Genomic DNA, 44,126 nt, shown 5'->3' with positions numbered 1-44,126 from the left:
AGCCAGAACCAGAGCTTACTGATACCCACGTTTCCATTTTTCATGCGTTATTTGCCTATATCTCTGTAGATGTGCGTTATTTTTGTTTATTGTTTTGCTCAGACTGACAGCTTATGTAATTGCTGTCAGTAGATTTCTACTCAAATTTAGCTTCACGACATGACAGTTGCAAATGTAGGTTGGTTCTTTATCGCCGCTAAAATTCTATGTAAATGAATCAGCCTTTCATGTTGCGAAGCACATAGTGAATTTCTGCCAGGTTTCTCTCTACGCTTTGTGTGCCCGCCTCTATTGCTTCAGCTGCACGGAAAAACTCCAATAAACCTATCTGTGATAAACGTGGCTGCAATACGACATCTGGCGGATCTCCGGCCATGCGGCTGCGGGTAATTCTATCCTGAGTTATATTGACCGATGCAGCGATTGCCGCAAACATATCGGGCACATCTTCTTTAACTGTTTTATCTTCAGCAAAAAAATTCCCAGCGTAGTTAGTAATAAATTCACTGATACGATTGCCAAGCAAGCTGGAGCTTTGATCGTTTTTAGCTATGGGAGGATTCTGATGTAAGTGTTTGCCTAAAATATCGCCATTTAAATTGACCGCAATCACAATATCCGCACCTAATGCACGACAGACTGAAACTGGTACAGGATTGACCAGCCCGCCATCAATTAACCAGCGATTATGATGTTTTATCGCCGGAAACAGCCCTGGCAGAGAGATAGATGACCAGACAGCTTCCAGCAATTTTCCTTCAGTATTCCAAACCTCCTGACCTGAATGAAGATCTGTTGCCACACTGGCATAGCGCTGAGCTAACGATTCAATTAATAATGTTTCTTCTGCAACATACAGATTTAAAAACTCATGCAGTTTATCTTTGTTGACCACGCCATTGAATGGAAAGCCAATTTTAAAAAAACGAGCCGTTTCAAGTTTGGTCAGTTTAAGTAATCGCTGTTGCAATTCCGGTAATTTATGACTGACATAAGCTGCGCCGACTAAGGCCCCGATAGATGTCCCTACCACCACATCGGGCTTAATTCCAGCGTTTACCAGTGAATTTATCACGCCTATATGTGCCCAGCCACGCGCAGCACCACTACCCAAAGCCAAACCAATTTTTAGGGAATCTTTCATTTATTTTCTATATCCGTAAAGTTAATATCAACGTTAACTTAATGAAAGAATTAAAGTTATAAACAAATTAGCCGATATGTTTTGTGAGCTCGTGTAAAGCTAGGTCGACACAATGGATATATCACGAATTTATCATAACAATTTTTTGATCACATACAGCACTCAACCAGTCAATCCTGGACAACCGACTGCGGATAAAACCCAGCCGTCTATTCAGGAAGAACGGCGGCAACGTCGTGAACGTCGTAAACGTAAACAAAAAACGTTGATTGAAAGACGGGTTTCTTCAGAACGTCGTGGCCCCGCATTTGATGCGAAAGCCTGACTTCACAATTTTTTCAGCAGCTTTCGATCAAACAAACCCCACCTTCCGGTTTTAACTGCTCCACGGCGAATACCGTTTACCGGGGCAATATAAAATAAATCACCGTTCTGTCCCAGTAACTGCTGTCTGACACCACTCGCCTTGGCAATTTTGGCATTCGCTTTCATATGCATCAATTCACCATGAACCGGGATAGCGCATTGTGGTTGTACCCATTGATACATGGTTTTCAGCTCTTCACTGGCGGGATGTCCCGAGGCGTGTATCGGTAAAGCACTGTTATCAATATCAATCACGTCTACTTGCATGGCTTTAAGCCGTTCTATCAATGTGCTTATTGCTAATTCATTACCGGGAATGACTTTAGAACTGAAAATAACGGTATCACCAGGCGATAATTGCAAATCACGAAAACTGTTCTGGCTCAGGCGATTTAATGCCGTACGAGGCTCGCCCTGGCTGCCGGTTGCTACCAATAGAACAGTGTGTGCTGGCAGGTAACCCAAGTGTGCTGAATCTACAGATGTTTTCACACTGGTCCACAAACCTACATTTTTGGCAGCCGATACTGTATTGATTAACGAGCGGCCGAGTAAACCTAAGTGTCGGCCGGTTTCTTCAGCAATTCTTGCCAAAGTATGCAAACGAGCAATATTACTGCCAAAACAGGCGACCACTACTCTGCCCTTGGCATGTTCAACATGAAATTTCAGGCCTTTGTATAGATTGGCTTCTGATTCGGACCAGCCCTGAACATTGGCATTGGTGGAGTCACAAACCATCGCATCAACCTGATATTCAGCCAGCTTTTGAAACGCGCTGGCATCGTAGGTCTTACCAACCACTGGGGCTTTATCAAGCTTCCAGTCTGCGGTATGAAATACCTTAGCAACCGGCGTGCTGATTAATAATGCATAAGGTTCTGGAATAGAATGTGTCAGGCGTAGCCATTCAACATGAAATACGCCGATCTGTCGTTTGGCATCCGCTTCGACGATGATTACCGGTACTTTGTCAGCAATACCCTGCTCGACTAATTTACGGCGTAGCATTTCGGCGGTAAATGCGGTGGTATACACCGGACAGCGGAAATATTCCCAAAGATAGGGCACGGCGCCAATATGATCTTCGTGAGCGTGAGTAATGATAAGACCATCTAACTGTTGACGACGGTCAATCAGAAATTGCGGATCGGCCATCTGAATCGGTGGGTTTTGGCTATTAATCGGTTCACCAAACTCATCGACTTCCGCTTGAAAAGTAACCCCACAATCAACAATTAACCAGCGCCCGTTATGTCCATATACATTCAGGTTCATACCGATTTCACCGCAGCCTCCCAGCGGTAGGAACCAAAAATCATCTTTTCCAGGTGTCATCCAGACCTCTTAATTCAGGCTCCAGTTAGGAGTCAGTGTTCATTATTTTTCGGAGAAAAACGTGTTGTAATGTGACTGGTAATACTTTTCGCCAGTTCATCTTCACTGAAAAAAACTTTACCAATACCATCTTTAGTCAGCAATTGTGCTTCGGCTGCGTTGTAGGTTCGCAATACAATTTCGATACCCGGATTTAATTTGCGCGCGGTATCAGCCATTTGTCTTACATCAACCGGATCAGGTGTCGCAATAACCAGCATGGCAGCATTTGCAATATGTGCCTGAATTAATACTGCGGGTTCGGCTGCATTACCGGCAACAGCGGCTATACCTTGTTTACGTAATGCTTTGACCTGTTCGCGGTTTTGTTCTGCAACCACAAATGGAATATCCCGAGCCTTCAGTGCTTCTGCAACCCGACTGCCAACCCGACCAAATCCGACCAGTACCACTTGTCCTTTAAGAAATTTACTCTCCGTAGACATCGGCAATTCCGCAAATGGCTCCTGTCGACGTTCGAGCCTGCGGGCCAGAAATGAACGCATCAATATCCATTTACGCAGTGGATTCACCACCGAGAATAACAATGGATTCAATGCTATCGAAATAATAGCCCCGGCCAAAACCAGGTTCATTCCCTCTTGAGGTAATAACCCAAGAGTCAGTCCTAAACCGGCAAGAATAAAAGAGAACTCACCAATTTGTGCCAGACTGGCTGCCACCGTTAATGCTGTATTTAGCGGATAACGAAACGCCAAGGTTATCGCCATTGCTGCCATGGATTTACCGATGATGATAATACCGACCACAGCCAAAACATGCAGTGGTTCATCAATCAGAATCGTCGGGTCAAACAACATACCGACAGCCACGAAAAACAACACCGAGAATGCATCACGTAATGGTAATGACTCCTGCGCTGCCCGATGACTGAATTCCGACTCACGCATCATCATGCCAGCAAAAAAAGCGCCTAAGGCAAACGACACGCTGAATAGTAAAGCCGCACCGTAAGCGATGCTGATGGCGGCGGTGATAGTTGCCAAAGTAAATAATTCACGAGAGCCGGTTCCTGCTACCTGCCAAAGGATCCATGGAAAAAGTCGACGACCGACAATTAACATCACCGCGACAAATGCTGTGACCTGTAACAGTATTTGACTGATCGTTTGCCACAGTGGCGCATCTGAAACGCCTGTTTCGCTGGAGCCTAAAATCCCTGCCAATGCCGGAAGTAATACCAACATTAAAACTGTGGCTAAGTCTTCGACAATCAGCCAACCAACCGCAATACGCCCGTTTATTGTTTCCAGTAAGCCTTGGGACTCCAGAGCTTTTAACAACACCACCGTACTGGCACAGGATAATGACAGCCCCAGCACCAATCCCTCACCAAAGGTCCATCCCCAACTCATGGCAAGCATGGTGCCAAGTAAAGTGGCAATAGACATTTGCACAATGGCACCCGGAAGTGCAATACGCTTAACGGCCATCAAGTCCTTGAGCGAGAAATGCAAACCCACGCCGAACATCAACAACATCACACCAATTTCTGATAATTGAATGGCGATATCGACATCAGCATGAAAACCGGGGGTGCTGGGACCGATAATAATACCGGCCAGCAAATACCCCACCAAAGCCGGGATATTAATTTTTTCAGCAATAAAGCCCAACACCAGTGCCAGAGCAAAGCCGGCAGCAATTGTGCTGATAAGGGGGACGTGGTGCTCCATAAGTCTCAGCCTTTTTCCATAAATACACTGATTAAACTCTGTACACCCACTGCGGTTTACAGGCCATCCTTTTACAGTGTTTTACCGCTCAAATTCTTAAAACACAAGCTGTTTTCAATATGGCTTTTGCCCTGTTACTCTGGGTCAAATGAGGCCTTATGCGTAAAGGAAATATGTGAGTTAAATCAACAATGCTATACTACGCGGCTGTTTACAGTTGAATACGTTTCAAGCTTTTAACGACCCAAATCAATTAGAGGCAAACTGATGGAAGACACCACCCTTATGTCAGAAGGATTCACGCTCATGCTGACCGGCATGGGTTTTGTATTTGTATTTCTGACCGTGTTAGTTCTTGTGACCACACTGATGTCGTGGATAATTACCCGCTACGAAAAGAGTGTCGGCGTCCTCCCCGCTGATGGCATACCAGCTCCAACTGCCGTACTCGGTCAACCTACTACCAATAACAAAAACTCATCTCAACCCTCCCAAGATCACGCACTACTCACGGTTTTATCCAGCGCCGTACATAAATACCGAAATAAAAAAAACAAGTGACGCCAAGTCACCATACAACTAAGTTTAATCACAAGGCCAGAATATGACCGAAGCAAAAAAAACTCTTGGCATCACCGATGTTGTTCTCCGTGATGCTCATCAATCATTATTTGCGACACGACTGCGTTTAGATGACATGCTGCCGATTGCCGACAAACTAGATCAAGTCGGCTTCTGGTCAGTTGAAAGCTGGGGCGGCGCAACGTTTGACGCCTGTATTCGTTATCTTGGTGAAGATCCCTGGCACCGTATTCGCAGCTTGAAAGCGGCTATGCCGAATACACCCCAACAAATGCTGCTGCGTGGCCAGAATTTGCTCGGTTATCGTCATTATGCTGATGATGTGGTACGTAAGTTTGTGGAAAGAGCCTGTATTAATGGCGTTGATGTATTCCGCGTCTTTGATGCGATGAATGATCCACGCAATCTCGAAGTCGCCATTAAAGCCGTGTTAGAAAATGATAAACACGCACAAGGCACCATGGCCTATACCATCAGCCCGGTTCATGATTTACAGATGTGGCTAGACATGGCAAAACGCATCGAAGATATGGGCGCACATTCTTTATGTATCAAAGATATGGCTGGTTTGCTTAAGCCTTACAAAGCTTATGAACTTGTTAAAAGTCTTAAGCAAACCATTGATATCCCAATACATATGCAATCTCATGCTACGACTGGCTTGTCGACAGCAACCATTATGAAATGCGTTGAAGCCGGTATAGATAATGTAGATACCGCAATCTCTTCCATGTCGATGACCTATGGCCATTCTGCGACTGAATCGGTGGTTTCCATCTTTGAAGATACTGATCGCGACACCGGTTTAAATATCGAATTACTCGAAGAAATTGCCGCTTATTTTCGCGAAATTCGGAAAAAATATGCCAAGTTTGAGGGCAGCTTACGTGGAGTTGATTCACGAATCCTTGTGGCACAGGTTCCAGGCGGTATGCTGACCAATATGGAAAGCCAGTTGCGTGAACAAAATGCACTGGATCGTATGGATGAAGTGCTGCATGAAATTCCGCGGGTGCGTGAAGATCTCGGCTTTATTCCATTGGTGACCCCGACTTCGCAAATTGTTGGTACTCAGGCTGTCATCAACGTGTTGACCGGCGAGCGCTATAAATCCATCACAGAAGAAACGCAAGGTATCTTACGTGGAGAGTATGGTTCAGCACCTGCCCCATTTAATACTGAGCTGCAAAAACGCGTTTTGAATGGTGAAGAAGCCATCACTTGCAGACCAGCCGATCTGCTCGAAGATGAAATGGATAAACTGACCGCTGAGTTGGTTTCACTGGCAGATCAAGATGACTTCAAACTGGAAGAAGGTGAAAGACAGATTGATGATGTATTGACCTTTGCCCTGTTTAACCAGACAGCCATTAAATTCCTTAAAAATCGTGGCAACCCGGACGCTTTTGAGCCGTTGCCAACAGCTGAAGCAACTCACGCATCAACTGCTCCAGCTAAAGCAGCTGGCGCACCTGAAACGTACACCATCACCGTTAATGGCCAACAGTATGTAGTTGAAGTCAACGAAGGTGGTGATATCAGTCAGATCGACAGCTCACAAGCACCTCAAATGGTTCAAGCCGCTCCCCAACCTGCAGCCAATGAAGGTGCAGTGGTCAAAGCACCATTATCCGGCAATATATGGAAAATCATGGTAGCTCAAGGTCAAGCCGTGAATGAAGGTGATGTGATACTCATCCTTGAAGCGATGAAAATGGAAACACAGATCGTGGCAGAACATGCCGGTACTGTGACTGCTATCAATGTAAAACCTGGTGATACCGTCAAAGTTGGCGACGCACTGGTTTCAATCGCTTAAGGGTTAGTCGAATGGATAAGTTATTGCATCTATGGGAAGCCACTGGTTTTTATCAAATGCAGCTGGGTCAGGCTGTGATGATCCTGATCGGTATGTTGTTGCTCTATCTGGCTATCAAGAAAAATTTTGAACCGTTACTTTTGGTACCCATCGGCTTTGGTGGGGTATTGGCCAATATTCCAGGAGCTGGATTAGCAGAAGCTGGTGGTATTTTAGATTTGTTTTATACCGTTGGTATCGCCAGTGGTGCTTTCCCATTGATAATCTTCATGGGTGTAGGTGCAATGACAGACTTCGGTCCGTTATTGGCTAATCCAAAAACCCTGTTTCTGGGTGCAGCAGCACAGTTTGGTATTTTTGCGACACTGATGGGTGCGGTTTTACTCTCGACCTTCGGTATTTTTGATTTTAGCCTCGCTGATGCTGCAGCTATAGGTATCATTGGCGGGGCTGATGGTCCGACGTCAATATATGTTGCCAGTAAGCTTGCTCCGGAATTATTGGGTGCGATTGCTGTTGCATCGTATTCCTACATGGCCCTGGTGCCGTTAATCCAACCTCCTATCATGCGTGCGCTGACCAACGAAAAAGAACGCAAGATCCGTATGCATCAGCAAAGACATGTTTCACAACGTGAAAAAATTGTCTTCCCGTTGGTATTGCTGATTCTGGTTGCCCTGTTCCTGCCTGATGCGGCTCCGTTACTGGGAATGTTCTGTTTTGGTAATTTGATGAAAGAATGTGCGGTGGTGGATCGTCTGAGCAACACTACGCAGAACTCATTAATTAACACTGTTACGATTTTCCTTGGCTTAGCTGTTGGTTCACGATTAAGTGCCGATAGCTTTTTGAATCACATGACTCTGGGTATTTTGGTATTAGGTATGGTGGCCTTTTCGATTGGTACCGCATCAGGTGTCATTATGGCGAAAATCCTGAACAAATTGACCAAGGAGCCGATTAATCCATTGATTGGTTCCGCAGGTGTCTCCGCTGTGCCGATGGCAGCGCGGGTTTCAAATAAACTGGGATTGGAAGCGGATAAACATAACTTCCTGTTAATGCACGCTATGGGGCCGAATGTGGCCGGTGTTATTGGCTCGGCAGTTGCAGCAGGTATTCTGATTAATTACGTTGCCAGCTGATGTTTTTGCTCCCTGAAACTGTCGGTTTCAGGGAGCAATTTGTTTACCTTTCACCATTCTGACTCCCGCAATCTGATTACCAAAGCCTCTTATCTCACAGGCATAACCGCTAAAAGAAGCGTGAGACTCAACCAGTCCCAACCATTTTTCACCCGGAGCTTGAGCGCCACTCATTCTGCTAAAGCCGAGTCCGGCATCCTTCAGGTTTGATACGGTATCGTTATAGGACATACCGGGTTTGATTTGCTGGCAGGCAGATTTAATCTTATCGGTTTCCCACACATAATAGAGCGGGTATAACATTACCAGCACAATTGAAAATTGCAGCAGCTTTACAAGGGTCTGTTGATATTTCATGGCTAAGTTTCCTTCCATCAAGCCATTTTCGAGTGAGTTGATTGTAGAGCTATTCATATTGCTAAAACGTGACCCATAGATTGTTTTTCACTAAATAACAGGATCCCTAAATGTCCAAAGAAATCACTACCGTGCATATCACAAAAAGCCCGGTCGAATTGTTCAAAATTCTCAAATTTGAAGGCATCGCCAACAGTGGCGCCGAAGCGAAAAGTATCATTGCTGAGGGTCAGGTTAAGGTCAATGGCGTAGTAGAAACACGCAAGCGTAAACAAATGGTTGCCGGTGATATTTTTCAAATTGGTGAAGATAGCTGGCAATTAGTAGATTGACATAAAGCAGTTTTCATATATGATTTTTCATATATATGAATTTCCGAATATACTGGTTATGGATTTACTGAATTTTTATAAATGTCTGGCTGACGAAACACGTCTGCGTCTGGTATTGCTAATCGTTGACCAAAACGAACTATGTGTCTGTGAACTGATATCGGCTTTACAGATAAGTCAGCCAAAAATATCACGTCATCTGGCCTTACTCAGACAAAACGGTCTGTTGCTGGATCGACGCCAGGGCCAATGGGTTTATTACCGGCTCAATCCTGAACTGCCCGTATGGGCGACACAATCCATTGATGCAGCCCATCAAAGTAAGCCAAATTTTTTTAGAGATGACTTAGCGAAGTTACAGCGCTTGGGTAATTGCTGCTAAAAATTTTAAATCGAAATATATGGATAAACATATGTTATGACCACCACACCTCTCAAACTGTTATTTCTTTGCACTCATAACGCCTGTCGCAGTATTTTGGCTGAAGCCATTTGCCGACAGTTAGCCGGTGATAACTACATTGTTGCCAGTGCAGGTAGTCAGCCAGCCGGAAAAGTGTTTCCACAAACATTAATCAAGCTAACTGAACATGGTTACAACATTGATGATTTGTCCAGCAAATCCTGTGAAGCGTTGAGTGACTATCATCCTGATATTGTGATCACTGTCTGCGATCAGGCTGCTGGTGAGAGCTGCCCTGTTTGGTTCGGCAAAGCCGTCAAAGGACATTGGAGTTTGTCCGATGCTTCCAAAATTGCCGATCCAATCGAGCGAGATCAATGTTTTGATGGCTTAATTCAACTGCTTGAATCGCGCTGTGCTGCTTTGTTGGCATTACCGTTGGCAGAACTGGACATCGCTGAACTTAGTGCTGAATTAAAACGTATTGGAGCCATGAACTGATGGGCATATTTGAACGTTATTTATCTGTTTGGGTTGGACTGAGCATTCTGGTTGGCATGTTTTTCGGCAATCTGTTTCCGGACATATTCAATCTGATTGCCGATCTTGAATTTGCTCATGTGAATCTGCTGATTGCGATCTTTATCTGGTTAATGATTTATCCGATGATGGTGCAGGTGGATTTCACAGCCATTAAAGATGTCGGCAAACGTCCCCAAGGCATCTGGTTAACGCTGGTCATTAACTGGCTGATCAAACCATTCACTATGGCCGCATTAGGCTGGTTATTTTTTAAAGTATTTTTTGCCGGCTGGGTCGATCCACAATCGGCTGATGAATATATTGCCGGCATGATTTTACTCGGTGTGGCACCTTGTACGGCAATGGTGTTTGTCTGGAGCCAACTGGTCAAAGGCGATGCCAATTACACCTTGGTTCAAGTGTCACTCAATGACATCATCATGATTTTTGCTTTTGCGCCGATAGCAGCATTTTTACTTGGTATTACCGACTTAACGGTACCTTGGGAAACCTTGCTGATCTCAGTGGTGTTATATGTATTATTACCACTAATAGCAGGCTTTTTTACACGCCAACATATTATCAAATCCAAAGGTTTACCAGCCCTTAACAGTTTTTTAAGTCATATCAAACCCTGGTCAATTATGGGGTTACTGGCAACGGTCATTTTACTGTTTGGTTTTCAGGCTGAAACCATTCTGCAACAACCTTTTATTATCGTGCTGATTGCTATCCCTCTGTTAATTCAAACTTATGGGATTTTTGCTTTGGGATACCTTGCAGCTGTCAGAATGCGTCTGCAGCATGATGTTGCTGCACCAGCATGTTTAATCGGTACCTCAAACTTTTTTGAAATGGCCGTTGCGGTTGCCATTTCATTATTTGGACTGCATTCAGGTGCTGCGCTGGCGACGGTAGTTGGTGTATTGGTGGAAGTGCCAGTGATGCTGACATTAGTTTATTTCGCCAACCGTACGCGGCATTGGTTTCCTAATAAAGAGAATTTATCATGACAATCAAAGTAGGTATCAACGGTTTTGGCCGGATTGGACGTTTGTGTTTACGGGCTGCATGGGACTGGCCGGAAATTGAGTTTGTACAATTAAATGATCCCGCAGGTGATGCCGAAACCCACGCGCATCTATTAAATTTTGATTCGGTGCATGGCCGCTGGGCTCACCACGCTGAAGCCAATGGCAATACCATTACGGTTGGCGATAAAACTCTTGTGATAACAGCGAATAAAGTCATCGATGACACCGACTGGTCAGCTTGTGATGTGGTGATAGAAGCATCCGGCAAAATGCGTGATAGCGCAGTGTTGCAGGCCTACCTGGATCAAGGTGTAAAACGCGTGGTAGTGACGGCACCGGTCAAACAGGCTGGTATTTTAAACGTGGTGATGGGTGTGAACGATGACTTATATGATGCCGATACGCATCAAATTGTGACTGCCGCCTCCTGTACTACTAACTGCCTGGCTCCTGTGGTTAAAGTTATTCATCAAGCTCTGGGCATCAAACACGGCATGATTACCACGATTCATGATTTGACTAACACTCAGTCAATTATGGATACGCCACATAAGGATCTTCGCCGTGCTCGTATGTCAGGTACGAATTTGATACCGACAACAACTGGCAGTGCCACCGCCATTACCGAGATTTTTCCTGAACTCAAAGGCCGTTTAAATGGCCACGCAGTACGTGTGCCGTTAGCCAATGCTTCATTAACTGATTGTGTGTTTGAAGTTGAGCGGGCAACCTCGGTTGAGGAAGTTAATGCATTATTAAAAGCGGCAGCAGAAAATGAATTAACCGGTATTTTGGGCTTTGAAGAAAAGCCATTGGTTTCCAGTGATTATCGTGGCGATCCGCGTTCCAGCATTATTGATGCGCTGTCGACCATGGTGACTAATGAAACACAGGTGAAAATTTATGCCTGGTATGACAATGAATGGGGTTACAGCATGCGCACCATGGAACTGGTTCGTAAAGTTGGCTTAAGCTGAGTTATCTGGCCCGTCGAAAGGTCAGGTTATAACGATATGGCCCGGTCAAGGGATGTTGGCCGGGCTTTAACGTTAATACACCATGGTAATAACGTCGTGCCGCCCTGCCCCAGACAATTACATCACCGTGATGTAATGGAATTCGCTGAACAGGATCATTTCTTTTTGGACCGCCAAACTGAAACACGATAGGCAAACCCAGTGAAACCGACACTATTGGCTGAGAAAAATCTTTTTCATCCCTATCCTGATGCAAGCCCATTTTAGCTCCCACCTCATAACGATTGATCAAACAGACATCGGCATTTAAAGCTTCAAAGCCAGCCAGGGCTGCTGCATTTTTGGCAAGCTTTTCAAAACTTGCTGGCATTGCTGGCCAGGCGTTTTGAGTTTGCGGATCTATTTCACTGTAACGATAACCCTGCCTGTCACTATGCCATCCCACATCACCACAATTTGTGATCGCAGCCGACATAGAGAAACCGCCCGGTGTCAGCATCTTGCGAAAAGGCGACTGTGCTGAAATAACTTCAAGCGTTTTGAGTAATTGAGGTGCAGCTTCCAAAGCAAAGCTTCTTAACAGAAACACATCCGGCAGGATCTGTTCACATTGAGGTGGATTTGCATCAGCAAATAAATCCGCTGTGTTCATTTTGTCAGAGTCATGCTCTCACGACGCAGCAGGGCTTTTTTAATCTCAACACCCCAGCGATATCCGGAAAGCGAACCATCCTTGCGAATCACCCGATGGCACGGAATGATAACAGCGATATTATTCGCTCCACAGGCACTGGCAATGGCTCTCACTGCACCAGGATTTTGCAGTTTCTCAGCAATATCGCTATAGCAAACCGTTGTCCCAGTGGGGATATCACGCAAGGCTTGCCAGACTTGTTGTTGGAATGCCGTGCCGCGTTGATCCAGCTTAAAATCAATGTTTTTCTGCGGATTGTGAATCTTTTCAATTACCTTAGAAAGGGTATTCTTGACCCCATTTCCACCATCCATACATTTTGCATCCGAAAATTGATGCTGCAGACTTGCCATCATCTCTTTGGGAGATTTACCCAAATACACAGCACAAATTCCACTGGCAGACTCTGCAACAAGCACGTGTCCTGCATGGCTGATACCAATAGCAAAATAGATGCTTTCTGTTGTTGGAGCAACGACTCTCAATTCACTGGTCACCATTGACTGTCCTCTGTTCACGTTGCGTTCACCTTACAATTGCTAATTTACATTCTACATCGCATTTGCTTGTCAGTTTAACTGTAGGGAATTTGCCGATGCACACTGTTTAAAATTGGATTAAGCTGTGATTAACATGGGAATTATTCCTGGACACAACTATGAAACTAAAATTAATTTTGCTGCTTTTTTGTACACCGCTATTAGCAAATGCGGGGGCTATTTCCCAACTTGGTACTGGCGATCCGCTAAAGCTGGTTTATCAGGAAATGCTTTACCAATACCAGGTAGGGCTGGAATTGCATCAACAATACGACTTCAAGCAGCCGATTGATGTGATGCAGTGCAAAAATCAACATGGATATATTCAAACACGTGCTCGATCTATGGTGGGCACTGCCAATCAGGTAGAAGAAGAAATCCGCAGTGAAGTGATTGATGCGGCATGGTTCGCATTAAATTGCTCACGATGCGGTAGCCCGGCGGATAGTTGCGATGCCGTGCCGGAAAAACTGGAATTCATCAAATCCCAGCTCGAAGCCAAACAAAAAGCCAAATCTGAGCAGCAATAATTTTATGTCGATCTCGGTGCTCTATATTTTGTGATTTCACAAATCGACTGTCGTTAAATTTTGCTTTTAAAACAGGTTATTAATAACGCTATCCACTTAAACTTGCCGCGTTTAATTGATGCATTTTCACTGTTTTAATGGCGCTACTTTTCTCTTCCATCCATAAAGGTCTTTGATGAATCAATCGCCAGATATTAATTTACTGTCACCTATCAAAATCGGTGATCTGACATTAAAAAACCGAATAGTAATGGCGCCATTAACCCGCAATAGAGCCGGCGAAGGCTTAGTCCCGACAGAAATGAATGCAACCTATTATCAGCAACGTGCTTCTGCCGGTTTAATCATCAGTGAAGGCTCACAAATTGCTGATGATGCCTTGGGTTATCCGATGACGCCCGGCATTCACTCAGAAGAACAAATTGTTGGATGGCGTAAAGTAACCGATGCAGTGCACAAAGAAGATGGTCTGATTTTTGTCCAGTTGTGGCATTGCGGCCGGGTTTCCCATAGCTCGATGTTGCCAAATGGTATGAAACCGCTCGCCCCCTCTGCGATTAAACCTGCAGGAGATGTAAATACCTACCAGGGCATGCAGCCATATGAAACACCACACACCATAGAAATCTCAGATATTCCGCGAATTATTGAACAATATCGTCACGCAGCATGTTGTGCTGTTGAGGCGGGTTTTGATGGTGTCGAAATTCATGCAGCTAATGGCTATCTGCTGGATCAATTTTTACGTGATGGTACTAACAAACGGGAAGACCAATATGGCGGCAGTCTTGAAAACCGTGCTCGTTTGATTATGGAAGTTACTGCTGCGGTCTGCGAAATTTGGGCTCCTAAAAAAGTTGGTATTCGCCTGTCACCATTACAGCCTTTTAATGACTTATATGATTCCAATCCTGAAGCGACTTTCAGCTATATGGTCAAATCACTTAATGAATTTGGTCTGGGTTATTTGCACATTACCGAGATGGGCGCAGAAGCCCCCGGAATAGCCGGCCCAGCATTTGATATCAGCATATTGCGTGATTTATGGGATGGTCTATATATGACGAATAGTGAATATAATCAGGATTCCGGAAATAAAGCGCTTCAACAAGGCAAAGTCGACCTGATTTCCTTTGGAAAATTATTTATTGCCAATCCGGATTTACCTGAACGGTTTGCTATAAATGCTGCACTTAACGAGCCGGATTCCAACAGTTTTTATGGTGGCGATGCAAAAGGTTATATTGATTATCCATTTCTCAAACAAGCATAAGTAACTTTTCGTTTGATAAAAAAACCGGCTTTTGCCGGTTTTTTTATGTCCCGTTTTTTAGTTTATAAAAAATGGAAAAAATATTCATTACCCCAATATAAGGTCCAGAAACGCTACGGGTATGCAATAATCATCCCTACAATTGTTCAGGGTTTAACATGGATTTTATCAATACTCTTTTTCTACTCGGTGGCCTGCTTATCACGCTAAGCATTCTTGGTAGCCGCCTCTCCTCAAAATTTGGCCTGCCATTATTAATCATCTTTCTAGCATTAGGCATGCTTGCTGGAGACGAGGGTATTTTAGGCATTGAGTTTAATGATTACTCCATGGCATTTCTGATAGGTCATCTCGCACTTGCTATGATTCTGCTCGATGGTGGTTTACGCACAAGGCTTAAAACCTTTCGGGTAGGCTTCAAACCGGCGATTTCTCTTGCGACATTAGGTGTGTTACTGACCAGTGGCAGTGTCGGTTTACTGTCCATGTGGGTGTTTGATCTGAGTTTATTTGAAGGATTATTGATCGGTGCCATCGTGGGTTCTACCGATGCGGCAGCAGTCTTTTCCATGCTCAGTGGTCGTGGTATTAACCTTAATGAGCGTGTTGGTGCCACGTTGGAGATCGAATCTGGTACCAACGACCCAATGGCTATTTTCCTGACCATTATGCTGGTAGAAATATTGGTTGGTGAAATCGGTACCCCACTCGAGACCATTTTGTTTTTTGTTCAGCAATTTGGCTTTGGTCTTATTATTGGCATTGGCGGCGGCTGGTTAATTGCCAGATTACTCAGCTGGCTGGATCTGGCACCTGGGCTCTATGCCCTGTTGGCACTGGCGCTTGGTTTTAGTGTATTTGGTCTTACCGGAGCGGTTGGCGGCAGTGGCTTTTTAGCGATTTATCTTTGTGGTTTGATGATTGGTAATCGGCCCGGACGGCATTTAAACTTTATTCTCCCGGTACACGATGGTCTGGCCTGGCTAAGCCAAATTGGTTTATTTTTAATCCTGGGATTGTTAGTGAATCCAAGTGAATTGCTGGAATACGCCCTGCCCGCTTTGGTGATTGCATTGGCATTGATTTTTGTTGCCAGACCACTTGCAGTATTACTGTCGGTCAAACCCTTTTTTCGCTTCCGCTGGCGCGAAGTCGGCTTTATCTCCTGGGTGGGATTACGCGGTGCAGTACCTATTGTATTGGCTATCTTTCCGGTGATTGGTGGTGTCGAGAATGCATCTTTATATTTCAACGTCGCCTTTGTGGTGGTATTACTGTCATTGTTAATTCAAGGCAGCACACTGTCGTTGATGGCACGATGGATGCGCGTTGAAATTCCGGTGGGTATCACACCAAACCATCGCGGTGCGTTGGGAATATTGCCGGAAAATGATTATGAGTTGTTTGTTTATCGTATTGAGAACGAACAATTGGATGGTCAACCGATTCGATTGATACGTTTCCCATCAGGTACGCTGATTTCAGCTTTGTTTCGTGATCATGTGATGTTGCATCCAAAGGGAAGTACAGAACTCAAGCTTAACGACACGATTTGTGTGATTAGTCGTAATGACGATCTGGATGCACTCAATCAGATCTTTAGCGGCCATTCCAAACTCAAGCAAAAAGAAGCGTTTTTCGGATCTTTCAATATTCGCGGTGATGCCTCACTGGAAGATGTCGCCAAGGCATATGGACTGGTTATCAGCTCTGCTCAACACGGCATGACTGTAGGTGATTTTATTGCTCGTCGAGTCGGTGGTCATCCCGTAGTGGGTGACGATGTGGACTGGCATGGCATTCACTGGGTGGTAAATGAAGTCGATGGCGACAAGATCGTTAAGGTCGGACTCCGATTATATTAATTACAAGGTAGCGTAAATTTCCAACACACCATTAATGACAAACTGTACCGCTATTACTGAGAGGATAATGCCGAAAATTCGAGTCACAATCTCCTTTCCGGTTTCGCCGAGATAACGTACCAGAAAATGTGAATACACCATGGCCAGATAACAGGATCCTGTCGTTAGAATAATCGCCAGAAATACCAGGATTAAATGTCCGGTTGATGGCGCTTCACTGGTTAAAATCATCACCGTCGCAATGGCACCCGGTCCGCTCATAAATGGGATAGCCAGCGGAATCACTGAAATATCTCTGGCAATCTTGCCGTCATTTCCGGGATCAGAAGCATTGCTGGTTTCACCTTCATCCAGCCCCTTACGGATCATGCTCATGGCAATACCAAATAAAATCAGGCCGCCGGCGATGCGAAAGGCTTCGATGGTAATGCCAAAGATTTTAAAAATCAGACCGCCGAGTAAGGCAAAGACAAAAAATACCGCTGTCGCAATCAGACTGGATCGTTTAGCTATGGCTTTACGTGTCGATTCCGTGGTGCGTGGCAGCAGTGATACAAACATAAACGCCGTAGTAAGTGGATTCACAATGACAAACAATGCGGCAATGGTGATGATCCAGTAATCGAATAACACAGATATATTCATCGTAAACCCATAAATATTAAAGGTGATATCCTCTCATAAATAATGATGCTAAACGACTGATCGCTTATTTCAATCGTGTTGTAGCAATTCAGATATGGTGACAAACCGGTAACCTTTTGCTTTGACAGCCTCAATAATCATCGGCAATGCTTGACGTGACGCTTCCCCGTTTTCATACATCACATGCAATAGGATGATTGAGCCGGGTTGAATATTCTCCAGCACATATTGCGTCATCGTATTTGGATCTTTTGGTAGTTTGGAGTTTTTTCTGGAATCAGGCCCGACACTCCACGAAATATTAAGACGGTTGGTACTGGCGAGATACCAAGGCAAAATCAGTAATTTTTTGGTGTATGGGGCACGAAAATGAATGTCTCCCTGATACCCCACGGCACGAATGGCTTCATCGGTTTTTTCAATTTCCTGACGAATAGTCGAAAGTGTTTTAAAAACCATTCGTGGATGAGTGTATGAATGGTTACCCAGTTCATGACCATGTTGAACGATACTTTTTGCCTGCTCTTTGAATCGATGGGTTTCCTGACCGACAACAAAAAACGTAGCTTTCACATCATACTCATTGAGGATTTTTAATACCTCATCGGTATATTGAATTGACGGTCCATCATCCAAGGTTAATGCAACCACTCTGTCATCGGTTGTCACTTGGCTGACAATTTTTCCAAACAACTGAAAGTCCCGCGAATTCATTACTTTAAAACCCAGAACTGCCATCACCATCAATGCGATTAAACTAAACGAAACAAAGGTTTTTATTTGCATAGCAGACCTTACTGTAGAACGGTACATGCCATATTGATAGACACCCCAGATAACCGTTTTGTTGGCACTTTCTGTATTGAACATTCACCACTATATAGTGATATTGCTGGCTTAAATTGAGGTACTGACGACTCTTCAGGTTAAACTAGGATCCCATAACAGATACATACTTTATCAGGAGTGAGCTTTTTGTTTCGTAATCGACTTTATCTGGCTTTTTTTCTGTTGCTGGTAATTACCCTGTTACAGGCCAGTCTTGCCGTGTGGGTATCAGGTGTAGCGAGTTACCATCTTGAACGGGGTCGCGTTGCCAATCAAATGCTCAATGAATTTATTGCATTGGGGGCTGATAAACAACGCTTGAAAGTCTGGCTGGCACAGGCGCTATTAACCAAAGAGTCTCCCATTGATCAACGGGATAATTATTTGCAGCAAATGTATGACCATCTGGCAAACATCAACACGCTGTTATTGCAGGATCAGAAACTCGCAAAATCACCCGAAGACTTCAATGCAATTAGTCAGCAGATGAAAACGCTGTCGATTCTCGAAACCAATGTCCAAGCGTTGCAGCGTAATCTGGAAGAGAAAGAAACCCAACCGCTGGCCGAAGCGGAATTATGGCGTTTATTGATTGAAACCTTTGATAACCTTGAAGGATTGGATTTAAAACATGTCATAGCCAATGCCATCAATCTGCAACGTGAACGATCCTCAACAGCTGAATATGCCGCCGCTGAAGCCCTAAAACATGTCAAATTTCTGGTAGTCGTCATGTTAATTTTCGGCAGTATCACTGCCATCGTATTGGCTCTTGTGTTATCGCGATCTTTATACCAACCCATCCAGCAGTTATTAAATGGAACCTCAGCGCTGGCCGAGGGTAATCTGAATTATCGGCTGCCTGAACAGGGTCATTCTGAATTCACCATGTTATCCCGGAGTTTTAACCAAATGGCTGCCGGTCTTGAACAAGCGATTAAAAAGGAAGAGAACCACTCCAAACTGGTTGAACAGGAAGTTGCCGAACGCACCAGACAATTACAGCATGCACTGGAACAGCTTCAGCACGCAGAACAGCAACAAAAACGTTTTCTGGCCGATGTCAGTCACGAACTGAGAACGCCTGCCACCGCGATTCGTGGTGAAGCTGAGATCTGTCTGCGCGGACAAGACAAAGAAGCCCAGATATACAAGGAAAGTCTGTTGCGTATTGTAGATACCGCCAATGATTTATCTAATCGAATTGATGATCTGTTAATGCTGGTGCGCGGTGAACAGCAATTACAGCTACGCTTAAAAACAGTAGATATAAATGACTTTTGGCTAAAATTAAAAAATGCAGCAGATACGCTATTGTCGGGCCATTCAAAAAAACTGCTGACACACTTCAATCCGGACAATTTCAGCAGTGAAGCCAAGCTTTATATCGATATAGACAAGTTGCAACAAGCGGTGTTGATTTTATTAGATAACGCGATTAAATATTCGCCAGCGGGATCAACGATAAAGCTGGAATGTAACCTTGATGAACATCTGACCATCCATATTCAGGATAGAGGTATTGGTATTGCTGAAACTGATCTTGCATTTATTTTTGATCGTTATTTTCGTGCTGAAAATGCCCGGCAAATGCGACCTGATGGATTGGGAATCGGTTTGAGTTTGTGTCGCTTTATCGTCGAAGCACATCATGGTTCAATTCATTTGGAAAGTGAACGGAATGTTGGCACATCAGCGACCATCGAACTACCGCTTATGGAAAGCTAACTGAGATGAATATTCTAATCGTTGAAGACGACCAAAAAGTTGCTGATTTTCTGTACCGGGGTCTCAAAGCAGAGGGTTATTTTGTTTCCGTGGTCCATGATGGAGATCATGTTTTGCATGCCGTGATGGAATACCAGCCACGGGTCATGATTTTAGATCGTATGCTGCCCAATAAAACCGGACTGGAAATTTGCCAGCTGATTCGGGCACAAAAATTACCGGTCAAAATTCTGATGCTATCGGCCATGGGTGAGGTAAACCATCGTATTGAAGGCTTGCGAAATGGTGCAGATGATTACCTCACCAAGCCATTTGCGTTTGAGGAGCTGCTGGCTCGCATTGAATCACTGGCGAATCGTGCAAACAGCGATATGCAATCACGTCTACTGCAATATGCCGATCTCGAAATGGATTTGGATACCATGCAGGTCAGATGTAAAGGTGTGAGCTTGGAGCTGACGGCTAAGGAATTCCGTCTATTGGAATTGTTAATGGCGTCACCGGAAAAGGTTTTCAGCCGAGAACGGATCCTGACCAATGTCTGGGATGCGAATGAAGATCCGCTTACCAACGTGGTGGATGTTTATATTAGAAGATTGCGCCGTAAAATTGATGAGCCGTTTGATACCAAATACATCAAAACCTTGCGAGGTGTGGGTTACTGCCTGGCACAAAATTAAGCCGGACAGATTTTCATCTGTCCGGCAATCTTGGTTAATTTATTCTGGCATTGCTGAAGAATGATGGTGACGAATCAACCATTCTCCATCAACATAATCATAGATATAACTATAACGGGCCTGAACCTGAGAATTGTCAGCAAAGCTAAAAGTGTAAATTCCGACATCCGAAGCCTGATTACAGCTGGTGGTAATCACTCGTTGGTTGATTTCCCCGACAGGTTTTTTAGTTAAAAAATCAACAAAATAAGCTTCAATACTCGCCGTATCGGTACGCATTTCATTTGAGACTGTTGGCAGCAACACCGCATTATTTTGATAATTAGCCGCTACTTGCGCCGGTTCTCCAGTCGCTAACGATGCATTCCAGCGCTCAAACAACTGCGCCACCTGCTCTTCTGTAGGTAACACACAGGATTTAGCAATCTCAGCCTGTGCGGTGCTCGTCATACCTAGTATTACCGATGCAATTAAAAACATGGATGGTTTGTTCAGCATTTCTTTCCTCAGTTTTCTGTTTTAGGGAGTTCCATCATATCGGGGCAGCATGAACCTAAACTTGAGAGAAAATGAACACAAACTGCACCGAACATTAACATCTGATGAACAGCTTTTCGCTTTCCTATACTGCCTCCGACACCCCACCACTTTTAATTTGGTAAATATTGGTAATAGACGAGGAAAGAAAATGAAAATTACTGCTAATTCATTCATGTTAGGCAGCCTGTTCAGCCTGCTGATGCAGCCGGTTCAAGCAGATACAATGGATGAATTACTTAAGCTACTTTTTGACCAAGGCACTTTGACTGAACAGCATTACCAGCAACTTCAAGCGTTACGACAACAAGAGGTCGGCTCACCAACTTCTGTAAAAGTCAGCGAACAACGTATTCAACTTGATGAACATGGATTACGGTTTAACTCCACAGATAGAGCGTTTAGCAGTCAAATTGGTGGGCGACTGCATACTGATTATGCCGCTATTGAGGATGATCGTAATTTGGCCGGTAACGGTTCCAGAATCCGTAATGCCCGACTTGGTATTCAAGGCAAGGTATTCACTGACTGGCTGTACAAAAGCGAATTTGATTTTGCCGGTAACACCGTCAATGCCACCGATCTGTTTATAGGCTATGACGGTTGGAGTAATCGTCGTCTGATTGTTGGTCGGCATAAAATGCCCAGTGGTCTTGAATTGTTAACCGGCATTGGCAACATCACATTTATGGAACGGAGTATTGCCAGCAATATGTTCAGTGTTAACCGTCAAAATGGCATCAGCATTAGTCACGCTGGCAATAACTGGTCATGGTCAGCGGCAAGTTGGCTTGATGGAGTCAGTGCCAATAATCGTGGTAAAAATGAAGATTATGGCTACGCCACACGAATAAGTTTTGCGCCGGTTTCAATAAATGAACAACACCTGCATTTAGGCAGTTCTTTTAGTCACCAGCAATACCACAAATCATCAGATGACCATCTTTCCCGCGATTATGCCGAACAGCTGCTTACTGCTTCGCCGGAAATCAGTCTGATCACCTCAGCCCCTGTTCAGTCGCGCTTTCAACAAGTTAAGCACAGCAACACCTATGGGCTTGAAGCCGCATATATACAAGGGCCATGGTCCATTCAATCGGAATACTTTCAACAGCAGCTAAAACATCAACCGCGGCAAAGCAGATTATCTGGCTGGTATCTGTTCGGCACATACAGCTTAACCGGCGAAAGTCGTGGATATGATAGTAATACCGGCCGCATCAATGGAATTAAGCCAACGTTGAACGCAACTGAAGGCGGTTACGGAGCCTGGGAATTGGCATTACGTTTTTCGGAAATTGATTTGGCCGGAAATAACGATGCCGTTATAAATCCTGCAGCAGGTGATCAAGGACAGATATGGACACTGGGATTAAACTGGTATGCCAATCAGAATATTCGACTGATGGCCAATTACAATCATGCACAAATCAAAAAAACCGGACAGTCGGACTTTGACATTCAGGCTGTTCAACTGCGAGGCCAAATTGCGTTTTGATGATTATAAAAAAGCCTCCAAAGATTAAGCTTTGGAGGCGAAGGTCCGTTGGTCTTTGGGATTAAGCAACAAATTGACCGCTGCGATAATCAGCAAAGGCCTGTTCCAGCTCGGCACGGGTGTTCATCACAAAGGGACCCGCCCGCTCAACCGGTTCGTTAATTGGTTTTCCGGCTACAACAATAAAAGTACTGTCCTGCTCTGCTTCAACTTTTACTGAATCGCCTTCTTTTAATACCGCCAGTTGTGAGGCACCGATGGAAGTCGGTTTTTCACCAATACTGACGCGACCTGCTGCCACATAAATAAACGCGTTATGCGTTGCAGGTATATTGTCTTCAAACACACTGCCGGCAGGCGCATCAATTACAAAATACACCGGCTCGACAAAGCTGTTATCAATTACGCCTTTGGTGCCATTGATGGTTTCACCAGCAACAACTTTCACCGTTAAACCGTCTTCACGGGTTTCAATCGCGATCTCACTGGCCGCTTTTTCCTGATAACGCGGTGCCATCATTTTCTGTTCAGCGGGCAGATTAACCCATAACTGGAAACCTGCTAACAAACCAGCCTCCTGCTCAGGTTTTTCTGAGTGAATAATACCGCGTCCTGCAGTCATCCACTGCACGCCCCCCGTTTCAATAACCCCGGCATTACCAGCGCTGTCTTCATGGCGCATCTTGCCAGCTAACATATAGGTTACCGTCTCAAAACCACGATGTGGATGCGGTGGGAAACCGGCAATATAGTCTTCCGGTTTATCACTGCCAAACGCATCAAATAATAAAAACGGATCCAGCATATCGATTTCATGTGAGGCAATTAAGCGTCTTAAGGTAACCCCTGCCCCATCCGAGGTCATCTGACCCCGGATCCATTTTTTCACTTCACGTTGTTGTGCCATGATGGCCTCCTTACGCCGCGATCAATGCAGCCAATTTATCGCTGCTGTCCGGCTGTTCAAAATATTGGTTGGCATTGACCAGTGTGACATCGGTAATACCAATAAACTGCATGAAAAATTTCAAATAATTGCTGGCAAAATCCACTTCACTTTCCAGTGGTACGCCACCCGAAGCCATTACCAGATAAACCTTTTTATTTTCCAGTAATCCGACTGGACCATTTTCCGTATAACGAAAGGTTTCACGGGCTCTGGCGACCATATCTATCCAGGCTTTCAATGCTGCCGGTATGCCAAAGTTATAAATAGGCACAGCCATCACAATCACATCTGCCGCTTTGACTTCGTTAATCAACTGGTCTGACAATGCCAGAACATTTTTTTGTGACTCACTGCGATCTGCCGGGTCAGTAAAGTTGGCATTGATCCAGTTTTCATCAATAAACGGTAAGCCGGTTGCCACATCACGTTGTTGCAGTGTAATCGAATTCTGACCAGCTAAAATCTCTGTCAATTGTGTTGAAACCGCCCGGGTTAATGAACCGTCATAACGGCTGCTGGCATTAATATGTAATACGTTTAATTGTGTCATCATTAAATTCCTCTGTTACGTGCAGCAAAAGCCGCATCAATAGAAAAGCGTTTCGCACCTTGACTCACCAATACTAAAAAACCACCGGCAATAGCGATGTTTTTCATAAACAAAATGCTTTGCATCTGATCGGCAAAATCAAGATGGAAAAACAAGGCTGATAAAATGGAAAAGCCTGCCAGTAAGAAAGCCACTATGCGAGTCTGAAATCCAACAATAATGGCGATTGCACCAAGGATTTCGGTGGCAATCACCAACGGTAATAATGCTGATGAGATGCCCATCGCACTCATATATTGAGCAGTGCCTTCATAACCAGCACCAAGCTTGCTCAAACCTGCCGTGAGAAACAGCACGGAAAGAAAAATTCGTCCTGCCAGATCGCTAATATTGCTAAACATGTTGTTAATTCCTTTATTAAGTAAGTACGGTGCCATTTTATAGTTCTTGAAATTTTGATAAAGAATGCTATAAAGAAATTATTGTTTACAAAATAAGAACAATAAAGGAATCGCTCAGTGAACCAAATCGAAGATATGCAAACCTTTAAACGGATTGTGGAAGCTGGCAGTATCAGTCTTGCTGCTGAACAACTGGATACAGCCAAGTCAGCAGTAAGCCGTCGGCTGAAGGATTTGGAAAAGCGGTTGAATGTTACCTTGCTGCAACGCACAACCCGACGACAGACACTCACTGAAGCCGGGCATCGTTATTATCAACATTGTTTAAGGCTGCTGGATGATATCGCAGAAGCTGAAGCACAGATCTCTGATATTGAGGCAGAACTCAGTGGCAAATTGCGGATTTCTGCTCCTGTATCATTCGGTCTGATGCATTTGGGACCCGCTTTACAGGAGTTTCAGCTAATCCACCCATTAATTGAAATGTCGATTGATTTTAATGATCGATTGGTGGACCTGATTGCAGATGGCTTTGATTTAGCAATACGAATATCCAGGCTTGAAGATTCGACGTTGATTGCCAAAAAACTGTCTTCTACCCGTCTTGTGGTATGTGCCAGTCCCGAATACCTGGCCTATCATGGTACTCCCGTCATCCCAACCGATCTCACCAACAATCACACGGTTCTGCATTATCGGAATACCTCTGAAAGCTGGCAGTTTCAGCAGGATGGCGGTCCGATAAGCTTACATTTGCAAGGGAAACTTTCGGCCAATAATGGCAATTTTCTCTGTGATGCAGCTATTGCCGGGCAAGGCATCATTTACTCCCCAGATTTTATCTGTTATCAGGCAGTACAGTCGGGTCAGCTACAGGTTATCCTGCGTGACTATATGCATGAAAATGAACTCGGCATTTTTGCGGTTTATCCACAAACCCGTTACCTACCCAGACGCAGTCAGATCCTCATTGCTTATTTGCAGAATTATTTCGCCCGCAACGCTCCCTGGCTGGATTGCTGAACCAATTGACAGCCTGCATAGACAATGCTCAACTGTTCCCCATAAAAATAAGCCTTACTAATACAGAGAGAGAAAACTGATGACTGAAATCTATGGCGCGCAACATCGCCAGTTGCAACAAGAGTTCAATAAAGAAAAACTCGCCGATCGGGTTGGTGAAGCCATTATTACTGACTACATAACTGACCAGCATCGTGACTTTATCGCCAGCCGCGATTTCTTTTTTCTATCAACGGTAGATCATAGAGGTTTTCCAACCTGCTCCTACAAAGGTGGCGATCTTGGCTTTGTGAAAATTCTTGATGACAAAACGCTGGCTTTTCCAAGTTTGGATGGTAATGGCATGTATCTGTCGATGGGTAATATTGATGCCAATAAAAAAATCGGCATGTTATTTATCGACTTTGAAACCCCGCATCGTGTCCGTGTTCACGGCACTGCTGAATTAAGTCGAGAGCCAGAAGATTTAGCCTTATTTCATGAAGCAGAACTGGTAGTCAAAGTGACCATTGAAGATATGTTTCAGAATTGCCCGCGCTATATTCATCGTTATAAACGTGTCAGCGAATCACGTTATGTACCTAAAGCCGAATGTGAGACACCGTTGCCAGTCTGGAAACGTCTGGATGCGCTGCAGGATGTGATTGATGATAAAGAAAAAGCTAAAGTGGCCTTGGAAGGCGGCATTATCACCATGGAAGAATATGAAGTTTTACTGCTTCGAGGTGAAGCATAATTCATTAAATTTCAGTGGTTTGCGCACCACTATGTCTCATACCTACCACATTGATATTTAGGGAAAAATTCCTGTAACTGATCAAGGCCCGATAAATCAGGTTTTCGAGTCTGGATCATTTTCGGGGTTAAAACCTTGCTTGAAAATCCTCTCTACGAGGCGAATACTCGATCATCCAAAGCCGTAGAGTTGAGGATAACGACAATGATTTCGATTCGCCCAAGTGCAGTTGCCGGTTTGTATTATCCCGCCCGATCGACCGAGCTGGAAGACCTGCTCACCAAACAATTTGATAACCCGTCTGATCATATACATCATCGTGCAAAAGCCCTGATTGTGCCGCATGGTGGATTTTTTTACTCAGGCCAGGTCGCCGCCAAGGCTTATCAGTCTTTAATGAAAATAGCCGATGATATTGAGCGCGTGGTTTTAATTGGCCCCTCTCACCGCACCGACTTTAAAGGTGTGGCTATGAGTGAGGCAGATTATTTTGCCACCCCAATGGGCAGTGTGGCTGTAGATAAAAAAATCTATCCACAGTTAAGTCGTATAAAAGGGGTGGAAACTTATGAAAGCCCACATGACAGTGAACATTGTCTGGAAGTCCAGCTCCCATTTTTACAGTATTCACTTAACCAGTTTGAAATTGTGCCTTTATTGACTGGTAAAGCCAGCTCTGCATTAATTGCTGATGTATTGGGCACTGCGACCAAAGATGCTAAATCACTCATTGTGATCAGCTCTGATCTGAGCCACTACCTTGATTATGAAACCGCTCGCAAGATAGACCAATACACATCTCAGGCGATAATCAGCATGGATAACCATGATATTGATAAATTTCATGCCTGTGGCTGTGATGCCATACGTGGTTTTCTGGAATATGCGCGTAATGAAAAAATGTCAGGACAAATCATGGCCTTAAGCAATTCGGGAGATGTGGTTGGCAAAAAAGACAGTGTTGTCGGGTATGGCGCCTATCTGTTCGAATGATCGTAAGACGGTTTAATCACCCGATTTACTGCTTCGACCACATTAGAACAAAGCCATGCACCGGGATGACGAATTTTATCTTCGTCTCCTGGTGTATATTTTCCAGTTTGCACCAGACACGCTCTTAACCCTGCCGCCAAAGCTCCTTCTACATCAGCAAAGGCATCGTCACCAATCATCAAAACCTCATCTTCAGTAAAACCGGTGGTTTCCACTGCTGTCTGGAAAAATGCTTTTGCCGGTTTACCTAGAATCTCAGCTTCCACATCACATGCAAATTCCAATGCAGCAATAAACGGCCCGGCATCCAATAGCAACTGATCATTTTTTCGGAAATAACGATTCAAACCAACGCCCAATAATGGCGCACCCTCCATAATCAATTGAAATGCCCGATTCATATTCTTATAGTTAAAACCATCTGCCGCATCAGCAACGACCACAGCATTAGGAGAACTCTGATCCAGATCGGCAAACTCCGGCCGCAGATTTTCATGTACCAAACAATATGGACGTAATTTGCGTTGTTGCAGTATTAACTTTAGTGCTACCGGGGCAGTCAGCACCTCATCCACATTCAAATCAAAGCCCATTTGCAACAAAGACTGCAACATATCACTACTGGTACTGCGGGAGGTATTGGTCACAAACCGTACCAAAATATGTTCATCCCGTGCCTGCTGAATTGCCTCAATGGCACCGGCTACTGGCAGGTTATCAACATGCAATACACCACTGATATCAAATAAAATCGCTTTTATCATCACAGCCACCTCGGGTATGTCACCGATGAGATAAATTATGCTCGGATAAGCCTAGACAAACAATTGGCGCAGTATAATTTGGCCTCATCACATTTATGGATTTGCTATCAATTGAGATCCGGTTGATCTTTTATCAGTGCCATCTCTAGACCATGAAAAGATCAACAGCTCCTATTAAACGCGATAGAATAGCCGCCTTTTATACTCTCCCAGTTACAGGTTACGCTTATGAAAGCTCCACAGGTCGGATTTGTCAGTCTCGGTTGCCCCAAAGCGCTGGTTGACAGCGAACGCATTATCACCAAACTGCGTTCCGAAGGTTATGAGATTTCCGCCAATTACGATGATGCTGATCTGGTTGTCGTTAATACCTGTGGCTTTATTGATTCCGCCGTTGAAGAATCTCTGGAAAGCATAGGTGAAGCCATTGCTCATAATGGCAAAGTTATTGTCACCGGCTGTCTGGGCAGTAGAGACAATACCATTCGTGAAAGACATCCGCAGGTACTGGAAATTACCGGTGCTCATGCGCTTGAAGAAGTGGTTGGCGCTGTGCACAAACATTTGCCGCAACCTCATGATCCATTTATCAGTCTGGTGCCACCTGAAGGTATCAAACTGACTCCACGCCATTATGCTTATCTGAAAATTTCTGAAGGCTGTAATCATCGCTGTACTTTCTGCATTATTCCGTCAATGCGTGGAGATTTGGTCAGTCGTCCGGTTAATCAGGTCGTTGCAGAAGCCAAACGTTTGGCTGATGCCGGTGTGAAAGAAATTCTGGTTATTTCTCAGGACACCAGTGCCTACGGTGTGGATTTGAAATACGCTGAATATGAATGGCAAGGTGAAAAAATTGCCACCCGCTTTACCGCCATGGCCAAAGCACTGGGTGAACTCGGCATCTGGGTGCGTATGCATTATGTTTACCCATACCCTCATGTCGATGATGTGATTCCATTAATGGCCGAAGGCAAAATTCTGCCGTACCTGGATATCCCATTTCAACATGCCAGCCCGCGTATTCTGAAATTAATGAAACGTCCCGCCTCATCACAGAATAATCTGGAACGTATTCAAGCCTGGCGCGCCATTTGCCCGGACATCACTCTGCGCAGCACTTTTATTGTTGGCTTTCCGGGTGAAACCGAAGCGGAATTTGAAGAATTGCTGGATTTTCTGGAACAAGCCCAGCTGGATAAAGCCGGTGCATTTAAATATTCACCTGTCGACGGTGCAGTGGCCAATCAGCTTCCTGATCCGGTTCCGGAAGAAGTTAAGGAAGAACGTCTGGCCCGTTTTATGGCTAAACAAGCCGAAATCAGTGCTCAGCGTTTACAACAGAAAGTCGGCAAACGTGATTTTGTAATCATTGATGAAGTGGTTGAAGAAGGTGCGGTTGGCCGCAGCCGGGCTGATGCACCGGAAATTGATGGTCAGGTGTTTATCGATCATGCAACGCATTTAAAAGTTGGCGATATTGTTGAAGTCGAATTCGAAGAAGCTGACGAACACGATCTCTGGGCAAGACTGGTCTAGGGTTTGTTTATCTCTCAGAGTCTATGAACTTATTCGGTTTTTTCCAGATTCTTTTGATTGATACAAGGCGTTGTCGGCACGAATCGATAAACGCATGGCGGATTCACCCTGACGTAACTGTGCCACCCCAAAACTGGTAGTAATGGTAGCGCGTTTATCCAGTTTGGCATCAACTATCAGTTGACGTAATTTTTCAGCGGTATGTGCGGCGGCTTCCAGACCGGTATTGGGCAGCAAAATCATAAACTCATCGCCCCCCCAACGCGCCAGTAAATCAATTTCGCGAATATTCTTTTTCAACAACCGACTCATTTGCACCAGAACCATGTCGCCATTAGCATGACCGAACTCATCATTAACGATTTTAAAATCATCAATATCCAAAGCAATCACTGATAAAGGCTGATGGAAGCGTTCTGCACGCTCCACTTCGAGCTCCAGCGTCTTCTCCAGTCGGTAACGATTAGCCACGCCAGTAAGAGTATCGGTTTCTGCCAATCGCTGAACTTCAGCAATTTTATTTTCTAATTCAGCATTAGTTTGAATCAACTGATGGGTACGTTCTTCAACTAAATCTTCAAGCGAATGATTTTGCTCTGCAAGTCGTTCCAGATTCATTTTGCGCTCATTAATATCGCGATGGGCGCCAATCATTCTGGCGACCGTTCCATCTTCATTCCACTCAATGATCTTGGCGCGATCTTCTAACCACAAGTAACTGTTGTCGGCCCTACGGAAACGATATTCAATAAGATAGGTGCTGGTGCGATTATGGATATAATCGTCAAAGTGTTTAAGCACACGATCGCGATCTTCTGGATGTAATGAGCCTTCCCAAAACGTTATGGTAGAAGGAATGGCACCGGCAGGATAACCCAACATACGGCCCCAACCTGGGCTGCGATAAACATAACCAGTGTTAGCATGCCAATCCCATACGCCATCACTGATAATATCTAATACGACTTGTAGACATTCATTATCAACATCGCCTAACCCAGTCTTCATACCCAATCCTTAGTAATCAAACACTTAAGAGCGGGAGTATCTTACAAATATTTATGTGATGCAAGTCACAATAAAATTCAGTGCTGACTTAATTTCGTGTTGGCTTCGGCTTCTGGTTCATTTTGTTTTTTTGAAACCGTTAAATTATCCGCCAGCGTTAATACCCTTTGAGGGAACGGAATAGTCAATCCCGCTGCTTCGATTTGCTCTTTAACGATCTTGTTTAATTCCCAGTAGGTTTTCCAGAATACGTCGATAGTTGTCCAGGCCCGCATATGTAATTGGATGGAACTCTCGCCCATTGAGGAGACAAAGATCTGTGGTGCAGGGGTTTCCAGCAGGGCTGGATGACTTTTTACAACCTTATGGAGAACCTCTAATGCCACATCAATTGGATCACTGTAGGAAATACCGACAATCACTTCCAGTCGCCGCGTACTATTGCGAGTAAAGTTAGTAATCGGTGCCCCCCATAAACGACTATTGGGCACCGAAATATATAAGCCATCAGGGGTTTGCAGAACGGTGGTAAATAAACCAATTTCACGAACCCCACCCACCAGCTCTCCGCACTGAATAAAATCATCGAGTTTGAAAGGCTTTAAAAACAGCAGCATGATGCCCGCCGCAATATTGCTTAGCGTATCCCGTAAAGCTAAGCCCACAGCAAGACCGGCAGCACCCAATAAGGCAATAATACTCGCCGTATTAAAGCCAAACATATCCAGAATAATTAATACTGCAACGGCATACACCAGGTAGGCCATGGTTGAACTGAATAATTTAATGACTGCAGGATCGATACTTTTTAACTTGAAATTGGTATTGGTAAATACCCGCCGAATCAAACGGGAGATGACGGTCGCCGCAATCAAAACCACCACCGTCATTACCAGCTTGTAACCAATGGCCAGTATTAACGCTGAATTTTGTTCCCAAAACTGTAATAACCAATCTGTCACGCCTAGCTCCCGGTTCAGATGACGATAGTGCTGATCAGATAGGCAGTGTAAGCAACAAATACCAGCATGAAAAAGCTGCCTTCAATTCGATTAATTCGTCCTTGTCTGCCAATACCAAAACCAAAGATAAACAACAGAATAGTCAATCCCGCCATCACGGCAACATCACGTGACAGTACTTCAGCAGGCACTGCAAACGGATGAATCAATCCGGCAATACCTACAACCGCCAATGTATTGAATAAATTTGAACCAATCACATTACCCAATGCGATATCGTGCTCGCCTTTTTTCACCGCAATTAATGATGAAGCCAGTTCAGGCAAAGAGGTACCGATAGCAACGACCGTTAAACCGATAATCAAATCACTGACACCGAACGCGACGGCAATTTCTACAGCGCCCCATACTAAAATTCGTGAACTGATAATCAATAAAACCAAACCGATAAATAACCATATCAAGGCTTTTTTCAGGCTCATTGTTTCGGTGTTAAGTTCGGCTTCCATTTCTGTGCCAAACGCATCTGGCGACTTTTTCATGCCCTGATAAATGGTCCAGCCCATCAATACAAAAAATACCAATATCAAAATTCCAGCGTCTAATCTGGATAACGATCCATCGGCTAATTGCCAGGCAGCTAATGCCGTAACGCCGATCAGAATCGGTAATTCCTTACGTAAAACCTGAGAGTGCACAGCTATAGGGCTCAACACCGCGGTCAAACCCAAGATCAATGCGATATTGGTAATATTGGAGCCATAAGCATTACCCAACGCCAGGCCTGGATTTCCTTGCGATGCCGCTAATGCTGACACCACCATTTCCGGAGCCGACGTACCAAAACCCACAATCACCATGCCGATCAATAAAGGTGGCATACCAAAATAACGGGCCGAAACGGCGGCACCGTCAATAAACCTATCTGCACTCCAAACTAACAAGGCTAGACCGACCACCACAGCAGCAAAGGCTAGTGACATATTTTCTCCGGATAAGGGCTTAAAGAATTCTGAGACGATATTATCTGCGGTTGATGGCCTGGATGGCAATTCGCTGCTATTAATGCCCCGCTAAACTTATCAGGCAACGTAATATTCGTTCATTTTGCTCCGAACATTATCACTTTTAATTGATTAACATGTCATTTCTTGGGTGGTGGCATAATCGGCCAGTCTGCTGCATCAACGGAATCCAGTGGAACAATGTCAACATCACCCTGCCAGCGACGGATAAATTCTCCCTGTGGATCATATTGCTGAGTCTGTTTTTCTATATTGAAATGCCGTCCGCCTCGCGGGTGCGCCCCTACCCCGGCAATATATTGCCAATTCCCCCAATTGGAGGCGACATCATAATCAATCAGCTGCTGCTCGAAATAGGCTGCACCAAAACGCCAATCCAGATTTAAATCATATATAAAGCAACTGGCGACAATCTGTCTGCCACGATTGGACATATACCCCGTCGCATTGAGCTGCTTCATACAGGCATTGACCAATGGATATGGTGTGTTGCCGTTACACCATTTTTGATAACGCTCCGGGTAATAACAGCGCCGACTTTTAGTATTCCTGATGCCGTCAAAACGAAATAATTTGGCACCATGCCGCACGGCATACCATTGGAAATACTCCCGCCACAGCAATTCAAAATAAATCCAATAGGTCGACTCATTGCTAATAGTGTTTTGCTCATAACTTCTAAGTTTGCTGACCAGATGTCTGACTGATAAGCAGCCCAGTGCCAGCCATGGTGAAAATTTGGTCGAATTTTGCCAGCCATCCAATTCATTTCGGACCTGTTTGTAATTAGCAGGCAGATCGGCAGAAAAATAATCACTGGCATGTTTTAACGCTGCGGTTTCGCCACCTTTAAATTCAGACGGTTTGTATATTGGTGAGGATAGTGCATCTATTGCAATCGGCCCCGGTGGAGGTGGTAATTGCTGTGGAGCAGACATTGGCCTGGGTAATGGTAAGTCTTCCACCCTCTGACGAAACTGCGTAAAACTGTCTGGTAAGTCAGTGATGGCAAAAGGCAAGTCCTCTGCTGCAAACAGGGTATGACTGACTTCGGTAATAAACTTTCGCTCAGGAAATTGTTGTTGCAGCAAATGCCAATGCCGGTTTTCGTATACCCCTGCATGTTGACTGCGGGCAATAATATCAACGTTATAAAACTCGATTAATTCCGTCAGCGCTGAATGTGGTGTTTGCTGCTTGATAATCAGCTGTTGCCCAACCTGTTGCAATTGATGCTGTAGGTCTGAGAGAGATTCGCATAAAAATTGTAAACGCCGCTCCCCCATTGCTTTGGCATTTAATCCATGTGGTCGGAACCACTGCGGATCAAGACAAAACACACAGATAAGTTTATCGACCGACTGCATTTTCCATAATGCAGGTTGATCATGCAGTCGCAGATCATTGGTAAACCAGAATAATCCTGTGGTCATTCGTTTTGATGCTCCAGTAAAGACAACAAATGAAGTCAGTTCAAAGACTGCGCCACTTGACATAGGTTCGGACTCAGAGAACTAAGCCGAGTAAATATCGTCTGATTGGCAATCTTTTCCAGCTGAGAAAACACAATGCACCAGTTGACAGTATTTTTCGATGGGCATTGCCCTTTATGCAATAAAGAAATCGCTCTGCTAAAGCAATTAGATACGCGGCAAAAGCTACATTTTGAAGATATTCATGCCATCGACTTTGTTTATCGCTATCCCTATATCGATGTGGTCGCCGCTGACAGACGATTGCATGGTCAGCTGTCCAATGGCCAGATTATTACAGGTCTTGATGTTACAGCCAAAGCATGGAGCCTTGTAGGCCATCATAAATGGTTACAGATTTTGCGTTGGCCGGTGATCCGCTGGTTTGCCGATCTGGCCTATCTGATCTTTGCCCGTTTTCGTCATCCCATTGCACGTATGTTTGGCGGTAAATCTTGTGAGGATCAGTGTAAATTCTGAAAATGGTTTATGTTTCAGTTAACCAGTAACATCCAAAACGCGGAATCACAACCGTATTACCGAATTTATCGGGGCTTTGACCGGTTATCGCATCTACTAAATGACCATGATGAGATTGCGACCATCTGGGTAATTGATCCAAATCCAGGCGCTGTGATTTTCGATCAAAATTCGCCACAACCAACACTCTGTCAGCCGGTTTTTGCAGGTGATAGCGCTCAAATACAAATAGGTGCGGGTTATCCACATCGACCAGATCGCGATTATTAAAATCGGCAAATGCATCCAGTTCTTTATGCACGGCAATCAGCGTTTTCAACTGATTAAAAATCAGATATTCAACGGTACCCGGCACATTGCGCTTTTCGGCTTTCTGCCAATCAATGAATGGTCGATGCACCCAGCGCGAATCATCCATCTTGACCGGATCATTGCGATAACTTTCATCATTGGTGGTACCGATCTCATCACCGTAATAAAGCAGTGGCAGACCACCAAATGACAGGATCATGCTATGCAATAACACAATAATCCGGATGGCATCATCAATCGCCTGTTCATCACCAATATCGATTGCATATTGCAATCCTACCAGCGATGCCAGTGAGCCGGAAATACGCGCATCACCGGTTTTATCATTCTGACCGAACGGCACGCCTCTGGCATGTGAATCGGCAAATTTACCGGTGAAATAGTCGATTAGAAAGCGTCGGTGATCGCGTGGTTCATAACCTGCGAGCTCGATATCCTTGTCATCAAAACCTAAGCCAATATCATCATGACAGCGTATATAGTTCAGCCAGGTAGCACGTTCCAGTTTCACCGGCAGACTTTTAATGCCCTGATTTAACAAGCGAGCATTTTTGGTTGCCACGGCATCCCATAACAAGGCCATAAATGTGGCGTTATAGGCGATTTCACATTCCTTGGCGATCACCGCATCTTCACCAAAATACTTGGTCACTTCTACCGGCGCGACAATCGCTTCAGCAATAAACAGCACCCCTGGAGCAGTAACCTGACAGCAGTCTTTCATCAGCTGCAAAATCAGATGGGCTTCGCGTTCGTTCTGACAGGTACTGCCAATTTTTTTCCATAAAAAAGCCACTGCATCAAGCCGCACAATGTCGGCTCCCTGATTGGCCCAGAACAAAATAATATCGAGCATTTCAATAAATACAGTCGGATTGCTGTAATTCAGATCCCACTGGTATTCATTGAATACCGTCATCACCCAGCGTTGCATCTCCTCGTTCCAGGTAAAATTACCCGGAGCCGTTTCCGGAAACACTTCCGGCATGCTCTGTTCAAACATATCCGGCACATGACGATTTTCAAAGGTGTAGTAGTAATCCCGGTATGGTGGATAACCATCACGGGCTTTTTGTGCCCATTCGTGTTGGTCAGATGTGTGATTCAAAACCACATCCATCACCAGCAACATATCACGTTGGCGTAAATCGTCGGCCAAGGCTCGCAGATCATTTAAATCACCGGCACGCGGATCGATTTCACGGAAATTACTGACCGCATAGCCGCCATCACTTTTGCCTTCCGGGCATTTCATGATCGGCATCACATGAACCAGGTTGACACCCAAGTCCTGGAAATAATGCAGATGCTCGCGCATGCCTTGCAGATTTTTGGCAAAACCATTGCAATACAATGCCATACCAACCCATTTCTGACTGAGGAACCAGTTGTAATCCTGCTCGCGTTCCATATCTTTTGCACGTAATACGTCAGAGCGCTCGATATATTGCCGGGCCAGGGTTTCTACCAGACGTTGTGCCTGTTCGGCAAAATCCGGGCGTTTACCGTACAAGCGTTCAAACAGGGAATGAATTGCATAGAAGTTGGCCCCCAGACGCGTATAGAAATAACGCAGATCCTGTTTGGCAAACTCGGGCTCAATCTGATTCAGGATGGCATTCAGAAGTGAATGCGATTGCTGTTCGTACATGTCATTTCCTGATTAATAGAGACGGAGAATACTGTTGTAAGAGTTAGATAAACTCAGAATAAAAAGCAGGATCTTCGCTGACCGCTCCCCGTAAGCCTATCACCTTGCTGGCAAACTGCTGAGCTTTCAATAAGATTTTCTGTACCGGCCAGCCGGCCAACAGTCCATGAATATACATGGCAGTAAAGGCATCGCCAGCTCCCACCGAATCCACTAATTTGTCCACAGCAACGCATTTTTGTTCATAAAATGCGCCATCATTGCAACGGACAATAGCGCCTTGCTCACCTCGTGTCACAATAAGCTGTTCTAACTGAAAATGGCTCTGCATTCGTGTCATATCCTGTTGCAAATCAGCTGAATTAAAACCCAGCTCAGCTAACTCATGCTGATTGAGCTTGCACCATTTTGCCCGTTCCAGACAGGTATAAATGCCTTCCTTCGTCCACCAGGGAGTGCGTAAATTAACATCCATAAATACAGAAACAGATTTAGGTCTGGTGAGAAACTCGAGTGCCTTTTGAGAAACAGCATTTCTAAGCGCCAATGAGCCGTGATAAACCATTGCATCATTTCTTAAGGTAGGCAGCTGACTCGTTTGAATAAAGTCATAAGCACGTTCAGCAGTGATGTCATAAGACGGTTCACCACCTTTCAAACTAACCATGACTTCACCGGTTTTATGGGTTTTATCCGTCTGCAAGCCCTCTGTGGATAGTTGCCATTTTTGCATAGCATTGCGGATGTTTTCGCCTGACTCATCATCTCCCACGCTGGAGATAAATAACGGATTGTTACCAAATGCCTGTAGATGCCAGGCAACATTAAACGGGGCACCGCCAAGTTTTCTTTCTCCATCAGGAAAGCAATCAAATAAAACTTCACCAAAGATGGCTAATGCTGATTGCTGACTCATGTATGGTCTCCCGTTTCAAGTTGGTTTCTGAACGCTTCGGCATAATGCCAGACGCCCTGCAGGACACCTGCACTGTAATTACCATTCATGCCCAATGGTCCTGGATTGACGGCAATATAAAGTGATTGCGGATGGCCGTTTTCTATTACCAGTTGCTGCGCCATTGCTTTAATTTCATCTGAGGCATTGTTCACCACAACGGATTGTATCGGGCTGGCCAACACCGGCATATCGTTGCCACTGTCACCGGCAAAAACAACTTCATGATCATCATATCCCAGACGAGTTTGTAAAAATTCAATGGCATGCAGTTTGGTGGCATGTTTGGGTAATACATCCAATAAGCCCACATTGGTCAGCTCATCAATACTCCACATCACTGAAGCCTGAATCTGTTTGGCTGCCAAACGCTGTTGCACGGCATCAATCACCGCATCTTTATCAAGATACAACGGTAGATAAAAACTCAATTTATGGGTGTTTTGTTTGCTGAATTCCTGTAATTGCAGATCTTTAATATCGCTCAGCAAGGCTTTGAGATCGCTATGCGAATTTCCATTCCAGTCCTGATCAATCTCATCACACCAGCTCTGCACCTCTTGCCAATGTTTATCCTTGAACTGAAAGATCTTGGTGCCAACATCACTGATAATGTAATCCGGTGGTGGCAGGCTATAGGTACGAATTGCTTTTTCCACCAGTTGCCGGTGGCGCCCCGTGACATAGACCAGACAAACATTATCAGCCTGGCAGAACTGGCGGAATCGTCGCCGTGCATCAGGATGTTCAGCTTGCATTCCATTAGGGATCACCGTGCGATCCATATCCGTACAGAGTAGAAGTTTTGCACTCATTTAACGTGAACCTGTTGCTTGCTCTGAAGTAATGTCAAAAAAATTGTAATGTTCAATAGCTTCCATAATCCCTGCGGCGAAGGGTTTGTGGGCAAAATAAATATGTGAGAAATCTTCCAGCTGTGACAGTTCCTCATGATGCCGATTTGCCACCACAACTGCCAGTGTATTGCCCCGCATCATATCTTCATCCGCTCCGCTACCACCGGCAACACAGATATGTTCCAACGGCATTTGCCAACGATCAGCGACAAATCTTAACGCCATGCCCTTAGATGCTCTGAGCGGCAAAATATCCAGATATTGACCAAATGCCAGCTGTACATGGACGGATAGTTCTTCACGATGCAGCAATGATTTGATTTCTTCAATATCGACCTGTTCACGGTTGATGTAATAACTGAGCTTGAACTGACTTTGCTCAGATTTCGGCTGGCGTTCCAGGCCGGGGATCTCATCCAGTAATTTACTGACCCGGTGTGGTAACCATAGATGATCGATATGTTTGGTCCAAGCTGTATCTGGTGTCAGTTTTGGGGCGTAATAGATTTCACTGCCACTACTGGTTATCAGAATATCCGGCTCTGGAATGCGATGTTTTTTCATCAGCTTCAACGCCTGGTCCAACCGGCGTCCGGTAGCAATAACAAACTTGGTACTTTTACGATGTTCACGCAGCAAACTAACCAATGCCTGTAATGACTCGTCATCCCCGACCAGATTTAAATCCAGATCGGTGACCAGAGCTCTTTCATCTCGGCCCATTCCTCGTCTTTCAATTGGTAATCGTAATAATTTTTCGGTGCGCGCCGCTATCGGTTCAATAATTTCCAGATAACGTTTGGCATGAGCATGCCATGAATAATGTTGAATCACACCCTCCAGTCCATTTTGCTGGCAACGCTGCCAGTAAGCCTTATCTTGCAGCAGTTTTTCTATCGCTAACCGAATACTGGAAATTTCCAGCGGGTCAATCAATTCGCCATTCAAACAGTTGGCCATAATATCTCGGGGCCCGCCATCTTCCGTAGCAACAATAGGCAGACCGCTGGCAGCGGCTTCAATCAAGGTCAAGCCAAACGGTTCGGTGAGTGCAGGATTCACAAACACACCTCCGGTTGCTGCTGCAATACGGTAAATCAATGGCACTTCATCACGACGATGGTGTTTGGGAATCGTCACTTTGCCATAAAGATCATAACGATCAATGGCTACCAGAAGTTCATGAAACACTTCCTGCGCGCCACGTTCCAAGTCATCTATATCATCACGATTGCCGGCGATAATCAGAATATTGGCGGTTTGCTGTAAAAACTCTGACTGTCCATAGGCCTCAATCAAACTGACGATATTCTTGCGTTTGTCAGGTCGGGACAAAGCCAGAATCAATGGCTTTTCCGGTGCATCCAGATGTCGGGTAATACGGCTGAATAATTCGCTTTGCAGCTCATCACCTTTTGGCGGGGTGAATTGCTGCACATTGGTACCCGGCGGCACAATGCGCATTTGTGCCGGTTGATAATGATCATAGAGCTCGTACTGCTCTTCGATTTCCTGATGGGTACTGGTAATTACCCGCTCTGCCGTCGCCAGCGTAATTTCTTCTGCCTCAATCCGTTGATTCATTTTGTATTGCTGTTCCAGTTGGGCAATATCAACGCCACTGGCCAGCAATCTCCTGCGTTTAACCCGACCCAATGAATGGCCGGTATGAATCAATGGTATACCCAGCTGATTGGCAATATGCGATGCCACCAGACCAGCATCAGCATAATGGCTATGCAAAATATCGGGTAAAAACTCTTGTTGACGGAAAAAATCGACCAGGTTATCGGCAAACGTATCCAGATGTTCCCATATCTGTTCTTTGGCCAGATATCGCTCTGGACCAGCTTCAATGCGGATGATGCGCAGTTTGTCGTTAAGTTGTTCGATGGGGCGTGAATAATCTGGAGACACTTCTTCATCGACGACTCGGCGTGTAATCAGCAGTACCTCACCGACTTTTTCCTGCTCCGATAAAGCCTGTGCTAATTCAAGTACGTAGAGTGTCTGTCCGCCAGTGTCTGCATCACGTCCCAACTCCAGATCATGACCTCGAATCAGGCCATGAATGTTTAACAAGGCAATTTTTAGTTTGTCGCTGTTATCTGTCATATCAGTTTATCTTCATCATAATGAGTTTTTTCTGGACACTTACGACAGACAGACATTAAAACTCAGTCTGTAACTTGGGGGTATTACTATTCAAACTACCCGCTAAGCAGCCAGAAGACAAATTTACGCCCAAAAGCCTGGTGAGGCTTTTTGCAACCTTGAGCCTATCATGCAGTCAGTTAGTTAAGATTTAACTTCGATTTAACCGGGAATTTTTTATGTCCATAAAGCGTCTTTTTTCCAAAATGTTACTGATCTCCATTTTGCCCCTCAGCCAGACCGCCTTGGCAGATGATTTACTGCAAGCAACCATCGACAGTCCGCACCGGGCGGAAAGCAATAAACAACGAGATCAATATCGCCATCCTGCTGAAACATTGAATTTCTTCGGTGTCACCGAGAGTATGCGGATCGTCGAAATCTGGCCCGGGCGCGGTTGGTATACCGAAATCCTTGCTCCATGGGTAAAACAAGGTGATGGCGAGTTAATTGCTGCAGGATTTTCTGCCAACACCAGCTCAGCTTATCGTCAAACCATTCGTCAGGAATATAACGCCTGGCTTGCAGCTTCACCTGATCTTTATGATGAAGTGGTGATCACTGAGTTCGGTCCAGAAACCGATTGGCAGTTTGCCGAACCCGCCAGCGTAGATGCTGTACTGACCTTCAGAAATGTACATAACTGGGTACAAGGGGAATTTGCCGATGAGGCTTTTTCAGCTATTTTCACCGCATTGAAATCCGGTGGTGTTCTCGGTGTAACTGACCACCGAGCCAAATCGGGTACGCCGTTGGAAATGATGAAAAAAAGTGGCTATCTGACCGAAGATCTGGTGATTTCACTGGCTGAAAATGCGGGTTTTGTATTGGAAGAAAAATCTGAAATAAACGCTAACTCTGCTGACACTACGGATCATCCAAATGGCGTATGGACCTTGCCACCCAACCTGCGCGTTGATAATGAAGCCGATAAAGCCAAATACCAGGCTATTGGCGAAAGTGATCGAATGACCTTACGTTTCCGTAAGCCTTAACTCGCGAAAGCTCAGACCCAGTTTTCGGGTCTGAGCAACGATTTATCGAATCACCCTGACGGCAATTTCCAGCACTACCGGCTGCTGTAAACGTCGTTCTATTTCCTGTTTAACTTCATCCATAACGGCATTATCCACCGCCGTTTTCGACACCATCGTCAGACTGATAATCAATGGATCTCGCGGTCTGACCTGGACATCCACCAATTTCACTCCGGCAATCTCCTGGCCATCTAACTGACGTAACACATTATTCTCAGCCACCATCCGATCAAAACCAATCGCTAATGGAATGGCTAGGATCGCAACCATGACCAAGGTCAACATCAAACCGCGTTTCGCTCGGTGGAAGGGACTATATCCCAGAAACATAAAGGTAATTAACGCGGCAAGGATAATGCCGACCAGATTGGTTAGATATAACAGAAACGCACCAAAAAACACGGTCAAATCAAGCCAGCCAAGACCAATACCAGCCACCGCTAATGGTGGTACCAATGCAACAGCAATCGCTACGCCAGCGAGACTTTTGGCCACTTCAGCCCGGGCATGTGCATAAGCACCGGCAATACCCGATACCACTGCAACACCTAAATCCAATAATGTCGGGCTAATGCGGGCTGCAATTTCGCTATTGATAGTGTTGAGCGGGATAAACCAGGCTATAAGCATTGCACATAACAAGGCAAGGCCAGTGCCGATGGCAATACTTTTACCACTTTCCACCATTAATGATTCGTCCTGACGCAATGTACCTAGAGACATCGAAATAATCGGCCCCATTAAAGGCGCCAGAATCATCGCACCAATCACCACCGGAATCGAATTGGCAAACAAACCGAAGGCTGCCAGTAAAGTGGATAAAACCATTAAGGTTAAATATGCCGGAGTCGCTTTGGCGCTCTCCCGCATCAGCATAAACAAATCTTTAAATTCTTCTGGCGCTGCGTGATGCATCCATGGCAATGGATAACTGATCAGTTCATTTCGAGCCTTGCCCAATGGCAATGCCTGAGTACGAACGATTTCTTTCTGCTCACCACCGCTATCTGCCAGGGCTAATAAGCGTCCTGGAATCAGGCGGATAGTGCGTCGTTCGACTTTAAACTCCAACTGCTGGGCTTCAGACACCATTTCGTCATGACTGTATTGAATGGGTTTGTTGGTTTCCAGCTTTAGCCGACTGCTTTTGAAAAAACCGACAAATGGCGGATTATTGCGACTCCAGATATTGCGCATAAACAACGAAGCAAACAGGAAACGCAACATTTCAAACACACTTCGTGGTGCTAATACCAACGCATGCATCATGCCGTCATTGGCATTGGAATCTGGCATAAAACGTCGGGATAACACCGAACTACGGCCATGCTCTACGGCAACCACGCCAAATGCTGCGGTTTCAATCACTTTTTCTTTCTGAGTAGTAATGGTAAACGGGGTGAAACGCACTTCTTTCAAGCTACGCATCAGTCGCCAGAAGCGTCGAACCCGTGCCAGGAATGGTTCAACCATTGCTTCTCCGGGCACCAGCGTAAAGGTCTGACCAACGATGACCGAATTAAAAACCGGTTGTTCGTTACATAACAATAAATCCAGCTGTGAGGCGTCGTTATCCATAATGTCGCTAAGCGCTTCATCAAAACTGGCAGCAATGCCAAAACCATAGCGAGCATGTTTCATCTCTGGATGTGGCAATAAGCCAATGGTCCATTCCTGTTCACGCGCCTGAAGCATTAATTCACGCAAACATTCGTCGTTTAGATAACTAATGATCAATTGATCATCATCAAATTGATATTGCTGGCCTAACTGAAAATTATTAAGGCGTATTTCCCATTGCTGTTCCGGTAGTTTAGGTAGAATAGTCTCTTGCACCACCACTTCATCGGCAGCTGAAAACAGCAAGACTACCCGACGTTTTTCGGTCATCGAATCAAGTTTGCTGATCAGATCTTCTACCATCTAGAGGCTCCACATGAGGTAAGCAATAAGCAAATTGCAGCGAGATTGCAGAGCCAGCCTGAGCGGCGGACTCTGAACTAATTATTTAATCTTGAATTACTAAATTTAACGTTGATATAGCAGTTTGTTCATTTTTACTATGGTATCGGTGCGGATCTGTTTTGGGCAAACCCGTTCACACTCACGGTAGTTACTACAACTACCAAAGCCCTCTGCTTCCATCCTGGCCAACATTTTCGCTGGACGTTTAGAATCCAGTTGCCCTTGTGGCAAACTGCTTAGATGACTGATTTTGGCAGCAATAAATAAAGTTGCTGACGCATTCGGGCACACCGCCACACAAGCACCACAACCAATGCAGGTAGCCGCATCAAACGCTTTATCGGCAACCGGTTTGGCTATCGGCATAGTATTGGCTTCAGGCGCGGCACCGGTTCTTACAGGAATATACCCGCCTGCCTGGATAATGCGATCGAAAGCACTGCGATCCACCATCAAATCCTTGATGACCGGAAATGCCGTTGCGCGCCATGGTTCAATCCATAATTCATTTTGATCCTGATAATCACGCATATACTGCTGACAGGTAGTGGTTGCCTGATGACGGCCATGCGGTTCACCGTTAATCACCAGACTGCAACTGCCACAGATCCCTTCACGACAGTCATGATCAAATACAATCGCTTCTTTTCCAAGACCGATAAGCCGTTCATTCAAGGCATCAAGCATTTCCAGAAAAGAAGATTCAGCTTCGACTTCCAGC

At 44.9% G+C, this 44,126-nt stretch carries 44 protein-coding genes; 21 read left to right on the top strand and 23 right to left on the bottom strand.

Translation table 11 applies throughout. From position 1 onward, the window contains the following. Positions 1 to 217 precede the first annotated feature (217 nt). Positions 218 to 1,144, bottom strand: coding sequence for a patatin-like phospholipase family protein (locus Q7V21_RS04720; protein WP_069295274.1), 927 nt, complete (start codon positions 1,142 to 1,144; stop codon positions 218 to 220). A 112-nt stretch (positions 1,145 to 1,256) separates the two neighbouring features. Here Q7V21_RS04720 and Q7V21_RS04715 point away from each other — a divergent pair, with 112 nt between their 5' ends. After that, complete coding sequence (locus Q7V21_RS04715) at positions 1,257 to 1,469, top strand: hypothetical protein (protein WP_136553116.1); 213 nt, start codon at positions 1,257 to 1,259, stop codon at positions 1,467 to 1,469. A gap of 2 nt (positions 1,470 to 1,471) precedes the next feature. Here the strand turns inward: Q7V21_RS04715 and Q7V21_RS04710 are convergent, their stop codons facing one another. Further along, positions 1,472 to 2,848 carry a ribonuclease J gene (locus tag Q7V21_RS04710; protein ID WP_069295275.1) on the bottom strand — a complete coding sequence of 459 codons (1,377 nt, stop codon included), beginning with the start codon at positions 2,846 to 2,848 and terminating at the stop codon, positions 1,472 to 1,474. Between the two features lie 32 nt (positions 2,849 to 2,880). Then, the gene (gene ybaL / locus Q7V21_RS04705; protein ID WP_304916174.1) at positions 2,881 to 4,584 is read right to left on the bottom strand and encodes a YbaL family putative K(+) efflux transporter; all 1,704 of its coding nucleotides are present in this window, start codon (positions 4,582 to 4,584) and stop codon (positions 2,881 to 2,883) included. A gap of 267 nt (positions 4,585 to 4,851) precedes the next feature. Between ybaL and Q7V21_RS04700 the strand changes: the two genes are divergently transcribed. Genes Q7V21_RS04700 through Q7V21_RS04690 form a run of 3 tightly spaced genes read left to right on the top strand, consistent with a single transcriptional unit; the run spans position 4,852 to position 8,130 of the window. Further along, on the top strand, positions 4,852 to 5,145 hold the full coding sequence (locus Q7V21_RS04700; RefSeq protein WP_304916173.1) for an OadG family protein: 294 nt from the start codon (positions 4,852 to 4,854) through the stop codon (positions 5,143 to 5,145). 43 nt (positions 5,146 to 5,188) lie between these two features. Then, positions 5,189 to 6,985 (top strand): sodium-extruding oxaloacetate decarboxylase subunit alpha, encoded by a 1,797-nt coding sequence (oadA, locus tag Q7V21_RS04695; protein ID WP_304916172.1) that lies wholly within the window; start codon positions 5,189 to 5,191, stop codon positions 6,983 to 6,985. Between the two features lie 11 nt (positions 6,986 to 6,996). Further along, a complete protein-coding gene (locus tag Q7V21_RS04690) occupies positions 6,997 to 8,130 on the top strand; it encodes a sodium ion-translocating decarboxylase subunit beta (RefSeq protein WP_304916171.1) in 1,134 nt (377 codons plus the stop codon). 27 nt (positions 8,131 to 8,157) lie between these two features. Here the strand turns inward: Q7V21_RS04690 and Q7V21_RS04685 are convergent, their stop codons facing one another. Next, the gene (locus Q7V21_RS04685) at positions 8,158 to 8,487 is read right to left on the bottom strand and encodes a hypothetical protein (RefSeq protein WP_304916170.1); all 330 of its coding nucleotides are present in this window, start codon (positions 8,485 to 8,487) and stop codon (positions 8,158 to 8,160) included. 110 nt (positions 8,488 to 8,597) lie between these two features. Between Q7V21_RS04685 and Q7V21_RS04680 the strand changes: the two genes are divergently transcribed. Genes Q7V21_RS04680 through Q7V21_RS04660 form a run of 5 tightly spaced genes read left to right on the top strand, consistent with a single transcriptional unit; the run spans position 8,598 to position 11,755 of the window. Next, complete coding sequence (locus tag Q7V21_RS04680; protein WP_370654044.1) at positions 8,598 to 8,819, top strand: RNA-binding S4 domain-containing protein; 222 nt, start codon at positions 8,598 to 8,600, stop codon at positions 8,817 to 8,819. Between the two features lie 58 nt (positions 8,820 to 8,877). After that, positions 8,878 to 9,201 carry a metalloregulator ArsR/SmtB family transcription factor gene (locus tag Q7V21_RS04675; RefSeq protein ID WP_304916169.1) on the top strand — a complete coding sequence of 108 codons (324 nt, stop codon included), beginning with the start codon at positions 8,878 to 8,880 and terminating at the stop codon, positions 9,199 to 9,201. 36 nt (positions 9,202 to 9,237) lie between these two features. After that, entirely contained in the window at positions 9,238 to 9,723 is a 486-nt protein-coding gene (locus tag Q7V21_RS04670; RefSeq protein ID WP_304916168.1) for an arsenate reductase ArsC, read from the top strand. Continuing rightward, positions 9,723 to 10,757, top strand: coding sequence for an ACR3 family arsenite efflux transporter (gene arsB / locus Q7V21_RS04665; protein ID WP_304916167.1), 1,035 nt, complete (start codon positions 9,723 to 9,725; stop codon positions 10,755 to 10,757). Before Q7V21_RS04670 ends, arsB begins: the two co-directional genes overlap by 1 nt. Next, positions 10,754 to 11,755 (top strand): ArsJ-associated glyceraldehyde-3-phosphate dehydrogenase, encoded by a 1,002-nt coding sequence (locus Q7V21_RS04660; RefSeq protein ID WP_304916166.1) that lies wholly within the window; start codon positions 10,754 to 10,756, stop codon positions 11,753 to 11,755. Before arsB ends, Q7V21_RS04660 begins: the two co-directional genes overlap by 4 nt. Position 11,756: 1 nt before the next feature. Here Q7V21_RS04660 and alkB read toward each other — a convergent pair whose 3' ends face one another. Both alkB and Q7V21_RS04650 read right to left on the bottom strand, forming a co-directional pair. After that, positions 11,757 to 12,407, bottom strand: coding sequence for a DNA oxidative demethylase AlkB (gene alkB / locus Q7V21_RS04655; protein WP_304916165.1), 651 nt, complete (start codon positions 12,405 to 12,407; stop codon positions 11,757 to 11,759). Then, positions 12,404 to 12,967: a methylated-DNA--[protein]-cysteine S-methyltransferase gene (locus Q7V21_RS04650; protein WP_304916164.1), complete on the bottom strand. Its 564-nt coding sequence runs from the start codon at positions 12,965 to 12,967 to the stop codon at positions 12,404 to 12,406. The genes alkB and Q7V21_RS04650 overlap by 4 nt, the downstream gene beginning before the upstream one ends. 140 nt (positions 12,968 to 13,107) lie before the next feature. On the opposite strand from Q7V21_RS04650, the gene Q7V21_RS04645 reads away from it, so the two are divergent. The 3 genes from Q7V21_RS04645 to Q7V21_RS04635 all read left to right on the top strand — a co-directional run bounded on the left by Q7V21_RS04645 (position 13,108) and on the right by Q7V21_RS04635 (position 16,656). Continuing rightward, a complete protein-coding gene (locus Q7V21_RS04645; RefSeq protein WP_304916163.1) occupies positions 13,108 to 13,518 on the top strand; it encodes a hypothetical protein in 411 nt (136 codons plus the stop codon). A gap of 175 nt (positions 13,519 to 13,693) precedes the next feature. Continuing rightward, positions 13,694 to 14,791 carry an alkene reductase gene (locus Q7V21_RS04640; RefSeq protein WP_304916162.1) on the top strand — a complete coding sequence of 366 codons (1,098 nt, stop codon included), beginning with the start codon at positions 13,694 to 13,696 and terminating at the stop codon, positions 14,789 to 14,791. A gap of 158 nt (positions 14,792 to 14,949) precedes the next feature. Further along, positions 14,950 to 16,656, top strand: a complete 1,707-nt coding sequence (locus Q7V21_RS04635) for a potassium/proton antiporter (protein WP_304916161.1) — start codon at positions 14,950 to 14,952, stop codon at positions 16,654 to 16,656. Here Q7V21_RS04635 and Q7V21_RS04630 read toward each other — a convergent pair whose 3' ends face one another. Next, positions 16,657 to 17,301 (bottom strand): MarC family protein, encoded by a 645-nt coding sequence (locus Q7V21_RS04630; protein WP_304916160.1) that lies wholly within the window; start codon positions 17,299 to 17,301, stop codon positions 16,657 to 16,659. It abuts the gene before it with no gap. A 69-nt stretch (positions 17,302 to 17,370) separates the two neighbouring features. Next, positions 17,371 to 18,171, bottom strand: a complete 801-nt coding sequence (locus Q7V21_RS04625) for a polysaccharide deacetylase family protein (protein ID WP_304916159.1) — start codon at positions 18,169 to 18,171, stop codon at positions 17,371 to 17,373. A 105-nt stretch (positions 18,172 to 18,276) separates the two neighbouring features. Between Q7V21_RS04625 and Q7V21_RS04620 the strand changes: the two genes are divergently transcribed. After that, a complete protein-coding gene (locus Q7V21_RS04620) occupies positions 18,277 to 19,857 on the top strand; it encodes a cell wall metabolism sensor histidine kinase WalK (protein ID WP_304916158.1) in 1,581 nt (526 codons plus the stop codon). A 5-nt stretch (positions 19,858 to 19,862) separates the two neighbouring features. Beyond that, on the top strand, positions 19,863 to 20,537 hold the full coding sequence (locus Q7V21_RS04615; protein WP_304916157.1) for a response regulator transcription factor: 675 nt from the start codon (positions 19,863 to 19,865) through the stop codon (positions 20,535 to 20,537). Between the two features lie 39 nt (positions 20,538 to 20,576). On the opposite strand, the gene Q7V21_RS04610 is transcribed toward Q7V21_RS04615, so the two are convergent. Next, on the bottom strand, positions 20,577 to 21,035 hold the full coding sequence (locus tag Q7V21_RS04610) for an SgcJ/EcaC family oxidoreductase (protein WP_304916156.1): 459 nt from the start codon (positions 21,033 to 21,035) through the stop codon (positions 20,577 to 20,579). A 190-nt stretch (positions 21,036 to 21,225) separates the two neighbouring features. Between Q7V21_RS04610 and Q7V21_RS04605 the strand changes: the two genes are divergently transcribed. Beyond that, positions 21,226 to 22,572, top strand: coding sequence for an OprO/OprP family phosphate-selective porin (locus Q7V21_RS04605; protein ID WP_304916155.1), 1,347 nt, complete (start codon positions 21,226 to 21,228; stop codon positions 22,570 to 22,572). Positions 22,573 to 22,633: 61 nt separating this feature from the next. On the opposite strand, the gene Q7V21_RS04600 is transcribed toward Q7V21_RS04605, so the two are convergent. The 3 genes from Q7V21_RS04600 to Q7V21_RS04590 are packed head-to-tail and all read right to left on the bottom strand — an operon-like array spanning position 22,634 to position 24,472. Continuing rightward, positions 22,634 to 23,479, bottom strand: a complete 846-nt coding sequence (locus tag Q7V21_RS04600; RefSeq protein ID WP_304916154.1) for a pirin family protein — start codon at positions 23,477 to 23,479, stop codon at positions 22,634 to 22,636. Between the two features lie 10 nt (positions 23,480 to 23,489). After that, positions 23,490 to 24,074: an FMN-dependent NADH-azoreductase gene (locus tag Q7V21_RS04595; protein WP_304916153.1), complete on the bottom strand. Its 585-nt coding sequence runs from the start codon at positions 24,072 to 24,074 to the stop codon at positions 23,490 to 23,492. Next, positions 24,074 to 24,472 carry a DoxX family protein gene (locus Q7V21_RS04590; protein WP_304916152.1) on the bottom strand — a complete coding sequence of 133 codons (399 nt, stop codon included), beginning with the start codon at positions 24,470 to 24,472 and terminating at the stop codon, positions 24,074 to 24,076. The genes Q7V21_RS04595 and Q7V21_RS04590 overlap by 1 nt, the downstream gene beginning before the upstream one ends. Before the next feature lie 117 nt (positions 24,473 to 24,589). On the opposite strand from Q7V21_RS04590, the gene Q7V21_RS04585 reads away from it, so the two are divergent. The 3 genes from Q7V21_RS04585 to amrB all read left to right on the top strand — a co-directional run bounded on the left by Q7V21_RS04585 (position 24,590) and on the right by amrB (position 27,224). Beyond that, the gene (locus Q7V21_RS04585; protein ID WP_304916151.1) at positions 24,590 to 25,495 is read left to right on the top strand and encodes a LysR family transcriptional regulator; all 906 of its coding nucleotides are present in this window, start codon (positions 24,590 to 24,592) and stop codon (positions 25,493 to 25,495) included. 79 nt (positions 25,496 to 25,574) lie between these two features. Beyond that, the gene (locus tag Q7V21_RS04580) at positions 25,575 to 26,231 is read left to right on the top strand and encodes a pyridoxamine 5'-phosphate oxidase family protein (protein WP_304916150.1); all 657 of its coding nucleotides are present in this window, start codon (positions 25,575 to 25,577) and stop codon (positions 26,229 to 26,231) included. A gap of 204 nt (positions 26,232 to 26,435) precedes the next feature. Further along, complete coding sequence (gene amrB, locus Q7V21_RS04575; protein WP_304916149.1) at positions 26,436 to 27,224, top strand: AmmeMemoRadiSam system protein B; 789 nt, start codon at positions 26,436 to 26,438, stop codon at positions 27,222 to 27,224. On the opposite strand, the gene Q7V21_RS04570 is transcribed toward amrB, so the two are convergent. Then, a complete protein-coding gene (locus tag Q7V21_RS04570) occupies positions 27,209 to 27,988 on the bottom strand; it encodes a TIGR01458 family HAD-type hydrolase (protein ID WP_304916148.1) in 780 nt (259 codons plus the stop codon). The two genes, amrB and Q7V21_RS04570, sit on opposite strands and share 16 nt — an antisense overlap. Positions 27,989 to 28,216: 228 nt before the next feature. On the opposite strand from Q7V21_RS04570, the gene rimO reads away from it, so the two are divergent. Then, positions 28,217 to 29,527, top strand: coding sequence for a 30S ribosomal protein S12 methylthiotransferase RimO (rimO, locus tag Q7V21_RS04565; RefSeq protein WP_304916147.1), 1,311 nt, complete (start codon positions 28,217 to 28,219; stop codon positions 29,525 to 29,527). Positions 29,528 to 29,548: 21 nt separating this feature from the next. Here rimO and Q7V21_RS04560 read toward each other — a convergent pair whose 3' ends face one another. The 4 genes from Q7V21_RS04560 to Q7V21_RS04545 form a co-directional block, all read right to left on the bottom strand. After that, entirely contained in the window at positions 29,549 to 30,535 is a 987-nt protein-coding gene (locus Q7V21_RS04560; protein WP_304916146.1) for a sensor domain-containing diguanylate cyclase, read from the bottom strand. A gap of 77 nt (positions 30,536 to 30,612) precedes the next feature. Beyond that, a complete protein-coding gene (locus Q7V21_RS04555; RefSeq protein WP_304916145.1) occupies positions 30,613 to 31,497 on the bottom strand; it encodes a mechanosensitive ion channel family protein in 885 nt (294 codons plus the stop codon). A 14-nt stretch (positions 31,498 to 31,511) separates the two neighbouring features. Continuing rightward, positions 31,512 to 32,480: a calcium/sodium antiporter gene (locus Q7V21_RS04550; protein WP_304916144.1), complete on the bottom strand. Its 969-nt coding sequence runs from the start codon at positions 32,478 to 32,480 to the stop codon at positions 31,512 to 31,514. A 161-nt stretch (positions 32,481 to 32,641) separates the two neighbouring features. Continuing rightward, positions 32,642 to 33,955 (bottom strand): DASH family cryptochrome, encoded by a 1,314-nt coding sequence (locus Q7V21_RS04545; RefSeq protein ID WP_304916143.1) that lies wholly within the window; start codon positions 33,953 to 33,955, stop codon positions 32,642 to 32,644. A 135-nt stretch (positions 33,956 to 34,090) separates the two neighbouring features. Between Q7V21_RS04545 and Q7V21_RS04540 the strand changes: the two genes are divergently transcribed. Continuing rightward, positions 34,091 to 34,474: a thiol-disulfide oxidoreductase DCC family protein gene (locus tag Q7V21_RS04540; RefSeq protein ID WP_304916142.1), complete on the top strand. Its 384-nt coding sequence runs from the start codon at positions 34,091 to 34,093 to the stop codon at positions 34,472 to 34,474. Positions 34,475 to 34,481: 7 nt separating this feature from the next. Here the strand turns inward: Q7V21_RS04540 and Q7V21_RS04535 are convergent, their stop codons facing one another. The 4 genes from Q7V21_RS04535 to Q7V21_RS04520 are packed head-to-tail and all read right to left on the bottom strand — an operon-like array spanning position 34,482 to position 40,364. Next, complete coding sequence (locus Q7V21_RS04535) at positions 34,482 to 36,437, bottom strand: amylosucrase (RefSeq protein WP_304916141.1); 1,956 nt, start codon at positions 36,435 to 36,437, stop codon at positions 34,482 to 34,484. 43 nt (positions 36,438 to 36,480) lie between these two features. Further along, complete coding sequence (locus Q7V21_RS04530; protein ID WP_304916140.1) at positions 36,481 to 37,353, bottom strand: carbohydrate kinase; 873 nt, start codon at positions 37,351 to 37,353, stop codon at positions 36,481 to 36,483. Continuing rightward, complete coding sequence (locus tag Q7V21_RS04525) at positions 37,350 to 38,207, bottom strand: HAD-IIB family hydrolase (RefSeq protein ID WP_304916139.1); 858 nt, start codon at positions 38,205 to 38,207, stop codon at positions 37,350 to 37,352. The genes Q7V21_RS04530 and Q7V21_RS04525 overlap by 4 nt, the downstream gene beginning before the upstream one ends. Beyond that, a complete protein-coding gene (locus Q7V21_RS04520) occupies positions 38,208 to 40,364 on the bottom strand; it encodes an HAD-IIB family hydrolase (RefSeq protein WP_304916138.1) in 2,157 nt (718 codons plus the stop codon). It abuts the gene before it with no gap. A gap of 218 nt (positions 40,365 to 40,582) precedes the next feature. Between Q7V21_RS04520 and Q7V21_RS04515 the strand changes: the two genes are divergently transcribed. Next, positions 40,583 to 41,398, top strand: a complete 816-nt coding sequence (locus tag Q7V21_RS04515; RefSeq protein WP_304916137.1) for a class I SAM-dependent methyltransferase — start codon at positions 40,583 to 40,585, stop codon at positions 41,396 to 41,398. A 42-nt stretch (positions 41,399 to 41,440) separates the two neighbouring features. Here the strand turns inward: Q7V21_RS04515 and Q7V21_RS04510 are convergent, their stop codons facing one another. Beyond that, on the bottom strand, positions 41,441 to 43,363 hold the full coding sequence (locus Q7V21_RS04510; protein ID WP_304916136.1) for a TIGR00341 family protein: 1,923 nt from the start codon (positions 43,361 to 43,363) through the stop codon (positions 41,441 to 41,443). Positions 43,364 to 43,468: 105 nt separating this feature from the next. Then, positions 43,469 to 44,126: succinate dehydrogenase/fumarate reductase iron-sulfur subunit (locus Q7V21_RS04505; RefSeq protein ID WP_304916135.1), on the bottom strand; the 658-nt coding region annotated here is incomplete at its 5' end.

It is taken from the genome of Methylophaga sp. (genome assembly GCF_030651745.1).
The sequence above is the reverse complement of the archived record's forward strand: the minus strand, read 5'-3'. Positions and strand labels throughout refer to the sequence as shown.

Coding starts and splice junctions, on each gene's coding strand:
- Q7V21_RS04720 (WP_069295274.1), bottom strand. CDS start 1,144: ATGAAAGATTCCCTAAAAATTGGTTTGGCTTTGGGTAGTGGTGCTGCG.
- Q7V21_RS04715 (WP_136553116.1), top strand. CDS start 1,257: ATGGATATATCACGAATTTATCATAACAATTTTTTGATCACATACAGC.
- Q7V21_RS04710 (WP_069295275.1), bottom strand. CDS start 2,848: ATGACACCTGGAAAAGATGATTTTTGGTTCCTACCGCTGGGAGGCTGC.
- ybaL (WP_304916174.1), bottom strand. CDS start 4,584: ATGGAGCACCACGTCCCCCTTATCAGCACAATTGCTGCCGGCTTTGCT.
- Q7V21_RS04700 (WP_304916173.1), top strand. CDS start 4,852: ATGGAAGACACCACCCTTATGTCAGAAGGATTCACGCTCATGCTGACC.
- oadA (WP_304916172.1), top strand. CDS start 5,189: ATGACCGAAGCAAAAAAAACTCTTGGCATCACCGATGTTGTTCTCCGT.
- Q7V21_RS04690 (WP_304916171.1), top strand. CDS start 6,997: ATGGATAAGTTATTGCATCTATGGGAAGCCACTGGTTTTTATCAAATG.
- Q7V21_RS04685 (WP_304916170.1), bottom strand. CDS start 8,487: ATGAAATATCAACAGACCCTTGTAAAGCTGCTGCAATTTTCAATTGTG.
- Q7V21_RS04680 (WP_370654044.1), top strand. CDS start 8,598: ATGTCCAAAGAAATCACTACCGTGCATATCACAAAAAGCCCGGTCGAA.
- Q7V21_RS04675 (WP_304916169.1), top strand. CDS start 8,878: ATGGATTTACTGAATTTTTATAAATGTCTGGCTGACGAAACACGTCTG.
- Q7V21_RS04670 (WP_304916168.1), top strand. CDS start 9,238: ATGACCACCACACCTCTCAAACTGTTATTTCTTTGCACTCATAACGCC.
- arsB (WP_304916167.1), top strand. CDS start 9,723: ATGGGCATATTTGAACGTTATTTATCTGTTTGGGTTGGACTGAGCATT.
- Q7V21_RS04660 (WP_304916166.1), top strand. CDS start 10,754: ATGACAATCAAAGTAGGTATCAACGGTTTTGGCCGGATTGGACGTTTG.
- alkB (WP_304916165.1), bottom strand. CDS start 12,407: ATGAACACAGCGGATTTATTTGCTGATGCAAATCCACCTCAATGTGAA.
- Q7V21_RS04645 (WP_304916163.1), top strand. CDS start 13,108: ATGAAACTAAAATTAATTTTGCTGCTTTTTTGTACACCGCTATTAGCA.
- Q7V21_RS04640 (WP_304916162.1), top strand. CDS start 13,694: ATGAATCAATCGCCAGATATTAATTTACTGTCACCTATCAAAATCGGT.
- Q7V21_RS04635 (WP_304916161.1), top strand. CDS start 14,950: ATGGATTTTATCAATACTCTTTTTCTACTCGGTGGCCTGCTTATCACG.
- Q7V21_RS04630 (WP_304916160.1), bottom strand. CDS start 17,301: ATGAATATATCTGTGTTATTCGATTACTGGATCATCACCATTGCCGCA.
- Q7V21_RS04625 (WP_304916159.1), bottom strand. CDS start 18,171: ATGTTCAATACAGAAAGTGCCAACAAAACGGTTATCTGGGGTGTCTAT.
- Q7V21_RS04615 (WP_304916157.1), top strand. CDS start 19,863: ATGAATATTCTAATCGTTGAAGACGACCAAAAAGTTGCTGATTTTCTG.
- Q7V21_RS04610 (WP_304916156.1), bottom strand. CDS start 21,035: ATGCTGAACAAACCATCCATGTTTTTAATTGCATCGGTAATACTAGGT.
- Q7V21_RS04605 (WP_304916155.1), top strand. CDS start 21,226: ATGAAAATTACTGCTAATTCATTCATGTTAGGCAGCCTGTTCAGCCTG.
- Q7V21_RS04600 (WP_304916154.1), bottom strand. CDS start 23,479: ATGGCACAACAACGTGAAGTGAAAAAATGGATCCGGGGTCAGATGACC.
- Q7V21_RS04595 (WP_304916153.1), bottom strand. CDS start 24,074: ATGATGACACAATTAAACGTATTACATATTAATGCCAGCAGCCGTTAT.
- Q7V21_RS04590 (WP_304916152.1), bottom strand. CDS start 24,472: ATGTTTAGCAATATTAGCGATCTGGCAGGACGAATTTTTCTTTCCGTG.
- Q7V21_RS04580 (WP_304916150.1), top strand. CDS start 25,575: ATGACTGAAATCTATGGCGCGCAACATCGCCAGTTGCAACAAGAGTTC.
- amrB (WP_304916149.1), top strand. CDS start 26,436: ATGATTTCGATTCGCCCAAGTGCAGTTGCCGGTTTGTATTATCCCGCC.
- Q7V21_RS04570 (WP_304916148.1), bottom strand. CDS start 27,988: ATGATAAAAGCGATTTTATTTGATATCAGTGGTGTATTGCATGTTGAT.
- rimO (WP_304916147.1), top strand. CDS start 28,217: ATGAAAGCTCCACAGGTCGGATTTGTCAGTCTCGGTTGCCCCAAAGCG.
- Q7V21_RS04560 (WP_304916146.1), bottom strand. CDS start 30,535: ATGAAGACTGGGTTAGGCGATGTTGATAATGAATGTCTACAAGTCGTA.
- Q7V21_RS04550 (WP_304916144.1), bottom strand. CDS start 32,480: ATGTCACTAGCCTTTGCTGCTGTGGTGGTCGGTCTAGCCTTGTTAGTT.
- Q7V21_RS04545 (WP_304916143.1), bottom strand. CDS start 33,955: ATGACCACAGGATTATTCTGGTTTACCAATGATCTGCGACTGCATGAT.
- Q7V21_RS04540 (WP_304916142.1), top strand. CDS start 34,091: ATGCACCAGTTGACAGTATTTTTCGATGGGCATTGCCCTTTATGCAAT.
- Q7V21_RS04535 (WP_304916141.1), bottom strand. CDS start 36,437: ATGTACGAACAGCAATCGCATTCACTTCTGAATGCCATCCTGAATCAG.
- Q7V21_RS04530 (WP_304916140.1), bottom strand. CDS start 37,353: ATGAGTCAGCAATCAGCATTAGCCATCTTTGGTGAAGTTTTATTTGAT.
- Q7V21_RS04525 (WP_304916139.1), bottom strand. CDS start 38,207: ATGAGTGCAAAACTTCTACTCTGTACGGATATGGATCGCACGGTGATC.
- Q7V21_RS04520 (WP_304916138.1), bottom strand. CDS start 40,364: ATGACAGATAACAGCGACAAACTAAAAATTGCCTTGTTAAACATTCAT.
- Q7V21_RS04515 (WP_304916137.1), top strand. CDS start 40,583: ATGTCCATAAAGCGTCTTTTTTCCAAAATGTTACTGATCTCCATTTTG.
- Q7V21_RS04510 (WP_304916136.1), bottom strand. CDS start 43,363: ATGGTAGAAGATCTGATCAGCAAACTTGATTCGATGACCGAAAAACGT.